A 57305-nucleotide genomic window follows, 5' to 3' on the forward strand; every position below is an offset into this window, starting at 1 on the left:
GGGCGGGCCTACCGTGCGCGATCGGGCGTACCTGGCGAGATCGGGCGTACCTGGTTGGATCAACACACCAGGTACGCCCGGAACGACCAGGTACCCGAAGTCCACCGTGCGGGATCGGGCGTACCTGGCACGATCGGGCACACCTGGCGAGATCGGGCATACCTGGTCCGATCAACACACCAGGTACGCCCGGAACGACCAGGTACCCGAGGTCCACCGTGCGGGATCGGGCGTACCTGGCACGATCGGGCACACCTGGCGAGGTCGGGCACACCTGGTCGGATCAACACACCAGGTACGCCCGGAACGACCAGGTATCCGAAGTCCACCGTGCGGGATCGGGCGTACCTGGCACGATCGGGCGTACCTCGCGAGATCGGGCATACCGTGCGCGAGCGGGTGTACCTGGTCGGATCAACAAACCAGGTACGCCCGGAACGACCAGGTACCCGAAGTCCACCGTGCGGGATCGGGCGTACCTGGCAAGATCGGGCGTACCTCGCGAGATCGGGCATACCTGGCGAGATCGTGCATACCTCGTCGGATCAACACATCGGGTACGCCGGAACGACCAGGTACCCGAGGTCCACCGTGCGCGAACGGGCGTACATGGGCGGAACGTGCAGCGCTCGAACGGGCCGCAGCGGCAGACCTCAGCCCGCGGCGAGGGCAGCGGCCGCGAAGTCGCGCACGGCGTCACGGGCCGCGGGCGGGTCGAGCACCACGGCACGACCCGGCAACCCGGCGACGAGCCGGACCACGCCGTCGAACCCGTGCGACGCCGCGAGCCGGATGCGCACACGACCGTCATCGTCGGGCGCGTCGGCGGTGTCGGACAGGAAGTCGGCGACCAGGGGCAGCGACGTCGAGTCGAGTTCCACCGTGACGATGACGTCGTCGGCGGCCTGCTGGAACAGCGTGTCCGGGATCACGACCTGGTCGATCGTCTTCTCGGCCGGGCGGTCGTCGACGCGCGCCTCCGACATCCGATCGAGCCGGAACGTCCGGAGCGCCTGCCGGTCGAGGTCCCACGCGCGGAGGTACCAGTCGGTGTCGATGGATTCGACCCGGAGCGGGTCGACCCGTCGGGTGCCGCCCTGGGTGCGCGGTCCGGCGTACTCGAAGACCAGGCCCCGGCCGTCGGACATCGCCCGGCGGATGGTGGCGAGGGCGACGTCGTGCAGGTCCTGCCCGACGGCGACGGTCGACGCCGCTCCCCCGGCACCGCGGGACAGCTTGGCCATGAGCGCACGGATGGCGTCACGGTCGGCGGCTTCGGGCAGCGCGGACAGGTACTGCAGGCCGGCGATGAGCGCCGAGGCTTCACGAGCCGACAGACGCGGTGAGTCGTCGATCGCCACCAGGTTGGTCAGCACGATCATGTCGTTCTGGTCGAAGTCGTCCCACGCGATGTCGAACAGGTCGCCGTGCTGGTACTGCATCGTCTCGCCGGGCACCCCGGACACCGCGATGAGTTCGACGGCACGCCGGATGCGGGCCTCGGGCACACCGAAGTGCCGAGCGGCCTCGGCCACCGAGACCCGCTCGCGGTCGATCAGGTACGGCACCAGGGCGAGCAGGAACGCGAGCTTGTCCTGCGCCTGCAGGGGTTGGGCGTCAGCCACGAACGGGGTCCTCTCCGGGGGCTGCGGCACCGTCGTCGTCGGTGTGGTCGCGCACGAGTGCACGGAGGCGCTCGTCGACCCGTGCCCGCAGGTCGTCGGGCTCGAGCACCCGGACCTCGGGCCCGAAGGCGGCGAGTTCCTCGGCGAGGATCTGCGGGTCGACGTGGTGCAGCACGAGCGCGCCGTCGGCGTCGGTCTCGGTGTCGCGGCGACGGGTCAGTCGGCGTTCGGCGTCGGAACCCGGCGTCACGGCGATGCGCGCGGTGCGCTCGGCCCAGATCCGCTCGAGTTCGGCGAGGGTGCGCTCCCCCGCGCCGACGGGAGCGGTGTGCTGCCCGACCTCGTACTGGGTGACCGGCCCGACGATGCGGGACAGCAGGTAGTTCTTGTCCGAGTCCGTCGCGAACTCGTGGGCGGCGAGCATCCACCGGCCGCCGTGCTGCACCAGGGCGAGTGGAGCCACTTCGCGCCGACGCGCGTCGTGCTGCCCCGGCGTGATGTAGTCGAAGCGCACGGCTGCACCGCGGTCGAGCGCGGAACGGAGCGGCTCGAAGGAGGCATCCCGGGCGCGGAGCCGCGGAGCGTACGCGTCGACCCCGAGCTGCAGGGCACCGTCGTCGTCCTCGGCACCGGCCGAGCGGACCTTCAGCAGGCCACGGCGCGAGTCGGCGGACAGGGCGCCTTCGCGCCAGGCCATCGCGGCCAGGGAGAGCAACGCGGATTCGTCCGGGGTGAAGCGGACGTCGACCGGCAGGTCGTACTCGCCCTTCGGGATCCGGTATCGGAGCGTCTGGTTGTTGCCCGCGGCACCCGGGGTCTCGATGGTCTCGAGGGGGATGCCGAGCTCGCGGACGTCGTCCTTGTCGCGTTCGAACTGGCGCTCGAGCGAGGCGTTGTCGCCGCCGGGCGAGAACCGCTGCCGGTACCCCTGCACGTTGGCCAGGATCTCGGCCTTGGTCAGCCCGGACTCCGTCGAGAGCAGCGCGAGCACGAGGCTGAACAGCCGCTCCTCGGCGGGCACACGGGGCACACGGGTCGCTGGCACGAGCCGATCCTACGGCAGCGCGGGTGCACCGCAGTGCACCCGCGCCGTGGTCCGTGGACGGTCGGACCGGGTCAGTTCGAGATCGCCCCGAGGACGTCGATCACGTACGCGTACGCGGTCCCCTGCTGGTTGACGATGGCCAGGACCTGGTCGCCGACGTGGTGCCCGACGATCGCGGTCCGGACGCCCTCGTCGACCTGGCCCTTGGTGAGCGGGATGGCCTGCGCGCCGGAACCGTCGGTCCAGCTGGAGCCGGCGACGGACGGGTCGGCACCCCAGGTGACGGCGGTGTACTTGATGACCGCGGTGTCCTTGGCGGTGAGCTCGCGACCGTCGCCCTTGCGGAGCAGGTGGGTCTCGTTCGACTTCGGGGCGCTCCACGACGGGATCGTGATGCCGGGGGCTCCGGACGGCGCGAGCACGACGGCCGGCATCTTGTCGCCGGCGAGCTGCGGGGTACCGGTGGCGCGGGCGTCGAACGCGCGCTTGACGTCGATGACGGCGATCACGGCGTCCTCGGTCTTCTTCGACGAGGAGCTGCCACCGGTGCCGTCGGTGCCGCTCAGGGCGCTCTTCGGCAGGGCCACCGCCAGTCGATCGCCGACGTGGGCGCACTGCAGCGAAGCACCGAGGGCCCCGTAGTTGCTCGCACCGGCGGTGATCGGTGCCGTCTGGCCCGAGTAGCCGCTCGTCTGGGCGACCTCGCCCGTGGAGCCGTCGACCAGGGTGTACTCGACCAGGACGGGGGTGCCGTCGTCGATCGTGCGACCGCTGCCCTGCTTCAGCACGGACACCTGGGTGCCCTTGGTGGTCAGGCCCTTCGGCACGCTGACCTTCGGCTCCGAGCCGAACTTGCCGGTGGCGGTCACCGCTTCGGACGCGGCGCCGGGAGCGGCACAGCTCGAGGGCGTGGTGCCGGCACCGTTCGAGGCACAGGCGGTGAGGGACACCGCGAGACCGATGGTGACCAGGAGTGCGGGGATGGTGCGCACGGACCCTCTTTCCGTTCGATGCAGGACGGGCACGCCGTTAGCCTACCGTTCGTCCTCGACGGCCCCGGACGGAGCCGCAGCGGCATCCGACGGAGCCGCAGCGGCCCCGGACGGTGCCGCAGCACCATCCACCGCCGCCGACGACGCCTCGGCCGCCGCGACCTTCCGCGCCTGCGCCGCCGACTGCCGAGCCACCTTGCGGAGCTTCTTGTCGCTCGTCGCCCGCTCGCCCACGGCGCCGGGGGTCCAGGCCTCGATGTCCTCGTCCGAGAACTCCGCCTTGCCCGCGCGGCGCTTCAGGTTCGGCAGCACCGTCCCGTCGGCCAGGCGTCGTGCCGTGATGAGGAACCCGGTGTGCCCGACCATGCGGTGGTCCGGGCGGACGGCGAGGCCCTCGACGTGCCAGGTGCGCACCAGGGTCTCGCTCGGCATCGGGTCGGTGAAGCGTCCGGTGTCGCGCAGGGCCTCGGCCGTGCGGGACAGCTGCGTGACGGTCGCGACGTAGCAGACGATGAGTCCGCCGGGCACGAGGGCGTCGGCTGCGGCGTCCACGCACTCCCACGGCGCGAGCATGTCGAGCACGACGCGGTCGACGCTCTGCGGCTCGGTCGCGTCGGGCAGCGACTCGACCAGGTCACCGACGGTGACGGACCAGTTGTCCGGGACGGCTCCGAGGAACGTGCCGACGTTGCCCTTCGCGATGGCCGCGAACTCCTCGCGGCGCTCGAACGACTGCAGCTGCCCGGTCGGGCCGATCGCGCGGAGCAGGAACAGCGACAGCGCCCCCGAGCCGACGCCGGCCTCGACCACGCGGGCCCCGGGGAAGACGTCCGCGAAGGCCACGATCTGCGCCGCGTCCTTCGGGTAGACGATCGCGGCGCCGCGCGGCATCGACATCACGTAGTCGTTGAGCAGCGGGCGGAGTGCGAGGTACTCGTCACCGGTGCTCGCCCGGATGACCGAGCCGTCGGGCTGCCCGATGACGTCGTCGTGCCGGAGCACCCCGCGGTGCGTGTGGTACTCACCCGCGGTCTCGAGCGACAGCGTCGTGAGCTTGCCCTTCGGACCGGTCAGCTGCACGCGGTCGCCGGCCCGGAACGGGCCGCGCGGCGGCGTGTGCGGTGCGCCGCCCGCGGTGTGCGGGAGCGCTGCGGTCGGGTCCGTGGTCGGACTGGAGGCGCGGCTCGCGTCCGCCTCGTCGCGTGCGTCGTCGGTGTGGCTCATCGGGTGACCCCTTCGGTGTCCGCAGCGTGCGCCGGGTCCGGCACCGCGCCTCCAGTCCGTGCGGCCAGTGCCGGCGTCGTCAACTCGACCAGCCGGTCGACGTCGACCCCCGCCAGGGTGGTCAGGTGCACGTCGCCGCCGGCGATCTCGGACAGCGGGACGATGTGCTCGACGGCGACCGTGACGGCGCCGGAGGCGACGGCCGACGCGACGCCGGTCGCGGAGTCCTCGATCGCGACGCACGCGGTGGGCTCGACGCCGAGCTGCGCTGCGGCGGACAGGTACGCGTCCGGGAACGGCTTCGGGCGGTCGACGTCGTCGCCGGCCACGACGACGCGGAAGCCACGCTCGCCCAGGGCCTCGGCGGCGACGAGCGCCATCTTTCGACGGGACATCGTGACCAGGGCGGTCGGGATGCCGCGGGCGTGGAGCTCCTCGACGAGCTCACGGGCACCCGGCCGCCAGGGCAGTTCACCGGCGCGCAGGTGCTCCATCACGTAGTCGGTCATCCACTGGATGATCTCCTCGACGTCCATGTCGACGCCCCTGGCACGCAGGAGCTCACCGGAGCGCTCGAGACCGCTGCCCACCAGGGACAGGCCGTCCGCTTCCGTCCACTCGGCGCCGTACCGGGTCGTCAGGTCGACCTGGGACCGCTGCCAGATCGGCTCGGTGTCGATGATCGTGCCGTCCATGTCCCACAGCACGGCTGCGGGCGGGACGAGGGCAGGAGGATGCGCGGTCACGGGCGACGAGTCTACCGGGGCCGTTCCGCTGGGCGCGGACGCGCGCGTGCGCCGACACCCCCTGGGCCTACAGTGGATGCCTGAATCGTGTCCGGCCGGGGGCATCGCTCCCGCCCCGCTCCGCTCCACCACCAGGAGGTCCGCTCCGTGCCACAGCACTCCCCCTTCAGCGACGGTCGCTTGCTCGTCGTCGCCTTCGAGGGCTGGAACGACGCCGGCGAGGCCGCGAGCGGTCTGGCGCGTCGCATCGTCGAGTCGCTCGGGCTCGACGAGCTGCGCGAGCTCGACGGCGAGCGGTACGTCGACTACCAGTTCAACCGGCCCACCGTCGGCACCGACGACAACGGCGACCGCGGCGTGCAGTGGCCCCGGATCGTGCTGTACGGCCCCGGTGCCGAGGGTCGTCCCGTCATCGGCGCCACCGGCTCCCCCACCGACCGTGACGTCTTCGTGCTCGTCGGCCCGGAACCCTCGCGCACCTGGCGGGGCTTCTGCTCGGAGATCATCGACCTGGCGGACGTCTACTCGATCGACGCCGTCGTCTTCGTCGGGGCCATGCTCGCCGACGTCCCGCACACCCGACCGATCTCGGTCTTCGTGTCGAGCGAGAACGCCGGGGTCCGCGCCGCCTTCGACGTCGACCGCTCGTCGTACGAGGGCCCGACCGGCATCCTCGGGGTCCTCGCCGACGCGATGGACAAGGCCGGGCTGACCACGCTGTCCCTGTGGGCGTCGGTGCCGCACTACGTGCACAACTCGCCCTCGCCGAAGGCCACGCTCTCGCTGCTCGACAAGATCGAGGAGCTCACGGACGTCACGGTGCCGCGCGGGTCGCTGCTCGACGACGCCACCGAGTGGGAAGAGGGGATCGACGCCCTCGCCGCCGATGACGAGGACATGGCGTCCTACATCGGGCAGCTCGAGCAGGCGCGCGACACGGTCGACTCCCCCGAGGCGTCGGGCGACGCCATCGCGCAGGAGTTCGAGCAGTACCTCCGTCGCCGTGAGCGCAAGGACGGCAAGGACGGCGGCACCGCCGGTGGCGAGGGGCCGTGGCGGCCCCAGCAGCCGCCGCAGCAGTAGCCGTCACCCCCTGACGGTCGGGAGGGGTGCGGTCACGACACCCCGCTCACCTCCGCCGGGTGGTCACGAACTGTCGGTTGCGGCCCGCCCGGACGACAGTTCCTGACCCCTCGGCAGCGCGCACGCGACGTGTCGCGACCGCTCGGCGTACGGGAGGCACGGGGCTGGCCCGCCACGGGCCTCCCGCCCGGCGGGGGCGTGCGGTCACAACAGCCCGCTCACCTCCGCCGAGTGGTCACGAATCGTCGGTTGCGGCCCTCCCGGGCGACTGTTCCTGACCCCTCGGCAGCGCACACGCGACGTGTCGCGACCACCTGGCGGACGGGAGGCACAGGGCTGGCCCGCCACGGGCCTCCCGCCCGGCGGACGCGTGCGGTCACGACAGCCCGCTCACCTCCGCCGGGTGGTCACGAATCGTCGGTTGCGGCCCGCCCGGGCGACAGATCCTGACCGGTCGACAGTGCACACGCGACCCGTCGCGACCACTCGGCGGACGGGAGGCACGGGGCTGGCCCGCCACGGGCCTCCCGCCCGGCGGACGCGTGCGGTCACGACAGCCCGCTCACCTCCGCCGGGTGGTCACGAATCGTCGGTTGTGGCCCGCCCGGACGACAGTTCCTGACCCCTCGGCAGCGCAGACGCGACATGTCGCGACCACTCGGCGGACGGGAGGCACGGGAGGCACGGGACGGCCCCGCCACGGCCCTCCCGTCCGCCGCCACGCAAGGTCACAACAGCCCGCTCACCTCCGCCGGGTGGTCACGAACTGTCGGCTGCGGCCCTCCCGGACGACAGTTCCTGACCCCTCGGCAGCGCACACGCGACGTGTCGCGACCACTCGGCGGCGGGAGGCACGGGACGGCCCCGCCACGGCCCTCCCGTCCGCCGCCACGCAAGGTCACGACACCCCGATCACCTCCGGCACCGACGCGACGGCCGGTGCGCCGAGGTCAGGCCAGGCGGATGCCGAGCAGCGCGTCGATCAGGTCGAGGAGCTCCGGCGTGCACGCCGTGCCACCCGCGATCGCCGTGTCGACCGCCGCGACGGCGCCCGGGGTGTCCAGGTCGTCGGAGACCCGCGCGCGGATGCGCGCCGCGACGTCCGCTGCGTCGTCGGCGTGCCCGGCTGTGGCTCCGGAGGCCCAGGCGTCCCAGCCGGCGAGCCGGGTCTGGGCGCTGGTCAGCTCGGTGTCGAACCACTCCCAGTCGTCGGAGTACTTGTGCGACAGCAGCGCGAGCCGGATGGCGCGGGGGTCGGCGCCGTCGTCGAGCAGCCCGCGCACGGTGACGAGGTTGCCGAGCGACTTCGAGATCTTCGTCCCCTGGTAGGCGATCATCCCGGTGTGCACGAACGCGTTGGCGAGGGGCTGGTGCGCGAGGGCCGCAGCGTGCCCGGCGCTCATCTCGTGGTGCGGGAAGACGAGGTCGCTCCCGCCGCCCTGCACGCTGATCGGCAGCCCGAGGCGGTCACCGGCGATGACGCTGCACTCGATGTGCCAGCCGGGGCGACCGGGGCCGATCTCGGTGTCCCAGGCCGGCTCACCGTCACGCGCGGCGCGCCACAGCAGCGGGTCGAGCGGATCACGCTTGCCCGGACGTTCCGGGTCGCCGCCGCGTTCGGCAGCGAGGGCGAGCATCGTCTCGCGGTCCAGGCCGCTCTCGTCACCGAGGGTCCACGCGTCGGTGGGGCGGTTCACGTCGAAGTACAGGTCGTCGCCCTCGGCGCCGTCGGTCGGGACCTCGTACGCGTAGCCGGACTCCTGCAGGAACGAGACCGCCTCGGCGACGCGCTCGACCTCGTCGGTGACGGCCACGAAGTCGTCCGGCGGCAGGATCCGCAGCGACTCCATGTCGCGGCGGAACAGGTCGACCTGCTCGGCCGCCAGGGCGCGCCAGTCGACGCCGTCGCGGGCGGCACGCTCGAGCAACGGGTCGTCCACGTCGGTGACGTTCTGCGCGTACTCGACGTCGAGGCCCGCGTCACGCCAGGCCCGGCCGAGCGTGTCGAACGCCAGGTAGGTCGCCGCATGGCCGAGGTGCGTGGCGTCGTACGGCGTGATGCCGCAGACGTACAGCGCAGCGCGGTCCTCGTCGCGGGCGGGGTCCACCGGCTTGCCCGTTGCGGTGTCGTGGACGACCGGTCGGGGCGCGGCGCCGGGGACGTCGGGGACGGATGGGGCCTGCCAGGCCCTCACGGCTGGATCACTCCGAGCGACAACAACACGATGAGCACGATACCGAGTGCGATCCGGTAGACGACGAAGGGCATGAAGCTGCGCTTGCTGATGTAGTTCATGAACGCCGCGATCACGACGAACCCGACCACGAACGCGACGACGGTGGCGATGAGCGTGTCGGCGAGTCCGAACGGTGAGCCGTGGTCGCCGAGGCTCGTCGCGGCCTCGTAGAAGCCGGACAGGAACACCGCCGGGATCGCCAGCAGGAACGCGAAGCGCGCGGCCGCCGGCCGGGTGTACCCGAGGGCGAGACCCATCGACACGGTCGCGCCGGAACGGGACACACCGGGCACCAGGGCGAGCATCTGCGCCAGGCCGATGAGCAGCCCACCGCGGAACGTCATCTGCTCGATGCGTCGCTCCTTGCGGCCGACACGGTCGAGCACCCCGAGCACGACACCGAACACGATGAGGACGACCGCGACGATCCAGAGGGACCGGAACGTGGTCTCGATCGAGTCCTTGAGCAGGAGCCCGGCCACCCCGATCGGGATCGTGCCGAGGATCACCAGCCAGCCGAGGCGGACGTCGGGGTCGCCCTTCGGCACGTCACGCTTGACCACCGACCGGAACCACCGCCCGACGATCCGGGTGATGTCCTTCCAGAAGTAGATGAGCACCGCGGTCTCGGTGCCGAGCTGCGTCACCGCGGTGAAGGCCGCACCGGGGTCCTTCGCGTCGGGCAGGAAGAGCCCCACGATGCGCAGGTGCGCGCTGGAGGACACCGGCAGGAACTCGGTGAGCCCCTGGACGAAGCCGAGGAAGATCGCCTCGAGGATGTGCATCGCACGGGCCTTTCAGGGGGGAGGTCGGTCAGGGCACCGCCACGACGGCGACCATGAACAATATCAGTACGTGGCGAGCAGGTCGCCCAGCACCCGCCGACCGAACGCCAGCGAGTCGAGCGGCACCCGCTCGTCCACGCCGTGGAACATCGCGGGGAAGTCGACACCGGCCGGCAGCTGGAGCGGCACGAACCCGTACCCCGCGATGCCGAGCGTCGAGAGCGCCTTGTTGTCGGTGCCGCCGGACAGCAGGTACGGCAGGACAGGTGCGCCCGGGTCGTGCCGGCCGAGGACGTCGCGGACGGCGTCGACCAGCGGGCCGCCGAAGTCCTGCTCGAGGCCGATGTCGCGGAACGACATGACCACCTCGACGTCGGGTCCGGCGAGCTCCCGCACCCGCTCGAGCACGGTCTCCTCGTCACCCGGCAGGCAGCGGATGTCGACCAGGGCCTCGGCGGTGTCCGGGATCACGTTGTGCTTGTAGCCGGCGGTCAGCACCGTCGGGTTCGACGTGGTGTGCAGCGCGGCGTGGATGAACCGCGACGCCGAGCCGGTGGCCAGCGCGACCTCGTCCGGGCCGGTGACCGTCGGGTCGACCCCGAGGAACCGCGCCACCTCGGCTACCATCGCGTCCGTCGTGGCCGAGAGCCGGACGGGCCACTCCTCGCTGCCGATCCGGGCGACCGCCGCCGCGAGCTTCGTGACGGCGTTGTCGCGGATCACGTGCGAGCCGTGGGCGGCGGTGCCGCGCGCGATCAGCTTCACCCACATGAGCGCCTTCTCGCCGGTCTGCAGCAGGTAGGCGCGACGGTCACCGAGCGTGATCGAGTACCCGCCGACCTCGCTGATCGCCGCCGACGCCCCCGCGAAGACCTCGGGGTGCTGGTCGACCACGTGGTGGGACCCCAGGACTCCCCCGGCCTCTTCGTCGGCGAAGTACGCGATCACCAGGTCACGCTCCGGCGCACCGTGCTGCTCGATGACGTCGGCCAGCGACGTGAGCATCATCGCGTCCATGTTCTTCATGTCGACGGCGCCGCGACCCCACAGCGATCCGTCCTTGACCACACCACCGAACGGGTCGACCGACCAGTTCGCCGGGTCGGCCGGCACGACGTCGAGGTGCCCGTGCACCACGAGCGCCGGCTTGTCACGGTTCCGGCCGGGTACCCGTGCCACGACGCTCACCCGGTCCGGCTCGGACTCGAACAACTGCGGCTCGAGACCCAGGGCGCGGAGCTTGTCCTCGACGTAGTGGGCCGCCTCGGTCTCCCCACGGGACTTCCCCTCGCCCCAGTTCGTCGTGTCGATGCGGATGAGGTCGCGGGCGATCGCCGCGGTGGCCTCGAGCTCGGGCACGGACTGCGGCTCGGAGGGCTCCGGGTTCGTCATGGCTCCACGGTATCGGTCGGCACCGACCCCGTCGCCGAGTCCCGACACGCAGGACTCGCCCGGGATGCGCGACCGTGTTCATCGCGCGTTCAGACCCGTGCTAGTGTCTTCTCTCGGCAGGAACGCCGGGTTCAACCCGGGAATCAGACACCAGACACCCTGTCCGGGTGGCGGAATTGGTAGACGCGCTAGCTTGAGGTGCTAGTGCCCGTATTAGGGCGTAGGGGTTCAAGTCCCCTCTCGGACACAGAATGCATGCCCCCCGACCTTTCGGTCGGGGGGCATTTTCTGTTGTGTCTTCTCGGCGAGTGCCGCCATCGCTGCGCTCAGGGCGTCACCGCCTCGGGCACCACTTCGCTGCGCTCAGGGCGAACCGCGCGCCACTTCGCTGCGCTCAGGGCGATCGAGGCAGGGGCAGGAGTGGCTCTGCACGCAGGCCCGTCCGGACGGGAGGCGCGGGGCGGGGCCGCCACGCGCCTCCAGTCCGGAGCGTGCACACGTCGCAGGCCGGTGCGAGGTTGTGCACTCCGTGTGACGGAACAAGGTCGCACCGAGTGGGCAACGCCGCACCAGGCTGCAAGCCCGGCGGCCTGCGCGGTCACCGCGAGCGGCGCACCCGCCGCACCACCAGCACGACGGCACCGAGCGCCGCCAGCCAACCCCAGTTCGCGACCACCGGGTCGAGCACCTGGTGCCGCCAGTCCCGCCGACTCGACCCCAGGCGCGACGCAACAGGGCGGTTCCCACGTTCCGCCGCGACGCCGGTCTCGCTGATCACCCGGTCCGGCCGACCCCTGAATGCATCGGTCACCCGGTGCGTCGCGACGTCCAGGCGGTCCCCGACGACGAGCAGCATCCAGTGCGCCAGACGCCCCTCGCTGAACCGCCGGTAGGCGTACCGCCGGACGATCCCGGCGACCCCGTGCAGGGGCTGCGCGGTGCCGAACACCGGCGTCACGTGGGCGTGCTCGATCGAGCGCTCCCGGCCGTGCGCACCGTCCTGCTGCGGCGGGAGGTCCCAGTGGGCACCGGTGGCCGAACCGGCCTCGCGCGAGAGCTTCGGCACCGAGGGACGGTCCGCGAGGTCGAGGTCGCTCCCCCACCCCGGGATGCGGGCGCGGAGTTCCTCGGCCGAGGGCACCCGACGGGGCGGATCGGCGATGTACGGGGTGTGATCGGGCGCGGCGTTGTCGGGCACGGTGTGCTCCTTCACGGGACGATGACGGTCTTGATGCAGTCGTCGAGCTTCGACGAGAACAGGTGGTACCCCTCGGCGATGTGCTCGAGCGGGATGCGGTGCGTGATGATGTCGCTCGGCTTCAGGTGTCCGGCCTGGATGTGCTCGAGCAGACGGGGCCACTGCCGCTTCACGGGCGCCTGGTTCATGTGGATCGTGACGCCCTTGTTCATGGCGTCGCCGAACTTCACCAGGTTCGGGATCGGGCCGTAGGCGCCCATCGCGGACACCGTGCCGCCCTTGCGCACGCCGTCGATCGCCCAGTTCAGCGCGACCGGCGATCCGCCCTGCAGCTTGAACTTGGTGGCGGTGACCTGCTGCACGAAGCTGCCGTCGGCTTCGGCACCGACGGCATCGATCACGCTGTCCGCGCCGAGGAAGTCGGTCTGCTTCTTCATCTCGAGCACGACGTCGTCGACCTCGGCGAAGTTGATCGTCTCGGCGTGCGCGAACGTCCGAGCCTTCTCGAGGCGGTACTCGAACTGGTCGACGACGATGACCCGCCCGGCACCCATCAGCCAGGCGGACTTGGCGGCGTAGAGCCCGATCGGTCCGGCGCCGAGCACGACGACGGTGTCGCCCTCGCGGATCGACGCCAGCTGGGCGCCGAAGTACCCGGTGCCCAGGGCGTCGGTCATCATCAGGGCGTCGTCGTCGTCGAGCCATTCCGGGATCACCTGCGGACCGACGTCGGCGAACGGCACCCGGACACGCTCCGCCTGCCCGCCGTCGTAGCCGCCGGTGGTGTGCGAGTACCCGAAGATCCCGCCGACCGCCGTGGCGTTCGGGTTCACGTTGTGGCAGTTCGTGAACAGGCCGCGGGCGCAGAACCAGCAGGTCCCGCACGAGATGTGGAACGGGACCATCACGCGGTCCCCCACGCTCAGTGTCTCCACCGACGACCCGACCTGCTCGACGACGCCGATGAACTCGTGGCCGAACGTGTGTCCGACGCGGGTGTCGGGCATCATGCCGTGGTACAGGTGCAGGTCGGATCCGCAGATCGCCGCCCGCTCGACGCGGATCACCGCGTCGTTCGGATGCTCGATCCGGGGGTCCGGCTTCTCCTCGACACGGACCCGGTAGGGCCCGCGGTAGGTCATGGCGCGCATGGGCGCTCCTCTCGTTCGGCACGTCCACGCTGGCGCGGCGCACGTTGGAACGGACCCAGGTCTGCAGATGGCGGACAGGCGGTGGTCGTCCGCACAGACGGACGGGAGGCGCGGTGCCAGCTGGCACCGCGCCTCCCGTCCGATCCGTGGGGGCGTCTCGCTCTTCGACGCCTCGACGACGTTGCGGCCTGTTGCCGCGTTCGGTCTCCTAGCTCTTCGACGCCTCGACGAAGTTGCGTCGCGGGTCGGTTTCCTTGATGAGCGAGGTCGCGTCGCGACCCGACACGGCACCGGTGATCCAGCCGATGATGATGCGGGCCTTCCGGTTCAGGGTCGGCATCGCGTACACGTGGTACGCGCGGTGCGCGAGCCACGCGAACAGGTTGGTCATCTTGATGCCCTTGATGTTCGCGGCACCCTTGCCGACACCGTACGACGCGACGGTGCCGATGGAGGGGTGGCGGTACTCCTCGAGGGGCTTGCCGGTGATGGTCGCGACGATGTTGTCGGCGGCGACCACGGCCTGGCGCACGGCGTTCTGCGCGTTCGGCGGGTAGAACGCCGGCTGCTTGTCGGCGGTCAGGTCGGGCACCTGCGCGACGTCACCGAGGCCCCAGACGCCCTCGACGACCTGGTGGGTGTCCTCGGCCTCGACCTGGAGCTTCGCGTTCGCGGCGAGGTGGCCCTTCGGCCCGCGCGGCAGGTCGGAGGCGTCGAGGAGCGGGTTCGGCTTGACGCCCGCGGTCCAGACGAGCAGACCGGTGGCGAACTCGTCGCCGTCGGAGAACTTGACGACGCCGCCCTCGGCGCTCGGCATGGTGGTCTTCAGGCGGACGTCGATGCCACGGGCACGGAGCGACTCGAGCGTCCACTTGGACAGCTCCGGGCCGACCTCGGGCGCGACGCGGTCGAGGGCATCGATGAGCACCCAGCGGGGCTGCTCGCCGGCGAGCGACGGGTAGGTCTTGATGGCGGCCTGCGACACGTCGAACAGCTCACCGATCGCCTCGACGCCGGTGTAGCCACCGCCGACGAAGACGCTGGTCAGCAGACGTCGACGCTCGTCCTCGTCGCGGGTGGCAGCGGCCTTCGCGATGTTGTCGAGGAGCTTGGCGCGCACGTAGGCGGCCTCTTCGACGCTCTTGAAGCCGACGCCGTACTCCTCGAGCCCGGGGGTCGGGAAGGTGCGGGTGACGGAACCGAGGGCGACGACGAGGTGGTCGTAGCCGAGGGTGCGGTCGTCGCCGCCGGCGGTCGCGATCGAGACGGTCTTGTCGGCCGAGGAGATCGCGGTGACCTTGCCCTGGATCACCCGGGTCTTGCGCAGTGCACGGCGCAGCTCGACGGTGACGTCCTTCGGCGCGATGTGGCCACCGGCGACCTCGGGCAGGAACGGCAGGTACGTGTAGTACGTGTTCTGGTCCACCAGCGTGATGCGCATGGGCACCGTGGCCGCGTGCTTCTGGAGCTGCTTGACCGTGGTGTAGCCAGCGGAGCCGCCGCCGAGGACGAGGACGTGAGGGATCGAGTCTGCCATTCCTCCGGTCTACCGGACTTTGGCTTGGCGCGTCATGAGTTCCGCGGCCTGTCGCGGAGCCGCCACCACGCGGTCTCGGCCAGTTCGGGCCCCGTGAACACCCCGTGCGGGGTGCGGCGGGACTCGGTGAGCGAGAAGCGGCGGAGTCGGTAGCCGCCGCCGAAGCGGTCGATGATCGCCTCGGGTGACGCCTCGGGGTCGCGCTTGACGTACCAGGTGCGGTCGTCGACCGGCTCGATCACGCCGCGGTCACCGTCGTCCGCCGATGCGGGAGCGCAGGACGTCGATGCGCTTCTGGATCTGCTCGATGCTCGCCTGCGCCACGGCCGGGCCACCGCTGATCCGCCGGAGTTCGGCGTGGATCGCACCGTGCGGCTCGTTCGAGTGCCGGGACCAGATCGACACGAGCCGGGCGAGCTCGGTGCGCTGCTCCTTGATCGTCATGTACATCGGGCGATCGGGCTCGGGCGCCTTCGGCAGGCCGTCCTTGGCCGTGCGGCCCTTGGAGCGCTTGGCCTGGGTCGCCTGCCGGGCGCGGAGGAGGTCGCGCACCTGGTCGGGTTCGAGCAGCCCGGGGATGCCGATGAAGTCGAGCTCCTCGAGGGAACCGACCTCGCCGCCGGTGCCGAACTCACCGCCGTCGTAGAGGACGCGGTCGAAGGACGCCTGCGAGTCGAGCGCCTCGAACGGCTGGACCTCGAGCAGGCTCTCGGACGCGCGGTCTTCCTTGTTGGCCTCGGCGACCATCGCGTCTTCGGGGTTGTACATGCCGTCGTCGGCGTCCTTCGGGCGGTCGAGGGCGTGGTCGCGCTCGAGCTCGAGGGTGGCGGCGAGGGCCATCAGCCCGGGAACGCTCGGCAGGAAGACGCTCGCGGTCTCACCACGGCGACGGGCACGCACGAAGCGGCCGATCACCTGGGCGAAGAACAGCGGCGTGCTCGCACTCGTGGCGTACACGCCGACGCAGAGCCGTGGGACGTCGACGCCCTCGGAGACCATGCGGACGGCCACCATCCAGCGGGAGGTGTCGTCGGCGAACGCGCTGATGCGGCTTGACCCGGCGGCTTCGTCGGACAGCACCACGGTGGGACGCTCCCCCGTGATCTGCTGCAGGATCCGGGCGTAGGCGCGCGCCGTGGTGGTGTCCGTGGCGATGACCAGACCGCCGGCGTCGGGCACACCACGACGGACCTCGGTCAGGCGCTTGTCGGCAGCCGAGAGCACGGCCGGCATCCACTCGCCCTCGGGTGACAGCGCGGTGCGCCAGGCCTGGGCCGTGATGTCCTTCGTGACCTGTTCACCCAGGGAGGCCGACATCTCGTCGCCCATCCGGGTCTTCCAGCGCATCTGTCCGGCGTAGGCCATGAACAGCACCGGGCGGACGACGCCGTCCTTCAGCGCCCGGCCGTAGCCGTAGTTGTAGTCGGAGATCGAGGTACGGATGCCCTGCTCGTCGGGGGCGTACTGCACGAACGGGATCGGTGCGGTGTCGGACCGGAAGGGGGTCCCCGACAGCGAGAGCCGACGCGTGGCGCCGGAGAACGCCTCCCTGATGCCGTCGCCCCACGTCAGGGCGTCGCCACCGTGGTGGACCTCGTCGAGGACGACCAGGGTGCGGCCGCCCTCGGTGATGCGCTTGTGCACCTCGGGGTTCATGCCGACCTGGGCGTACGTGATCGCGACGCCCTGGTAGTGCCGGCCGAACATGCCGTCGCCGTTCTTGAACATCGGGTCGATCCGGATGCCCACACGGTCGGCGGAGTCGGCCCACTGGCGCTTCAGGTGCTCGGTCGGGGCCACGACGACGATGCGGTCGACGGTGCCGCGGGCGAGGAGCTCGGTCGCCAGCCGCAGCGCGAAGGTGGTCTTGCCGGCGCCGGGGGTCGCCGCCGTGAGGAAGTCGCGAGGTTCCTTCTCGAAGTACTTCGTGAGCGCTTCGATCTGCCAGGCGCGGAGCTTCGATGCCGTGCCCCAGGCGGCCCGGTCCGGGAACGCCGGCGACAGGTGCTGGACGGCCGAGTTGCCGGCCGCTTCGGCCAGGGCCGCGGCGTCGGCTTCGTCACGGGCGGCGTCACCGTGCGCCTGCGCCGTCTGGTGCGCCTGCGCCGTTTCGTGCGCCTCGGTGCCGTCGTGCGTCGACGACGATCCGCCTGCGCCGGACTGGTCGTCACCCGACTCCGCCCACAGCGTGGCGGGCTGCTGGTCTTCGTACTCCGCTGCGCTCACTGAACCCGATTCTACCGCCACCGTCAGTCCTGCCGAGCGTGCGGGACGCCGCCGTCAGGGGTCCGGCGGACCAGGGATGCCGGTCGCAGCACGCCGGCGCCGAAGCGTGCGGCGACCGCGTCGACCGTGGTCTCGGTGTCACGCCACGGCGCGTCGTCGTCCCACAGGGCGTTGCTCGCGGCCGCGGGCACGAGGTTCTCGCCACGGACCCCGATCAACCGGATCTGGTTGCCCGGTCGGTGCAGGACGTCGTACAGCTCGACGGCTTCGCGGTGCAGGCGCTTCGCGACGTCGGTGGGCTCCGCCAGGGTGCGCGACCGGGTCAGGGTGCTGAAGTCGGTGTAGCGGACCTTGAGAGCCACGGTCCGGGCCTGCACGTCGGCCTGGCGCAGGCGGACGGCGACCTTGTCGGCCAGGCGCAGGAGCTCTCGTGCGACGTCGTCGCGCTCGGTCAGGTCGCGGCCGAACGTGACCTCGTGCCCGATCGACTTCTCGCCGACGCCGGTGTCGACCACGCGGGGGTCGCGACCCCACGACAGGTCGTGCAGCCGCTGCCCACCGGCCGGGCCGAGTGCCGACACCAGCGACCCGAGCGGGGTGTTCGCCAGGTCGCCGACCGTGCGGATTCCCCGGCGTTCGAGCGTCTCCTGCGTCTTGCCGCCGACGCCCCAGAGCGCGGACACCGGCTGCGGGTGCAGGAACGCGACGGTGTCGGCGGCGGGCACCACGAGCAGACCGTCGGGCTTCGACCGGCTGGAGGCGAGCTTCGCGACGAACTTGGTCGACGCTGCACCCACAGAGCAGTGCAGGCCGGTCTCGGCGAAGACCGTGCGGCGGATCGCCTGGCCGATCTGCCACGGCGTGCCGTACAGCCGGAGGGCGCCGGCGACGTCGAGGAACGCTTCGTCGATGCCGAGGCGCTCGACCCGCGGGGTGAACCGGTCGAAGATCGCCATCACCGCGGCGGACTGCGCCCGGTACTTCTCGAAGTGCGGTTCGACGATGACGGCGTTCGGGCAGCGGCGCTTGGCGACGGCCATCGGCATCGCCGAGTTCACGCCGTAGCGACGGGCTTCGTAGGTGGCGGCGGTGACGACGGAGCGGTCGGAGTCGTGCCCGACGATGACGGGCAGGCCCACGAGGTCGGGGCGGTCGAGCAGTTCGACGGAGGCGAAGAAGGCGTCCATGTCGACGTGCAGCACGGTCGCCGAGACGTCGTCCACCGGTGCGTCGGAGACGAGGCGGTTGCGTCCGTCCTGCTTGCTCACACCGAGATGATGCCAGTCGCCGCCGACATCGCCGTGCCCGGGGCCGATCGCGATCGGACGGTGCGAGGTTCTGGACGTGGTGCGAGGGTGCGCGGGTGCCACCACGTGCGGAACCTCGCACCGGAGTGCCCCGGAGCGCAGCGCCTCGCGCCGTGCGAGCGCCGCGCTCAGCTGAGCGGGCCGAGCACCGACGCGGCGATCGTCCGCGCCGCGGAGTCCCGCGACGACGGGTGGTACTGCCCCGCCCGGACGTCACGCGCCAGCCGCGCCAGCTCGCTCGACGACCGGAACGCCGAGCCGCCGACCACGCGCATGGCCTCGTCCACGACGTGCTGCGCGGTGTCCACCGCGCGCGCCTTCGTGCCGACGAGCAGCGGGAACCAGCGGGCTCCGAGGTCGTCGAGCTCGTCGACCGACCGCGCCAGCGAGTCGACCTGCAGCGTGATCGCGTCGACCGCACCGCGCAGGTCGGCGATCGCCCGGCGCACGTCGGGGTCCTGCGACCGCGGGGTTCCGTCGGCCTTGGTGCGACCCGCCACGGCGGCCGTCGCGAGCGCGATCGCCCGCTCGGCGACCCCGGCGTACACCGAGGCGATGAGGAGCTCGAACGACGCGAAGATCCCGAACACGAGCGGGTCCTGGTTCGGCCCCACCGGCAGCGACCGGACGATGCGGTCGGCGGGGACGTGCACGCCGTGCAGCTTCGTGGTGCGGCTCTGCGTCGCACGCATCCCGAGCGTGTCCCAGTCGTCCAGGTGCTCGACGTCGCCGTCCGACCGCAGGACGAACCCGTGCACGAGCCGTGGCTCCGGCCCCGAGGTGTCCTTGCCGAAGACGCTCATGACGTCCCACGCCGGTGCGAGGGACGTGGACACCTTCGTGCCGGTGAACCGGTACCCGCCGTCGCCGTCCGGCTCCGCCGTCGTCGACGAGTCGAACAGCACGGCGTCGTTGCCGGGTTCGCTCACCCCGAAGGCGAGCAGGTGGTCGTCCGCAGCGTGGTCGGTGACTGTCTGGAGGAACGACTCGCCTCGCGCACGCACGGCGCGGGCCGCCTGCACCCACACCTGGTGCATGCCGAGGCCGAGTGCCGTCGCCGGCGCGGCCTGGGCGAGGGCGCGCTGCACCCGCGCGGTGCCACGGAGGCCGAGGCCCGCCCCGCCCTGCTCGACCGGAACACCGATCCGCAGGTAGCCGGCGGCGCGGAGCTCGTCGAGGTCCTCGGTGCAGAACGCGTTCGCGGCGTCGTAGCCGGGGGCGCGCTCGGCGATGCGGTCGAGCAGCTCGTCCGGCACCGACCAGCCGACGGCGTCCGTGTTGGCCTTCGTCATGCCACGAGACTAGGGTCCGGAACGTGTCAGATCGTCATCCTTGGACCAGGTACGTCGCGATCGGTGACTCGTTCACCGAGGGGATCGGGGACCCCGACCCCACCGTCCCGGGCGGCAACCGTGGCTGGGCGGACCGCGTCGCCGAGGTGCTCGCACACCAGACCGACGACTTCGCCTACGCGAACCTCGCGATCCGCGGGCGGCTGCTGCAGCAGATCATCGACGAGCAGGCCGAGGCCGCCCTCGCCCTGCACCCGGACCTCATCACGGTGTCCGCCGGCGGCAACGACATCATCCGCCCCGGCTCGGACCCGGACGAGCTCGCCGAGCGCGTGGACCGGCTCGTCGCCGACCTGCGCCGCGACGGAGCGACCGTCGTGCTGTTCACCGGCCCGGACGTCGGGATGACCCCGGTGCTCGGCATGGTCCGCGGCAAGACGGCGATCTACAACGAGAACCTGCACGCTATCGCCCTGAAGCACGGCGCCCTGGTGGCGAACACGTGGGCACTCCGGGTGCTCCGGGACCCGCGGATGTGGGCTCCGGACCGCCTGCACCACTCCCCGATGGGCCACTCGACGATCGCCGCGGCGGTGCTCGACACCCTCGGCGTGCCGCACGGGCTCGAACCGTTCAACCCGGACCCGCTCGAGGCTCGGCCGTGGCGCGAGGCCCGCGCCGAGGACCTCGGCTGGGCCAGGGAGTACCTGGTGCCGTGGGTGGTCCGGCGCATCAAGCACACCTCGTCCGGCGACGGGGTGTCGGCGAAGCGACCCGAGCTGCGGATCGTCACCGAGCACCCCTCCGACACCCCGTAGGCGCGGAGCCGCGGGCCCTCAGCCGGCGGGGCGCCGCAGCGTGAGCGGTCCGTCGTGCAGCGGCTCGGTCTGCCAGCTCGTCGTCGTCGATCCCGTGGTGGGGTCGACCCGGACGTGCGCCAGGTGCGGGGTCTCGACGAACCGCACGTCGACACGGACCGTCCCGTCGTCCGCGACGGCACCGCTCGCGGCGAGTGGGCCCTCGACGGCCCACTCCCCCTGCCCGACCGGCACCGACAGCGAGCCGCCGTCGACGTCGAGCGTGAGTCGCCACCCGTCGCCGTCGCGGGCCAGCGGACCGACGTCGGCGAGGCCCTGCAGCGGACCACCGTCCACGGCGGGCAGTCCCAGGGCGGCGAGCCGGGCCTCCAGGGCGGATGCCGATGCCGCGTCGGACGCGCGGTCGACGGCGGGCAGCAGGTGCTGCCAGACCGCGTCGAGGACGGCCTGCATGTCGAGGCTCTGGCCGGTCATCGCGAGCACGACGTCCTGCTCCGGCAGGACGACGCAGAACTGACCGTAGGCGCCGTCGCCGCGGAAGCCGTGGCGGGCCATCCAGAACTGGAAGCCGTAGCCCTGCGACCAGTCGGGGTTGGCTTCGTCCGGGTTGGCGACCTGCGTGCTGGTCGCCTGCTCGACCCAGTCGGCGTCGAGGATCCGCTCGCCGTCCCAGACGCCGCCCTGCAGGTACAGCTGGCCGAGCTTGGCGACCGCATCCGTCGGGGCGTAGCACCCGCTGTACCCGAGCTCCGCCCCGGTGTCGTCGCGGCGCCAGGCGAGGTCGTCGATGCCGAGCGGGTCGAGCAGGTGCGGGCGGAGCCAGGCGACGAGGGAACCACCGGTCACCCGCCGGACGATCTCGGCGAGGGTGTACGTGCACGGCTGGTTGTAGGCGAAGACCGTGCCGGGCTCCTCGTCCGGCGGGAGCAGCAGGAACCCGCGCACCGTGTTCGTCGGGTCGAGGGCCTCGGCGCGGTCGATCGTCTCCTCGCGGTGACCGCTCGCCATCGCGAGCAGGTGCCGGACGCGGATGCGGCGGCTGCGTTCGTCGGTGACGTCGGCGTCGAGCTCCGGGAAGTACGACAGCACGGTGGCGTCGAGGTCGATCAGGCCCGCCCTCACGGCGATGCCGACCCCGGCCGCGGTGAAGCTCTTGCTCAACGAGTAGAGCAGGTGCACGCGATCGGCGGCGTAGGGCTGCCACCAGCCCTCGGCCGCCACCTGGCCGTGCCGGAGCAACATGATGCTGTGCGGCTCGACGTCGGGCGTGGACTCGAGGGCGTCGAGCAGGGCGGTCACGCCGCCGGGATCGATGCCGAGGGCGGCGGGGGTGGTCCGGGGGAACGTCGTCATCGTCGTCACCCGACCGACTCTACGGTCGGTGGCCGACGGGCGTCACGCCCCCTGGAACGGGTTCGTCCAGCGCCACCAGACGCCGGGGTCGTCGATCGTGCGCTCGAGCACGAGCGGCACCGTCACCGGGTCGTGGTCGGAGATCCGGAACCGGACCTGCCCGACCCGCTCGCCCTTCGTGCCGAAGGTCACCTGCTGCAGCTTCGCCTTCGCGGTGACGGTCGTCTTGCCCCACACGAGCACCTCGGCCGCCTTCGTCGTGACCGCGTCGGCCTCGTCGTGCCACGGGGTCGAGAAGGTGCCGAAGGTCTGCCCCTGGTGGGTGAGCGTCACCACCTGGAAGTTGTCCGCCACGGACCGCAGCAACCGCTGCACGTCGACGTCGAGCGAGTCGTGGTCGACACCGCCGAGCATCACGCCGACGACGGTGACGTCCTTGCCGCCGCGCTCGTACGTCGCCGCGAACAGCAGACAGGCGCCGGCTTCGTCGAGGGTGCCGGTCTTGATCCCCTCGATGCCGTCGAGGCCGAGGAGCTTGTTCGAGTTCTCGATCTGCCCCGCACCGGGCACGGTCACCTGCTTCGTCCCGACGACCTGCTGCACGACCGGATTCGCGAGCGCGAGCTGACCGAGCGCCACCAGGTCGGTCGCGGTGGACCGGTTGTCCGCGTCGAGCCCGGTCGGCTCCTCGATCGTGGTGTCGTCGAGGCCCTGCCGGTCGAGCCACGCGTCCGCCGCACGGTCGTACGCCTCCAGCGACCCGAACGCCCAGATGGCGAGGGCCCCGGCGTAGTTGTTCGCCGACTTCATCAGCATGACCTGCAGGGTCTGGTACTCGGACAGCTTCAGTCCGGGTGGCATCGGCGCGACCTCGCCGTTCACCGCCGCGTACTTGGCGTACAGCCCCTGCATCTCCGGGTTGAAGGCGATCGAGGGCCCCGGCTCGCCCCGCTCGAGGGGCTTCGCGTCGAGGACCACGAGAGCGGTGACGATCTTCGAGATGCTCGCGATCGGCCGGGGCTTCGTGTCGCCGCTGGTCCGCAGGCTCTCCGGGAAGTCGGTCGCCTCGACCGCCGTGGCACCGTAGCCGGGGAACCGCAGGTCCGGCACGCTCGTCGTGGGTGCCGAGTAGGTGGTCGTGCGCGCGCTCGCCGGGGCGAACGGCACGACCGCCGCAGCGACGAGGTAGCCGGCGACGAGGAGCAGGACGGCGACCACCGAGATCGTGACCGGCCTCCGGACGGCGGAGCGGGGGCGACGGACGACTGGTGACACGGGACCCGAGCGTACCGGTCCGCTCCGAGGCCGAGGCTGCGACGGGCTGGTCGGGCTGCCGTTCCGGAGCCGGGGTCGCTGCGCCGTCGGAGTCGGCCGCGACGACAGCGCTCCATCGTTCGCCCGCCGTGTCCCGGGTCCCGACGATGCGTGTGACGGCCGTGTAAACGATGGTCCTACCGATGGACCGAGCAGACCAACCGGCCCTACGGTCGAGGGCATGCACCGTGGACGGAGCCTGAGCCCGCTCGCACAGCACCAGCGAGGGGCGCCGGTCGTCGTTCGAGTGGGCATGCAACGCCACCCGGCGTCCGCGTACCTGTCCGCAGCGACCGACTTCGACATCTCGCAGGTGGTGGACCTGGCCACCGGTGTCCACGCCCGCATCCGCAAGGCCGACTTCGAGGAGCCCGCCCGATGACCACGCGGCACACGTCGACGGCACCCGACGGACTGCTCGAGGCGCTCGACGCCTACGAGACCGCCCTGCTGGCGAACGACCTCGACGCGCTCGACGCCGCCTTCGTCGACTCCCCCGACACGATGCGCGGCGACGACCGTGGCCTGCTCGTCGGGCACGACGCGATCAGCGCGTTCCGCGGGGCGCGGGGTGGGGTCGCGACCCGGTCGCTGACGCACGTCGAGGTCCGCCCCCTGACCGAGGACCGCGCCCTCGTCGTGTCGGTGTCCCGGTTCGCCGCGGGTGGGCATGGCCTCCAGACCCAGCTCTGGCGCCGCGACGGCGGCGCCAGCGTCGCCGGCCCGCGCTGGCGCATCGAGGCGGCCCACGTCGCCGGCCACCCCAGGGCCGTCGACACCACTGTCTGGCGGGCCGTCGGCGACCCGCTCGTCGCCCCCACCGCCTCCGGATCGCTCGACGGCCTGACCGTCGCCGTCAAGGACCTCTACGCCGTCCCCGGCCAACCGGTCGGCGCGGGCAACCCGACGTACCTGCGCGAGGCACCGGTCGGGACCGCACCCGCCGCAGCGGTCACCGCGCTCCTCGCCGCCGGCGCCTCGATCCGCGGGATCGCGCGCACCGACGAGTTCGCGTACAACCTGACGGGGCGGAACGCGCACCACGGCACGCCGCCGAACAGCGCGGCTCCCACCCGACTGCCCGGAGGCTCGTCCAGCGGATCCGCATCGGCCGTCGGCCTCGGCATGGCCGACATCGGGATCGGCACGGACACCGCGGGATCGGTTCGGGTCCCCGCCTCGTACCAGGGACTCTGGGGGCTCCGGACGACGCACGGCACGGTGTCCCGCGACGGGCTGCTCCCGCTCGCGCCGTCGTTCGACACCGTCGGGTGGCTCACGCGGAGTCCCCGGGTGCTGCTCGCCGCCCTCGACGCCACCGTCCCGCCACGGTCCGCGCCGGGCGGGGCGCCCGACCCGACCGTGCTCGTCGTCCCCGAGGAACTGGTCACACTCGTCGAACCGGCCGTCGCCCGGGCCTTCGCCGCCTTCGTCGAGGCGCTCGACGAACCCGTCGCGACCGTCCGGCTGCGCGACCTCGGCATCCCGGACCCAGCAGCGCTGCAGGAGCAGATGCGGCTCGTCCAGGCCGCCGAGGCGCTCGCCGCCCACGGCCCCTGGATCGACGCGCACCCCGGCGCCCTGAGCACCGTCGTCGGTGACCGGTTCCGGGCGGCACGGGCGAACGACCCCGACGCGACCGCGGACGCCGTGGCACGCCTCGACGAGGTCCGTGCGACGATCCGCCGTGCCCTGGACGGTCGGACCCTGCTGTTCCCGACCGTGCCCGGACCCGCACCACTGCTCCACGCGGACACCGCGGCGCTCGAGCACGCCCGGACCGCCACGACGGCGATGACCGCGCTCGCGAGCGTCGGCGGGCTGCCCGCGGTGAGCGCGCCGGCGCTGACCGTGGACGGCGCGCCCGTCGGCGTCTGCCTGGTCGGTGGGCCGGCCACCGACCGTGCCCTGGTGATCCGCGCCGGGCGCATGCTGCCCGACCGGGCCGATCCGGGCCTCCCGACCGTCTCGGTGGTGTGCTAGGAGGCGAGCCGCCGGGCGTGGGTGACCGCCCACAGACCCACGGCGCTCGCCGCGGCCACGTTGAGCGAGTCGACCCCGTGGGCCATCGGGATTCGCACGGTCGTGTCGGCCGACGCGATCGCGGCCGGCGTCAGCCCCTGACCCTCGGTGCCCATCACGAGCGCGACCCTGTCGGGCAGGTCCGCCACGAAGGCGTCGAGGTCGACCGACTCGTCGGTCAGCGCCATCGCGGCCAGGTGGAAGCCCTGCGCGCGGAGTTCCTCGCCCGCGGCGGGCCAGTCGCCGATGCGGGTCCACGGCACCTGCAGGACCGTGCCCATGCTCACGCGGACGCTCCGGCGGTACAGCGGGTCGGCGCACCGCGGACTGACGAGCACCGCGTCGGCGCCGAGGCCGGCGACGCTGCGGAACACCGCGCCGACGTTCGTGTGGTCGACGATGTCCTCGAGCACGACGACGACCTTCGCGTCCCGCACCACGTCGGCGACGCTCGGCAGGTCGGGGCGCTGCATCGCGGCGATCGCACCGCGGTGCATGCGGAAGCCGGTGAGCTCCTCGAGCAGGGCGTCGGCACCGACGAACACGGGACCGTCGTGCTCCGCGACCAGGGGCAGGACGCTGTCGAGCCATTTTTCCTGCACCAGGATGCTCCGCGGCACGTGCCCGGCGCGGACCGCGCGCTCGATGACCGTGTTCGACTCGGCGATGTACAGGCCGCCCTCGGGCTCCGAGACCCGGCGGAGCGCCACGTCGGTGAGCCGGGCGAAGTCGTCGAGACGGGGATCGTCGAGGGAGTCGATGCGGACGGGGTGCACTGGGCTCGTTTCCGTGTGGTGCGGGGGTGTGGGGTGGGGCCGGCGGGCCGGCGGGCCGGCGCTGGCGCGGGTCCGCCGATGTTCCGCTCCGCCTGGGAAGCGACCGGGACGGTCGGGTGTTGAGGGTACCGTGAACAGGGTGCTGGATGATGCTGCGTCGACGACCGGACCGACCACCGGGGCGGCCGCCGGGTCGGTGACCGCCGACGACCTGGACCGCGTCGTCGAGGTGCTCGCGGGCAAGCGCATCGCCGTGCTCTCCGGTGCCGGTCTGAGCACCGACTCCGGCATCCCCGACTACCGCGGCGCCGGGCGGGTGGTGCGCAAGCCGATGACGTTCCAGGAGTTCCTGGCCGACCCCGCGAAACGCCAGCGCTACTGGGCCGGATCGCACCTGGGCTGGCGGAGCTTCGCGTCCGCCGTGCCGAACGACGGGCACCGGGCGCTCGCCGCACTCGAGGACGCCGGGATCGTCGCCGGGGTCATCACGCAGAACGTCGACGGCCTGCACCTGCGCGCCGGGTCCCGCCGCGTCGTCGAGATCCACGGCTCGATGGACCGCGCCGTGTGCCTGCGGTGCGGCCAGGTGTTCTCCCGCTCCGACCTCGCCGCCACCATCGACCGGGCGAACCCCTGGATCGATGAGCCCGGGTCCGTGCAGCTGCAACCGGACGGCGACGTCGAGATCACCGACGTCGAGCGGTTCGTCGTTCCCGCGTGCTCCGTGTGCGGCGGCGACCTGAAGCCCGACGTCGTGTTCTTCGGCGAGTTCGTGCCGGCCGAGAAGTTCCGCGAGGCCGTGTCGATCGTCGCCGACGCCGACGCGCTGCTCGTCGTCGGTTCGTCCCTCACCGTGAACTCGGGCGTGCGGCTGGTCGACCACGCCGCGCGTCGCAAGAACCCGGTGGTCATCGTGAACCGCGGCGAGACCCGCAGTGACCGCCGGGCCGCCGTGAAGCTCGACGCCGGCACCACCGAGACGCTCGTGCACCTGGCGGAGCGGCTCAGCGCGGCGGCATCGACCGACTAGCCGGTCGCGGTCGACGGACGGGTCTGCCGGGCGCCGGGCGCGTCTGCGAAGATCGTCGGGTGACGACCCTCCTGTACCTCGTCCGGCACGGCGAGACCGACTGGAACGCGCAGCGCCGCATCCAGGGCTCGACGGACATCCCGCTCAACGACACCGGTCGACGGCAGGCCGCCGAGGCCGCCGAGCTCCTGACCCGCCGGCCGTTCGACGCCGTGGTCGCGTCCCCGCTCTCGCGTGCGGCCGAGACGGGCGCGATCATCGCCGACCGCCTGGGCCTCGACGCGCCGACGACGTACCCGGGCCTGGCGGAGCGCTCCTACGGCGAGGCCGAGGGGCTGACCGACGACGAGGTGTCGGCACGGTACCCGCACGACGACATCCCCGGTCGGGAGTCCCGCTCCGCGCTGCTCGCCCGCGTCACCGAGACCCTCGGCGAGATCGCGGTCCGGTTCGATGCCGGCGTCGTCGTGGTCGCGACCCACGGGGCGGTGATCCGCAGCGTCGTGAACGCCGCTGCCCCCGGCACCGCCGACCGCCGCCACACCCCGATCCGGAACGGGTCCATCCACTCGTTCCGGTGGGACCCCGAACGCTTCCACGCGGAACTCGTCCGGTTCGACGACCCGATCGACGACGTGTCCGACGCCACCGGTGGGTCGGCGTTCGAGTACCAGAACCCCTTGGAACGCCGGGGCTGACCGGGGGCTAGGCTCCGACGCACCCGCACACCGGGTGAGGGGAGCCACATGTCCGACGACGGAACCAGCCGACACGGCCAGCATGCCCTCGACCAGCAGGACGACGACCTCGACCGGGTGTTCGGTCCCGAGACGGCGAGCGTCCCGAACCGCACCCGGGCGCGCACCTGGTTCGTCATCGGCGGGAGTGTCCTGGCGGTCACCGCGGTCATCGCGGTGGTGCTCGGCTCGATCATCGGGAGCGTCCAGAACGGCATCGGCGGGGTCTTCCCGCGGCCGGACGTCGCGCTCGACCGGTTCGACACGCGGGTGAGTGCCCTGCCCGGCGTCACCGACGTGCGGCACCACACACCGTCGAAGACCGCGTTCGCGAGCTACGACGCCGTCGCCACCGTCCGCGCCGACCCCACGCTCGACACCGCTGCGCGGGGCGAGCTGGTCGCAGCCATCAGTCGGGCTGCCGACGAGTCGGGCGGCAACGGGGTCCGGGTCGTCGTGATCGCCGACCTCGGCAACCTCGAGATCGGCGTCACCGGTGCCGGCGAGGTCGCGGCAAAGCGCCTGGCACTGGCGGACACGCTCGACCACATCGGCGGTGTCACCGAGGTCCGCTGCTCGTGGGAGCGCGGCGGGGACGCCTCCGACGCCGAGGGCGACCAGTCCATCGTCGTGCGGACCCCGGGACGGGGTGCCGCGGTGCCGCCGATCGTGTCGCGGGTGACCCAGGAGACGCACAGGGTGTTCCCCGGGGCGGACGTGCAGGTCATCGCGCCGGAGTGATCGTACGGTGGTCCTGCGGTGGCCCCGGGGTGGTCGCCCGTGGTTCCGCGGGCGACGTGGAACCAGCGCCAGCTCTCAGCCCCGCTGGTCCCCCACGGCCCGCTCGACGGCCCGGACGACCTGCTCCGCCGAGTCCCGCCACCGGAACCGGCCGGCACGCTCGATCGACTGCCGCGAGGCCTCGTCCCACCGTTCCTCGACCCGCCGGACGGCAGCGGCGACCGCGGACGGCGACGCCGGGTCGAAGTACTCCGCAGCGGAGCCGCCGATCTCCCGGAAGATCGGGATGTCGCTGACGACGACGGGGGTCCCGACGCCCATCGCCTCGACGAGCGGGATGCCGAACCCCTCGTCGTACGACGCGGTCGCCAGCGCCGTGGCCGAACGGAGCACGGACAGGTACTCCTCGTCGGTGGCACCGTCGTGGAACACGATCGCCCCCGCGGGAGCGAGCCCCTCGAGCCGTGTCCGGTCGGCGTCGGACACCCGCGACATGCAGTGCAGCGTCCAGTCCGCCCCGAGGAGCGGGAGCGCCGCCGCGAGCGTCTCGACGTTCTTGTAGGGCATGAACGACCCCATGTAGACGAGCGAGCGTTCGCGTGGCGCTCCGGTCGCCCGCGGTGTCGCCGGGTCGGCCGCGTTGTAGGCGACCGTCACGGGCCGCTTCGTCAGCCGGTGCTCGGCGATCAGCCCGGCGGTCGTCTCCGACACCGTCACCACCCCGTCGGCGCCGTTCAGCAGGAACCGCTGCGGCGCCCAGGACAGGTGGAAGGCCCGCCAGCCGAGCCGCAGCGGCCACGAGAACTCCCGCGGGGGTGTGCGGTTGCGGTAGTAGATCAGGTCGTGCAGCGTCAGGACGAGCGCGTACCGACGACCCCGCGAACCCATCGTCTGCATCGGCGAGAACACCGCGTCGAGCCCGAGCCGGTTGACGCGCCGGGCGACCAGCGGCTCCCCCGCGTCCGTCGGTGCGGGCAGCAGCTCCCACGGCAGGTCGCTCGGCAGCGACTCGAGCTGGCGCTCGTCGCTGACGAGCAGCACGTACCCGTGCCGCTCCGGCAGGTGCGCGACGACCCCGGCGGTGAACCGGCTGATGCCGTCGTGCCGGCCGATCCGCACGTACCGGCAGTCGATGCCGATGCGCAGGCGCGTCACGACGCGTCCGCCGTCCGGGAGGCCCGCCCCGCCCCCGACGGTCGGCGGTCCGTGGCGGCCGCGCCGCGTCCAGTTCGTCCCTGCCGTCCGGCACGACCGGTCGTGTCCGCCATCCGGCGGAGCACCGCCGCCGCGGCCGGAGCCGGCGTCTCGTAGTGCACCAGGTGGCCGACACCCGGGATCACGACGAGCTCGGCGTCACGCAGACGCTCGGCGAGTGCGCGCTGTTCGGGGACGGCGGTGATGTCGTCGTGCTCGGCCGCGACGAGCAGCACGGGCACGTGGATCCGGTCGGCGTACTCGGACACGTCGTGGGTGACCGAGGTGCGGAACGCCTCGAGCACGCTCGTGCGGTTCGCGAAGGCCGAGAAGTAGCGGTCGTGCTGGTCGTGTACCCATCGGCGGACGGCGGCGTCGTGGGACTTCAGCATCGCGATGCTCATCGCCCGGACGATCGCGCCGTTCCGCAGGATCCCGAGCCCGATCGGCTTCGGCAGCACCGCGCCGGCGCGGTAGTACCCGATCGCGATCGCGGTCCCGACGGCACGCGGTCCCTGCAGGGCCGGGGCCGCGATCGGGTTGACGAGGACGAGCAGTCGGGTGTCGAGCCCGGCGGCGACGGTGGCCGACACCACGATCGACCCGAACGAGTGCCCGAGCACCACGGTGTCGCGGCCGAGCCCGAGCGCGGCGTGGAACCCGTTCAGCCAGACCACGTACGCGTCGATGTCCGACACCGGCAGCGGATCGGACACGCCGAAGCCGGGCAGGTCCGGCACGATCACGCGCGCACCCTGCAGGTGCGCGGCGATGGTCTCGAGGCCGTGGTGGTCCCCGCGGAACCCGTGCACGGCGAGCACGGTGCGATCCGAGTCCTCGGGCCCGTAGACCCAGTAGTGCGTGGTCCGGCCGTCGACCTGGACGGCCCGGTGCACGACCGGGGTGGCGGCCATCAACGACTGGTACGGGGAGAGCACGGGCGGTTGCATCCGCGCCAGTCTAGGGAGCGAACCGCACGAAACCCCGGACACCCGCAGCATCTCGCGCCTATCGTGTCCGGGGCGGGCCGCAAGACCGGTCCGTCGACGACGACGAGGAGCACGGTGACCTTCACAGCCCCGATCCAGCTGCCCGGCCTGACGCTCGACCCGCAGTGGTACAAGCGCTCGGTCTTCTACGAGTGCATGATCCGGTCGTTCGTCGACTCCAACGGGGACGGCATCGGCGACATCCAGGGCGTGATCGGCAAGCTCGACTACCTGCAGTGGCTCGGCGTGGACGCCCTGTGGCTGCCGCCGTTCTTCCAGTCGCCGATGCGCGACGGCGGCTACGACATCGCCGACTACAAGGCGATCCTGCCGGAGTTCGGCACGCTCGACGACTTCCGCGAGCTCGTCACGAAGTCGCACGAGCGGAACATGCGCATCGTGATCGACATGGTGATCAACCACACCAGCGACCAGCACGAGTGGTTCCAGCAGTCCCGCGAGGACCCGGACGGCCCCTACGGCGACTTCTACGTCTGGCGGGACACCGACGAGGACTACTCGAACATCCGCATCATCTTCGTCGACACCGAGGAGTCCAACTGGACCTTCGACCCGGTCCGACGACAGTTCTTCTTCCACCGCTTCTTCTCGCACCAGCCCGACCTGAACTTCGAGAACCCCGCGGTCATCGAGGCGATCTACGACGTCGTCCGGCACTGGCTCGACATGGGCGTCGACGGGCTCCGGCTCGACGCGATCCCGTACCTGTTCGAGTCGGAAGAGGGCAACGGCGAGGGCGAGCCGGAGACCCACGAGTTCATCAAGAAGCTCCGCGCGATGGTCGACGACGAGTACCCCGGTCGTGTGCTCCTGGCCGAGGCGAACCAGTGGCCGCGCGAGACGGCGGCGTTCTTCGGCACCGACGAGGAGCCCGAGTGCCACATGGCGTTCGACTTCCCGGTGATGCCGCGCATCTTCTACTCGCTCCGTGCCCAGCACGCCGCCGAGCTCAAGGCGATCCTGTCCGAGACCCTCGACGTGCCGGCCAGCGCGGCGTGGGGCGTCTTCCTCCGCAACCACGACGAGCTCACGCTCGAGATGGTGAGCGAGGAGTACCGGCAGGCGATGTACGGCTGGTACGGCTACGACCCGCGGATGCGCTCGAACATCGGTATCCGCCGTCGTCTCGCGCCCCTGCTCGACAACTCCCGCGCCGAGCTCGAGCTCATCCACGCCCTGCTGTTCTCGCTGCCCGGATCACCGTTCCTGTACTACGGCGACGAGATCGGGATGGGCGACAACATCTGGCTGCCGGACCGCGACTCGTCGCGCACGCCGATGCAGTGGACGCCGGACCGCAACGCCGGCTTCTCGACCGCCGACCCGGGCAAGCTCTACCTGCCCGTCGTCCAGTCGCTCGTGTACAACTACGCGCAGGTCAACGTCGAGGCGCAGCTCGCCCAGTCCCGCTCGCTGCTGCACTGGGTCCGGAACGTCATCCACACGCGCAAGGCCCACCCGGTGTTCGGCCTCGGGTCCCTGCACGTGCAGGAGACCTCGAACGACTCGGTGCTCGCCTTCGTCCGCTCGTGGGAGGGCTCCGGCCAGCAGTTCGGCCCGTCCGCCGAGGACGTCCTGTGCGTGTTCTCGTTCGCGACGAACCCGACCTCGGTCACGGTGTCCGCTCCGCAGTTCGCGGGGCGTCCGCTCTACGACCTGTTCGGCGGCGGCTCGTTCCCGTCCTTCGACGAGGACGGCAACGTGACGCTGACCATGGGCACGCAGTCGTTCTACTGGCTGCACGTCGGCGCGCCGACCCGGTAGTCGGGGGTGTCGGTGCGTCCCGTTAGCCTGACCGCGTGACGTTCCCCACAGCACAGCTCGACGCGCCCGCTCCGTCCCAGGACCTCACGGGTCGCCCCTGGTGGCACGCGCTGGGCGTCTTCGACCTCGAGACCACCGGGGTCGACGTCGAGACGGCCCGCATCGTCACAGCCCACGTCGGCCTCATCGACATGACCGGGGCCTCCATCGTCGAGGGTGCGTGGATAGCCGACCCCGGCGTGCCGATCCCCGAGGGCGCTGCCGCCGTGCACGGCTACACGACCGAGCGCGCCCAGGCCGAGGGGCGTCCCGCGGCCGAGGTCGTGGCCGAGATCATCGCCGCGATCGAGGCCGTGTTCGCACGGGGCATCCCGCTGGTGATCTACAACGCCCCGTACGACCTCACCGTCCTCGACCGCGAAGCGAAGCGGCACGGGTTCGCCTCCCCCGTCATCGGCAACGTCGTCGACCCGCTGGTGATCGACAAGGCGCTCGACACCTTCCGCAAGGGCAAGCGCACGCTCGAAGCCGCGTCCGAGCTCTACGGCGTCACGCTCGACGACGCGCACGACGCCGGAGCCGACGCGATCGCTGCCGGGCGTGTCGCCCAGGCCATAGCGGGCAAGTACCCGGACGAGCTCGGCATCTCCGCCGAAGAACTCCACCGCAAGCAGGTCGGCTGGTGTGCCGAGCAGGCCACCTCGTTCCAGGACTACATGCGCAAGAAGCGCGACCCGACGTTCACCGCCGACGGCCGCTGGCCCCACCGCAACGGCGCCTGACCCCGCACGGCCCCCGCTGGACACCGGTGTTCGCGCGCCGAACACCCGCAGAACGCGGCGTGACGCGCCAACACCGGTGTTCCGCATTCCGGGGCACACCGCACCCGCCCGCGGCCGCACAACGCGAACGGGCGGCCCTCCCGGAGGAGGACCGCCCGTGGGCGCTGCGTGGGGGCTTCTTACTTGCTGAAGCCCTTGAAGCGCTGGTTGAACTTCTCGACGCGACCGGCCGAGTCGAGGATGCGCTGCTTGCCCGTGTAGAACGGGTGCGAAGCGGACGAGATCTCGACGTCGATGACCGGGTAGGTCGCACCGTCGAGCTCGATGGTCTTGTCGCTGTTCGCGGTCGAACGCGTCAGGAACGTCTCACCGGAGGCCAGGTCACGGAAGACGATGGCGCGGTACTCGGGGTGGGTGTCGGTCTTCATGGAGATTCCTCGATAGCGGTGATGGGATTGCGCGAACTGCGCGGGAAGTCGTCGGCTTGCGCCAGCCGTCCACGATACCAGAGAGACGGCGGGATCGCAGCGCTACGCGGCGCGTGCCGTGTAGCGACCGGCGTCCTTGGTGACCGAGAGGTCGATGCCGAACGCCTCGGTCAGGGTCTGGTCCGTCAGGACCTCGTCGATCGGGCCTGCGGCCTGCACGTGGCCGTCGGCGAGGACGAGCGCGTGGGTGAACCCGGCCGGGATCTCCTCGACGTGGTGGGTCACGATGACGATGGCCGGCGAGTCCGTACTCTGGGCGTAGCCGCCGAGGGTGCGGACGAGGCTCTCGCGGGCGCCGAGGTCGAGCGACGCGGCCGGTTCGTCGAGGAACAGGATCTCCGGGTCGGTCATCACGGCACGGGCGATCTGCACGCGCTTCTGCTCGCCGTCGCTGAGGTCGCCGAACGTGCGGTCGGAGAAGGACCCCAGGCCCCACTCCTCGAGCACGCGCTGCGCACGGCGGACGTCGAGCTCCTCGTACTCCTCGTTCCAGCGACCCGTCACCGAGTACGCCGCGGTGAGCACGACGTCGATGACCTTCTCGGTCACCGGGATGCGGCGTGCCAGCGCGGTCGACGCGAAGCCGATGCGCGGGCGGAGCTCGAACAGGTCGGCGCCGCCGAGTTCGGTACCGAGCACCTCGACGTCGCCCGAGGTCGGGAACGTCTGGGCGCCGGCGACCTGCAGCAGCGTGGTCTTGCCGGCCCCGTTCGCGCCGAGCACGACCCAGCGTTCGTCGTCCTGCACCTCCCACGAGATCGCGTCGAGGATGGTGGCCCCGTTGCGGACCACGGAGACGTCTGACAAGCGCACGACCGAGGGCATGCGACCAGCCTACGGGTTCTGGCCGAGCACCTGGTCGTAGACCTGCCGTGTCCTGGTGGCGATCGCGTCCCAGGTGAACTCCGTCTCGACACGGAGCCGTCCGGCGCGCCCCATGAGCTTCGCCAGCCCCTCGTCGGCGAGCACCTCGGTGAGGGTCGCGGCGAGGTCGGCCACGAAGCGGTCGGGATCGGTCGGGGTGCCGGTGCCGTCCTGCACCTGGTCGATCGGGACGATGCGGCCGGTGAGCCCGTCGGCGACGACCTCGGGGATGCCCCCGGTGCCCGTGCCGACGACCGGGATGCCGCACGCCATCGCCTCGAGGTTCACGATGCCGAGCGGCTCGTAGACCGACGGGCACACGAACACGGTGCCCGAGGACAGCACGTTCACGATCTCCTGGTGCGCGAGCATCCGGTCGATCCAGACGACGCCCTCACGGTCGGCCCGGAGCCCGTCGACGAGCTCGGTGACCTCGGCCAGGATCTCGGGGGTGTCCGGCGCGCCGGCGCACAGCACGATCTGCACGTCCGACGGCAGCGACGCCACGGCGCGGAGCAGGTACGGCAGGCCCTTCTGCCGGGTGATGCGTCCGACGAACACGACGCTCGGGCGCGTCGGGTCGATGCCGAGGGCGCGCACGGCGTCCTCGTCGACGGTCGGCTTCCACGCGTCGATGTCGATGCCGTTGTAGACGACGTGGACCTTCGCCGGGTCGATCGACGGGTACGAGCGCAGGATGTCCGCGCGCATGGCCTTCGAGACCGCGATGACGCCGTCGGCGTGCTCGAACGCCTCGCGCTCCATCCAGCTGGACAGGCGGTAGCCGCCGCCGAGCTGCTCGGCCTTCCACGGGCGGAGCGGCTCGAGGCTGTGGGCGGTGACGATGTGGGGGATGCCGTAGGTCAGCTGCGCGATCCGGCCCGCGGAGTTCGCGTACCAGGTGTGCGAGTGCACGAGGTCGGCGCCCTCGACGTCGGCCGCGATGGCCACGTCGGTGCCGAGGGCCTGCAGCGCGCCGTTCGCCTGGCCGAGGCCGTCCGGGGTCCGGTAGCCCCACACGTCGGGTTCGTCACGGAAGGCCCCGAAGGCCCGGACACGGACTTCCGTGTCCGTCCCCGACCGCAACGCGGCGGTGAGTTCGGACACGTGGACACCCGCTCCGCCGTAGACCTCCGGCGGATACTCCCTGGTCAGCAGATCGACTCGCACTGGTTCAACGTAACCGGTTCCCAGTGCTGACGCCTACTGTGAGCGGCATGGCACCAAAGAAGGTCTTCGGCATCGTGCTCGCCGGCGGCGAGGGCAAACGACTCATGCCGCTCACGGCCGATCGCGCGAAGCCCGCCGTCCCGTTCGGCGGCAACTTCCGTCTCATCGACTTCGCACTGTCGAACCTGGTCAACTCCGGTCTGCAGAAGATCGTCGTCCTGACCCAGTACAAGTCGCACAGTCTCGACCGGCACGTCGCGGAGACCTGGCGCATGGAGGGGCTTCTCGGCTCCTACGTCGCGTCCGTCCCCGCGCAGCAGCGGCTCGGCAAGCGCTGGTTCGCCGGCTCGGCCGACGCGATCCTGCAGTCGCTCAACCTGCTGCGCGACGAACGCCCCGACATCGTCGTCGTCGTCGGTGCGGACCACGTGTACCGAATGGACTTCCACCAGATGGTCGAGGCGCACATCGCCTCCGGCCGCAGTGCCACGGTGGCGGCGATCCGTCAGCCGATCGGGCTCGCCGACCAGTTCGGCGTGATCCAGGTGGCCGACGACGACCCCACGAAGATCGAGGCGTTCCTCGAGAAGCCGAAGGACGCCGTCGGTCTGGCCGACTCCCCCGGCGAGATCCTGGCCTCGATGGGCAACTACGTGTTCAACGCGGACGCCCTCGTCGACGCGGTCCTGCGGGACGGCCAGCTCGAGACCTCGGCCCACGACATGGGCGGCGACATCGTCCCCGACTTCGTGGACCGCGGCGACGCCGGCGTGTACGACCTGCAGCGCAACGAGGTCCCCGGTTCCACCGACCGCGACAAGTACTACTGGCGTGACGTGGGCACCATCGACTCGTTCTTCGATGCCCACATGGACCTCATCGCCCCGGTCCCGGTCTTCAACCTGTACAACCAGGACTGGCCGATCTTCAACCAGCAGACGAACCTGCCGCCGGCGAAGTTCGTCCGCGACGCGAACGGCAACACCGGGTCCACGGTGGACTCGCTCGTGTCGCTCGGCTGCCTGGTGTCGGGTGCGCAGGTCGAGCGCAGCATGATCGGGCCCTGGTGCTCGATCGACTCCGGCGCGAAGGTCCTCGACTCGATCGTGTTCGAGCGCGCCACCATCGGCGCCGGGGCGGTCGTCAACCGCGCCATCCTCGACAAGGACGTCGTCCTCGCACCGGGTGCGCAGGTCGGCGTCGACCGGGAGGCCGACGAGGCGCGCGGCTTCACCGTCACCGAGTCCGGCATCACCGTGGTCGGCAAGGGCGTCCGCGTCGACGCGTAGGGCAAGGCATCCGGGGCGCGGCCCCGGACGGACGGGGCGCAGCCCCGGACGGACGGCCTGGAGGCACGGCTCGCGTCACGGACGCGGCCGTGCCTTTGGTCTGTCGGTACCGTTGGTGCGTGCCCCGCTTCCTCGTCGTCCTCGATGCCGATTCCACCCTCCTCGAGGACGAGGTGATCGAACTGCTCGCCGACAGCGCCGGGACCCGGCCACAGGTGGCGGCGATCACGGAGCGCGCCATGCGCGGGGAACTCGACTTCGCCGAGAGCCTCCGGGAGCGTGTCGCGACCCTGGCGGGCCTCCAGGCAGACGTCTTCGCCCGGGCACAGCAGGCGGTCCGTGTGACGCGGGGCGCCGACCAGCTCGTCCGTGGGGTGCACGCCGCCGGCGGCACCGTCGGCGTGGTGTCCGGCGGGTTCCACGAGGTGCTCGACCCGTTCGCCGAGCAGCTGGGCCTCGATCACTGCCGGGCGAACCGCCTCGAGGTCACCGACGGCGTGCTCACCGGCCGCGTGCTCGGTGACGTGGTCGACGCGCACGCCAAGGCCGTCGCGCTCCGCGAGTGGGCGGATGCGGACGGGGTGGACCCGGCACGGACGATCGCGATCGGCGACGGCGCGAACGACCTCGAGATGATGCGCGTCGCGGCGCTGTCGGTGGCGTTCGACGCGAAGCCGCGCGTGCGGGAGCAGGCGGACGTCGCGGTCGTCGACCGTGACCTGTCCGCCGTGCTCGCGACGCTCGGCCTGCGCGGCTGAGCCGTCCGGGGGCTCGACGCGTCCGGTTCTTCGCGCTCAGCGACAGTTCACGCTCACGACGGCCCGTGAGCTGTCGCTGCGCGCGAAACGACGTCGCGCGTCGGGCTAGTGCCCCATCCCGAGGCCGCCGTCGACGGGGATGATCGCTCCGGAGACGTACCCGGCGCCGTCGCTCGCCAGGAACAGCGTGGCGTCCGCGACGTCGTCGACCGTGCCGTAGCGGGCGGCCGGGATCGCCTTCTTGAACTCGGCCTGCAGCTCGTCGGAGAGCGCGGCGGTCATGTCCGTCTGGATGAAGCCGGGCGCGACGACGTTGGCGGTGATGCCGCGCGAGCCGAGCTCACGCGTGATGGACCGGGCCATGCCGACCAGAGCGGCCTTCGAGGACGCGTAGTTGACCTGGCCGATCTGGCCGTAGGCGCCCACGACGCTCGACATCAGCACGATGCGGCCGAACTTGGCCTTCATCATGCCCTTCGTGGCGCGCTTGACGACGCGGAAGGTGCCCGTGAGGTTCGTGTCGACCACGCTGGTGAAGTCGTCCTCGGACATGCGGAGGAGCAGCTGGTCGTTCGTGATGCCGGCGTTCGCGACGAGGACCTCGATCGGACCGAGCTCGGCCTCGACCTGCGTGAACGCGGCGTCGACGGAGGCCGTGTCGGTGATGTCGGCCTGCACCGTCAGCGCGCCCTCGGGACCACCCTGACCGCTGCGTGACGTCACGGCGACCCGGTGGCCGGCTGCGACGAACCGCTCGGCCAGCGCGTGTCCGATACCGCGGTTGCCGCCGGTGATGAGGACGGTACGGGGGGTGCTCATGGTCGCTCCGTTCGGTGGGATCTGCTCGGCACGCGGTGCCGGGGACCCGGCGGACACGCCCGGACGAGCGTACCGGAGCGGACGACCCCGCCGGTTCGCGCGCGGCGCACCCATGATCGGTCCGGCGGGATTAGGCTTGACCCCGGGTAGACGGAGACCATCTGTATGAAGAGCACGCACACGAGCATCACGTCGCTGCCGGACACACCGGAGCAGGACCGGGCGCACCGCCTGTCCCGCTACGTCTGGCAGATGGCCATCCGAGTGGTCCTCTTCATCTCCGCAGTGCTCGTGTACTCGATCTGGCACTCGTGGTTGGCGGTCATCCCGATCGTCCTGGCCGCGGTGATCCCCTGGGTCGCCGTCGTCATCGCGAACGCCGGCAGCCGGACCGAGAGCGACATGATCTCCCCCGCCGGGTCCATCGAGCTCTACGACGCCGTCGACCCGCGTCTCCGCGAACAGCAGGAGGACGCCCGGGCGCAGGCCTACCGTGACGAGCAGGACCGCCTCCGCCAGCAGGCGCAGCACGCGCAGGACGAGTGGCAGCGCAACGGCGACCGATCGAAGATGTGGGGACCCCGCTGATGGGTGCGACGTTCGACCTGCAGACGGAACCCGGATCCACCCCGGTCTGCTCACGCGCCGGTTGCGTGTCGACGGCCGGGTGGCGTGTGAACTGGCGCAACCCCCGGATCCACGCGATCGACCGCGTGAAGATCTGGGCCGCGTGTGAAGAACACCGCGACTTCCTCGCCGACTACCTGCGGTCCCGCTCGTTCCCGGTGCGGGTCACCGGCATGCACGAGGACGTCGACCACCTCGACGACGAGCGCGAGTCGACCGCGGCGCCGAAGAACGACGTCGGGGTGCGCTCCACCGGCACCTCGCGATGACCGACGGCTTCGACCCGCAGTCCCGGTACGGCCGTAAGTACGCCGCCAACCTGCAGCGCGCGTCCGCCCAGTCGGGTGACCCGGCGCAGCAGCACGACCCCCGCGAACCGTTCGTCGGCTGGCGCTTCGTCCGGAGTCGCCGCTGGCTCGGCTACTTCGCGATCGCCGTCGCCTTCGCCGTCGTGTGCGCGCTGTTCGGCATGTGGCAATGGGACCGCCGCAACGAGGCCGTCCGGCAGAACGAGCAGGTCGCGCAGAACTACGACCACACCCCCGTCCCCCTCGACCGGGCGCTGCCGGAGGCTTCGAGCTGGCAGGACGAGCAGGAGTGGCTCCGGGTCGCCGTGACCGGCCGCTACGACGTCGACTCGCAGCTGCTCGTGCGCAACCGCGTGCACAACGGGCAGCCCGGGTTCGAGGTCCTGACGCCCCTGGTCACGGCCGAGGGTCGCGCCTTCGTCGTCGACCGTGGGTGGGTGCCGACCGGCAACGCCCAGGACGCCCCCGACCACGTGCCCGCTCCCCCGTCCGGCGAGGTCACCGCGATCGTCCGCCTGCAGCAGAGCGAACCGCGCATCCCCGGCCGGTCCGACCCGAAGGACACCGACCAGGTGCAGTCGGTCACCCTGGCCGACGTGGCGGACAAGGTCGACGACCCGATCTGGACCGGTGCGTATGGGCAGCTCGCCTCCGAGTCCCCCGCTCCGGTCGAGGCCCGCCCACTCGGCTGGGAGCGCCCGAACGCCGACACCGGGCTGCACCTGAGCTACTTCATCCAGTGGTTCCTGTTCGCCGCCGGGGGCTTCGGGTTCCTGGCGTACGTGATGGTGCAGGAGTACCGGAACCTCAACCAGGACGACCCGGAGGAGCGCGAGCGCGCCCTCGAGCGCGAACGCCGCAAGAACGCGAAGCCGAAGACCGACGCCGAGGTCGAGGACGAGCTCATCGCATCACGTCGCTGACGCGGCGGCTGCGGCTGCGGCTGCGGCTGCGGCGGCTGCGCCTGCGCTACCGGGTACGGACGACGCCGTCGTCTTCCCAGGACGCCGCCGGATTCGGCGGTGTCTCGCCGACAGCGCGGCGTCCCGCCTGCGCGACGGCGTCTCCACGGACCGACACGGGGCCACGCGGCGGACGGGAGGCCCGTGGCAGCGCCGCCGCGGGCCTCCCGTCCGGCAGCAGCGCACGTCGACGGCCGCTCGCCGCTCCCGACGACCGGTCACGACCTGCCGCAGGTGCGCCCGCGGGCGGTCGCATCTCGTCGAGCGCCAGGTCGCCTGGCGACGGTTGGTGACCACTGCGCGCAACTGAGCGGGGTGTCCTGACCGGGCGGACGCGACGAAGGTCCGCCCGCCCGCCCAGCCGCCCCGGCTACGCGAGCTCGATGAGCTCCGCGTAGTCCTTGTTCCAGTGGTCCTCGGTGCCGTCCGGCAGCAGCAGCACGCGCTCGGGGTTGAGCGCCTCGACCGCGCCGGCGTCGTGGGACACCAGGACGACCGCGCCCTCGAAGCCGGCGAGGGCGTTGAGGATCTCCTCGCGCGAAGCCGGGTCCAGGTTGTTCGTCGGCTCGTCGAGCAGCAGGACGTTCGCGCCGGAGACCACGATCATCGCGAGCGACAGACGCGTCTTCTCACCACCGGACAGGACTCCGGCCTTCTTGTAGCCGTCGTCGCCGGTGAACAGGAACGACCCGAGCACCCGACGGGCCTCGGTCTCGTTGAGGTCGGTCGACGCCGACACCATGTTCTCGATCACCGTGCGGTTGATGTCGATGTTCTCGTGTTCCTGCGCGTAGTAGCCGATGCGCAGACCGTGGCCGGGCTGGATCTCGCCCGTGTCGGGCTGGTCGGCTCCCGCCAGGATGCGCAGCAGCGTCGTCTTGCCCGCACCGTTGAAGCCGAGGATGACCACGCGCGAACCACGGTCGATCGCCAAGTCGACACCCGCGAAGATCTCGAGCGACCCGTAGGACTTCGACAGCCCCTCGGCCATCAACGGGGTGCGGCCGCACGGGGCCGGGGTGGGGAAGCGGATCTTCGCGACCCGGTCGGCGACGCGCTCGTCCTCGAGGCCGGCGAGCAGCTTGTCGGCACGCGCGACCATCTGGTGGGCGGCTGCTGCCTTCGAGGCCTTCGCGCCGAAGCGGGCGGCCTGGTCCTTGAGCGTGGCGGCCTTCTTCTCGGCGCCCGCGCGCTCCTTGCGGCGGCGCTCCTCGTCGGCGACGCGCTGCCGCTGGTACAGCTTCCAACCCATGTTGTAGATGTCGATGGTCTGGCGGTTGGCGTCGAGGTAGAAGACGCGGTTCACGACCTCGTCGACGAGCTCGACGTCGTGGGAGATGATGATGACGCCACCGGGGTAGGTCTTCAGGTGCTCGCGGAGCCACACGACCGAGTCGGCGTCGAGGTGGTTGGTCGGCTCGTCGAGGATCATCGTCTCGGCGTCCGAGAACAGGATCCGGGCGAGCTCGATGCGCCGGCGCTGACCACCGGAGAGCGTCTTGAGCTGCTGGTCGAGGATGCGGTCCGGCAGCTTCAGGTTCGACGCGATCGAGGCAGCCTCGGCCTCGGCCGCGTAGCCACCGAGCGCGTTGAACTGGTCGTCGAGGCGGCTGTAGCGGCGCATCGCCTTCTCGGCCACCGCCGCGTCGTCGCTCGCCATGTCGAGGGTCGCGAGCCGGATGCCCTCCACGAGCTCGCCGAGCCCACGGGCATCGAGGATGCGCTTCCGCGCGGTCTCCTCCGGGTCGCCCGAGCGGGGGTCCTGCGGCAGGTAGCCGATCTCGCCACCGCGCTCGATCTTGCCGCCGGTGGGCTGCGTCTCGCCCGCGAGGGCCTTGGTCATCGTCGTCTTCCCCGCGCCGTTGCGGCCGACGAGTCCGATCTTGTCGCCCTTCTCGACACGGAAGGACACGTCCTCCATGAGGAGACGAGCTCCGACGCGGATCTCGAGTTCGTGCACGGCAAGCACAGTGGACGTCCAATCAGTTGGTGGGTTTGCACAACGGTGTGTGCGTGAGGTGCACCGCTACGCTGACGGGACCGATGGTTCCGAACGGAACCAGCAGTCCATTCTAGGAGAATCCATGACGAACGCCACCGGGTTCGCTCCCCGCGCAGTCCTCGCCGACCGTCTGCGCATGCACGGTCTGGCCACCGACGCCGCCCTCGTCGCCGGCGGAGCCCTGTTCACCGCCGCGATGGCGCAGCTCCAGGTCCCGATGTGGCCGGTCCCGATCACCGGGCAGACACTCGCCGTCGTGCTCGTCGGCGCGACGCTCGGCGCACGTCGCGGCATGCTCTCGCTGCTCGTCTACGCCGTCGCCGGACTCGCGGGTGCGCCGTTCTTCGCCGACATGCAGGGCGGCCTGCAGGCCCTCGCCCTGCCGAGCTTCGGGTACGTCATCGGCTTCATCCCCGCCGCCGGGCTCGTCGGGTGGCTCGCGCGCCGCAACTGGGACCGCCACGTCGGGCGCGCCGCGGTCGCGATGCTGCTCGCCAGTGCCATCCCGTTCGTGACCGGCCTGCCGTACCTGGCCGTCGCGCTCGGCCAGCTCGGTGCGCCGAACGACGTCCAGTCGGTGCTCGCCGCCGGCCTGTACCCGTTCGTCGTCGGTGGCATCGCCAAGGCCCTCATCGCCGCCGGCATCCTGCCGCTCGCGTGGAAGGCCGTCGGCCGCCGCTGACGCCTGGCACGAGAACGGCCCCGCACCGATCGGTGCGGGGCCGTTCTGCGTCCGGTGCGGGGACGGTCGGTCGGTCGGTCGGTCGGTCACGACTCCCCGCCAACTGGACGCCGAGTGGTCGCGTTCTGTCGCTTGGCGCGCCGTCAGCCGACAGGACGCGACCGTTCGGCCAACGTGAGCGGGTGGTCTCGACCGCTCGGCGGCGCGCCCCGCGCGTGGCGCGCGCACAGACGGACGGGAGGCGCGGTGCCAGCTGGCACCGCGCCTCCCGTCCGTGGTGGGTCGCGGCTAGATCGCGAACCCGAGGGCGCGCATCATCTCGCGTCCGTCGTCGGTGATCCGTTCCGGACCCCACGGCGGCATCCAGACCCAGTTGATCCGGAAGGCGTCCACGATGCCGTCGAGGGCATTCGCGGTGTCACCCTCGATGACGTCGGTCAGGGGGCAACCGGCGCTGGTGAGCGTCATGCTGATGACGAGCGCGTTGGCGTCGTCGTCCCAGGCGAGGTCGTAGATCAGACCGAGGTCGACGATGTTCACGCCGAGCTCCGGGTCCTGGACCTCCTTCAGTCCCTCGACGACCTCGTCGAACTTGTCGGGAGCGAGTGCGGCGATCATCGGGCCTGCGCCTCGGCGGCAGCGGCCTGCACGTAGCGGTCGTAGCCCTCGTTCTCGAGGCGGTCGGCGAGCTCGGGGCCGCCCTGCTCCGCGACCTTGCCGGCGACGAACACGTGCACGAAGTCCGGCTTGATGTAGCGGAGGATGCGCGTGTAGTGCGTGATGAGCAGCACACCGAGGCCGGTCGCGGCCTTGGCACGGTTGACGCCCTCGGAGACGATCTTCAGCGCGTCGACGTCGAGGCCGGAGTCGGTCTCGTCGAGGACGGCGAACTTCGGCTTGAGGAGCTCGAGCTGCATGATCTCGTGGCGCTTCTTCTCGCCGCCGGAGAAGCCCTCGTTGACGTTGCGCTCGGCGAACGACGAGTCCATCTTCAGGTCGGCCATCGACTGGCGGAGTTCCTTGATCCAGCCACGCAGCGCCGGAGCCTCACCGTCGATCGCCGTCTTGGCGGTGCGGAGGAAGTTCGACACCGTGACGCCGGGGATCTCGACCGGGTACTGCATCGCCAGGAACATGCCGGCACGGGCGCGCTCGTCGACGCTCATCGCGAGGACGTCCTGACCGTCGAGAGTGATCGTGCCACCGACGACGTTGTACCGGGGGTGCCCGGCGATCGTGTACGCCAGGGTGGACTTGCCGGAGCCGTTCGGCCCCATGATCGCGTGGATCTCGCCCTCGTTGATGGTGAGGTCGACACCCTTCAGGATCTCCTTGGTGCCCTGATCGGTGTCGATCGAGACCTTGAGGTCACGGATTTCCAGAGTGGACATTGCGTTCCTTCGGTTGCAGCTGTGGTGCGGCGTCAGCCGCGGGAAGTGGTGGGGGTGCTCAGTCGACCGGGACGACGTCCTGCACGTCGACGTAGACGTCGCCGTCGCGGACCTCGACCCGGAAGACCGGGACGGGCTCGTAGGCCGGGAAGTTCTGCGGCTTGCCGGTGGTCAGCGAGAAGCGAGACCCGTGGGCCCAGCACTCCAGCGAGTCTCCCTCGACGAAGCCCTCGGCCAGCGAGATGTCGCCGTGCGTGCAGGTGTCGCCGATGGCGTGGACCGTGCCGGACGAGTCCTTCACGATCGCGACCGCCGTGCCGCCGACGACCACGCGCATCGGGCTGTCCACCGCGATGTCGGCTTCGGCGCAGACCTTCTCGGCCATCAGGCGTTGGCCTCCGTGGCGCCGGCCTCGGCCGGTGCGGCGATGGCTTCGGCCGGTGCGGCGATGACCGAACGGCCCTCGGCCAGCTCCTGCTCGACCGCCGCGATGAGGCGTTCCTCGAGCTCGGGGGCGCCGATCTTCTGGATGACCTCGACCAGGAAACCGAGCACGACGAGGCGCCGGGCCTCTTCTTCCGGGACTCCGCGGGACTGCAGGTAGAACAGCTGCTCGTCGTCGAAGCGACCGGTCGCACTCGCGTGCCCGGCGCCCTCGATGTTGCCCGTCTCGATCTCGAGGTTCGGGATGCTGTCGGCACGGGTGCCGTCGGTCAGCACGAGGTTGCGGTTCTGCTCGTACGAGTCGGTGCCGTCGCCGGCGCGGCCGATCAGGACGTCACCGATCCAGACGGTGTGCGCGCCCTGGCCCTGCAGCGCCCCCTTGTAGTTGACCCGACCGCGCGTGTTGGGCGCGTCGTGGTTCACGTAGACCTGCTGCTCGATGTACTGGCCGGCGTCGGCGAAGTACACGCCGTACATCTCCGTGTCGGCGCCCTGCGCACCGAGGTGCGTCGACGGGTTGACCCGGATGACGTCGCCGCCGAGCGAGACCACGACGTGCTTGAGGAACGCGTCGCGACCGACCTCGGCGAAGTGCGTCGCGACGTGCACGGCGTCGTCGTCCCAGTCCTGCAGGCTGACGACGGTCAGTCGCGCGTTCTGCTGCGCGACGATCTCGACGTTCTCGCTGAGCAGGGCGCTGCCGCGGTTGTCGAGCACGACGATGCCCTGCGCGTTCGGCTCGGCCGTGATGACCGTGTGTGCGGCGCGGGGCTGCGACCCGAAGTCGGAGCGGGTCACCGTGATGAACTCGTGTGCCTCGGTGGCCTTGATCGTGATCGCCAGCACGGCGTCACGCGCGGTCCAGGCGGCGGCCGAGGCGCGGTCCTCGGGCAGCCCGGCGGAACCGACCCGCGGGTCGTCGCTCCGACCCCACTCGACGTCGGCACCCTCGGACTGGCGGGCGAGGTACGGGTAGGCGGATCCGTCGAGTCCGCCGTCCAGCAGCGGCTGGAGCTTGGCGAGCGGCGCGAACTTCCAGTTGACCTCTCGGCCGGTGACCTTCGGGAACGCCTCGACGTCGCCGGACTGGAACCGCTCGGAGCGGGTCTGGACCGGCACCTTCTTGTCGGGGGCGTCCCAGCCGCCGTCGGAGTGGGCTCCGGCGCCGTGCTGGGTGCCGCCCTGCGCTGCGGCAGCGGGCTCGATCGGCTGGTCGATGTGGGGAGGGGTGGTGCTGGACATCTAGCCGACGGATCCTTCCATGCTCATCTCGATGAGCTTGTTGAGTTCGAGTGCGTACTCCATCGGGAGCTCGCGGGCGATCGGCTCGATGAAGCCACGGACGATCATCGCCATCGCCTCGTCCTCGGCCATGCCGCGGGACATGAGGTAGAAGAGCTGCTCCTCGCTGACACGCGAGACCGTGGCCTCGTGTCCCAGCTGCACGTCGTCGACACGGATGTCGATCGCCGGGTAGGTGTCGCTCCGGCTGATCGTGTCGACCAGCAGGGCGTCGCAGCGCACGGTGTTGGCGGCGTGGTGCGCGGCCGGGTCGACCCGGACCTCACCGCGGTAGCCCGCACGACCGCCACCACGGGCGATCGACTTCGAGACGATCGACGACGTCGTGTACGGCGCCATGTGGATCATCTTCGCGCCGGCGTCCTGGTGCTGACCGGGGCCCGCGAAGGCGACGGAGAGCGTCTCGCCCTTGGCGTGCTCGCCGGCGAGGTAGATCGACGGGTACTTCATCGTGACCTTGGACCCGATGTTGCCGTCGATCCACTCCATCGTCGCGCCCTCGTGTGCGATCGCACGCTTGGTGACGAGGTTGTAGACGTTGTTCGACCAGTTCTGGATCGTCGTGTACCGAACGCGGGCGTTCTTCTTCACGATGATCTCGACGACGGCCGAGTGCAGCGAGTCGGACTTGTAGATCGGGGCGGTGCAGCCCTCGATGTAGTGGACGTACGAGTCCTCGTCCGCGATGATCAGCGTCCGCTCGAACTGACCCATGTTCTCGGTGTTGATCCGGAAGTAGGCCTGCAGCGGGATCTCGACGTGGACGCCCTTGGGGACGTAGACGAACGAGCCACCGGACCAGACGGCCGTGTTCAGCGCGGCGAACTTGTTGTCGCCGGCCGGGATCACGGTGCCGAAGTACTCCTCGAACAGCTCGGGGTGCTCACGGAGCGCCGTGTCGGTGTCCATGAAGATGACGCCCTGCTGCTCCAGGTCCTCGCGGATCTGGTGGTAGACGACCTCGGACTCGTACTGCGCGGCGACGCCGGCGACGAGGCGCTGGCGCTCGGCCTCGGGGATGCCGAGCTTCTCGTAGGTCGCACGGATGTCCTCGGGGAGGTCTTCCCACGACTGCGCCTGCTTCTCCGTGGAACGCACGAAGTACTTGATGTTGTCGAAGTCGATGCCCGTCAGGTCGGCACCCCACGTCGGCATCGGCTTGCGGCCGAAGAGCGACAGCCCCTTGAGGCGGTTCTTCAGCATCCACTCGGGCTCGTTCTTGAGGTTCGAGATGTCGGTGACGACCTCTTCCGAGATCCCACGACGGGCGGAGGACCCTGCCGAGTCGGAGTCGGACCAGCCGAACTCGTATTGGCCGAGCCCTTCGAGCTCGGGACGGTCGATGAGCACGTCGGACATGGTCTCCTCGTTTCCTTCTCGCGGGACAGCGTTACAGGTGTGAACCCGTGGCGTCTGGACGCCATTCCACCGCGGACCGCTGACATGCGGACCCGGTGCTGCTCCCTCGCAACGACAATGGTTCCACGCAGTCCGTGGAGTGATCGGCGATCTCGGCCCATTCGGAGCCGGCGCCTGCCTAGACTTGACTGCTGCTGAACCCTCGAATCCTACAGGTTCACTGCACGGAACAACAGGAAGGCACCACCCTCGTGACACGCGTCGGATCCCCCGTCGAGCAGGATCTCCGTACCGGACGGTGGTGGTCGCTCCCCCGCGTGGTGGACCGTCGCGTCGTCGCACTGGCCTGGGCGTCCTTCGTGGTCGAGGTCGTGCTGATCGGCACCGGGGGCCTGGTACGCCTCACCGCCTCGGGCCTCGGATGCCCCACCTGGCCCAAGTGCACGGCGGATTCGCTGGTCTCCACGCCGGAGATGGGCATCCACGGCATCATCGAGTTCGGCAACCGCCTGCTCACCTTCGTGCTCGTGATCGTGGCCGTCGCGATGTTCCTCGCGGTCGTCCGGATGCTCCGCACGCGCCCCGAATTGTTCTGGCTGGCGTTCGCTCAGGGCGTCGCGATCCCGGTGCAGGCCGTCATCGGCGGCATGAGCGTGTGGACGAACCTGAACCCCTTCGTGGTGGGGTTGCACTTCGTCGTCTCCGCCGCCCTCACCTCGGTGACCGCTGCGCTGGTCTACCGGACGACGCACGGCCCGCGGACCGCCCAGCGCCTCGTCCCCGGCTGGTACACCGGTGTCGTCCGCGGCACCGTCGCCGCCGTCGTCGTGACCGTGCTCGTCGGCATCCTCACCACCGGCAGCGGCCCGCACGCCGGAGCCGACGCCGCGGTCGACGGTGGGCGTCTGCATCGCACCGGGTTCGACCCCGCGGTCATGGAGCACGTGCACGCCTGGCCCGCGTACGCCCTCTTCGCGCTGACCCTGGTGCTCGTCATCGGAGCCGTCCGCCTGGGTCGTCCGAGCAAGTGGCCGCTGCTGCTGCTCGTCGTCGAGTTCCTGCAGATCGCCGTCGGCCTCACGCAGGCGCGCACGGGTCTGCCCGTCGGGCTCGTCGGCACGCACATGGTGCTCGCCGGGCTGCTCGTCGGTGCGGTGACCGCCGTGGTGCTGTCGACGCGGGCCTCGGCCGGTCGAGACGCCGTCCGGGAACCCATCGACGCCTGACGCCCGGGCGCGTCGCGCGCTCGGCACCCGTTCTCCGACACCCCACGAGTCGTTCGACTCGTGGGGTGTCGCGTTGACGGTGGGCATGGCCAACGGGCGCACCACGCGCGGTCCGCAGCTGCGCGTGTCCGCCCCGCGGCCGACGCCGGCCGCGCCGGCCTGGAGGCCCGTGGCGGGCCCGCACCGTGCCTCCAGGCCGCCCGTACCCAGCACACAGCGCCGGCGTCTTCCGGAGACACCGCGGAGCGCGCGAGACGCCGCCGGATTCGGCGGCGTCTCGGCGGATGGGTGACGTCGTGCCGACACGACGGCGTCGTACCAACAGGACCGCATCGCGTCGACACGACTGCGTCAGCCGCACACGACGGCGTCAGCCGGACACGACGGCGTCCTGCGGACCGAGCGCGCGCGGGCGCCCGCTCGACCGCCTAGAAGGTGAAGACCTGCGGCAGCAGCGGGTCGATGCCCACGGCGATGAAGAGCAGCGTCAGGTACGTGATCGAGCTGTGGAAGACGCGCATCGGCTGCACGTGCTCGACGTGCTGGATCGCCCGCGAGTACAGGCGGTGCGACTCGAGGACGAACCAGACACCGCCGGCCAGCGCGACGACCGTGTAGAGCGGCCCCATGTGCCCGACCGGGATGAGCAGGAGCGAGCAGACGAGCGTCGCCCAGGCGTACAGCACGACCTGCAGGCCGACGACGGTTCGGCCGCGAACCACGGCGAGCATCGGCACGTCGGCCGCGTCGTAGTCGTCGCGGTACTTCATCGACAGCGGCCAGTAGTGCGGCGGCGTCCAGAGGAAGATCACCATGAACAGGATGACCGGGGTCCAGGTCAGCGACCCGGTGACGCCCGCCCAGCCGATGAGCACCGGCATGCAGCCGGCCGAGCCGCCCCAGACGATGTTCTGCGGGGTGCGGCGCTTGAGCCACAGCGTGTAGACGAACACGTAGATGAGGATCGCGATGACGCTCAGCGCCGCGGCGAGCCAGTTCACCAGGAACCCGAGCACCGCGGTCGACAGGATGCCGAGCACCCACGAGAACACGAGCGCTTCGCGGTCGGACAGCTCACCGGTGACGAGCGGGCGGGTGCTGGTCCGCTTCATCAGCCGGTCGATGTCGCGGTCGATGTAGCAGTTGAACGCCGATGCCGAACCGGCCGACATCGCTCCGCCGAGCATCGTCCAGAAGACGAGCCACAGGTCGGGGACGCCGCGTTCGGCGAGGAACATCGTCGGCGCCGTGGTGACGAGCAGCAGCTCCATCACGCGCGGCTTCGTCAACGAGACGTACGCACGGACCTTGCGGGACAGCGGCGATCGGGGTCGATCGGTGTCGGGCCGGGTCACGGTGGCAGTCGGCAAGAGAACCTCAGTCTGTTCGCATCAGCTCGCACACTCGGTGGACGACTGCGACGGCGTCCGGGCATGCGCTGACCCGGAATGTCCACGGGTCCCGACCAGTTTACGTGATCGAAGCGCCGCGACGGTGCCCCGCTCCGACATCCCGGCGTGATTCGGAGCGCTCGACACGCCCGGATCGACCGTCGTCGGCCACCCCGGTGTGAACATCGGGGGTCACCTGAACCCCTTCTGAGTACCGGGTCACTATGCTGGACACGCCCTCCCGCAGTGCGCGCCCCGATGACGTCGGCCGCGATGAGCCGGTCGGCCGCCGCTAGACGGCGACACGACTCGGCCCCGGGATGGCCACATGTCCGTGCGATGGCACGAGCCCTCGCACATGTCGCATCAAGAAGGGTCAACATCCAAGTGGCTGAATTCACCTGGGACGCCATCGACCGGAAGGCCGTCGACACGGCCCGCGTTCTCGCCGCCGACTCGGTCGAGGCCGCCGGCAACGGTCACCCCGGCACCGCGATGAGCCTCGCTCCGCTCGCCCACCTGCTCTTCCAGAAGGTGATGCGTCGCGACCCGAGCGACTCCACCTGGATCGGCCGCGACCGCTTCATCCTCTCCGCCGGTCACGCCTCGATCCTGCAGTACGTGCAGTTCTACCTGCACGGCTACGGGCTCGAGATCGAGGACCTGCAGCACCTGCGCAAGTGGGGCTCGAAGACCCCGGGTCACCCGGAGTACGGCCACACCGACGGCGTCGAGATCACCACGGGCCCGCTCGGCCAGGGCCTCGCGTCCTCGGTCGGCTTCGCCTACGCCCAGCGCTTCGAGCGCGGCCTGTTCGACCCGGAGACCCCGGCCGGCCAGTCGCCGTTCGACCACTACACCTACGTGATCGCCGGCGACGGCGACATGCAGGAAGGCGTGACGAACGAGTCCGGCTCGCTCGCCGGCCGTCAGCAGCTCGGCAACCTCATCGCGTTCTACGACTCGAACCAGATCTCGATCGAGGACAACACCGACATCGCGTTCTCCGAGAGCGTCGCCGACCGCTACGAGGCGCTCGGCTGGCACGTCCAGGTCGTCGACTGGAAGAAGACCGGCGAGTACTCCGAGGACGTCGAGGAGCTCCACGCCGCGATCGAGGCCGCCAAGCAGGTCACCGACAAGCCGTCGCTCATCGTCCTCAAGACGATCATCGGCTGGCCGTCGCCGACCAAGCAGAACTCGGGCAAGATCCACGGTTCGGCGCTCGGCGCCGACGAGATCAAGGGCCTCAAGGAGGTCCTCGGCTTCGACACCGACAAGACCTTCGAGGTCGCCCCCGAGGTCCTCGAGTACACCCGCGGCGCCGTCGCCGAGGGCCAGGCCGAGCACGCCGAGTGGCAGAAGACCTTCGACGCGTGGGCCGCGGCCAACGCCGACAAGAAGGCGCTGTTCGACCGTGTCCAGTCGAAGGAGCTCCCGGAGGGCCTCGAAGCAGCGCTCCCGGTCTTCCCGACCGACAAGGCCGTCTCGACCCGTGCCGCCTCCGGCAAGGTCATCAACGCCATCGCGCCGCTGATGCCCGAGTTCTGGGGCGGTTCGGCCGACCTCGCCGAGTCGAACCTCACCACGATCGAGGGCGCCAAGTCCTTCGGTCCGGCCGAGGCCTCGACCTCGACGTGGAGCACCGACCCGTACGGCCGCGTGCTGCACTTCGGCATCCGCGAGCACGCCATGGGCTCGATCCTCAACGGCATCGTCCTGCACGGGAACACCCGCCCCTTCGGTGGCACGTTCCTCATCTTCAGCGACTACATGCGTCCGGCTGTCCGTCTCGCCGCGCTCATGCAGGCGCCGGCGATCTACGTCTGGACCCACGATTCCATCGCCCTCGGCGAGGACGGCCCGACGCACCAGCCGATCGAGCAGGTCTCGTCGCTCCGCGCGATCCCCGGTCTCGACGTCGTCCGCCCGGCCGACGCCAACGAGGTCGCGTACGCGTGGCTCGAGATGCTCAAGCACACCGACCGCCCGGCCGGCATCGCGCTGAGCCGTCAGAACCTCCCCGTGTTCGAGCGTGGCGAGGGTGACGCCTCCGGTGAGGTCTTCGCCTCGGCGAAGAACGTCGCCAAGGGTGCGTACATCCTGGCCGAGGCGCCCAACGGCACCCCGGACGTCATCCTCATCGCGACCGGTTCCGAGGTCCAGATCGCGGTCGAGGCACGCGAGCAGCTCAAGGCCGAGGGCATCAACGCCCGCGTCGTGAGCGCCCCGTCGATCGAGTGGTTCCGCGCCCAGTCCGAGAACTACCAGGACCAGGTGCTCCCGAAGAACGTCACCGCTCGCGTGTCGGTCGAGGCCGGCATCGCCATGAGCTGGCGCGACATCGTCGGCGACAAGGGCCGCAGCGTCTCGATCGAGCACTTCGGTGCATCGGCCGACTACCAGACGCTCTTCAAGGAGTTCGGCTTCACGACGGAGCACGTCGTGGCCGCCGCGAAGGAATCGATCGCAGCTTCCTGACCTGCAAGGGCCGGGTCCGGTTTGCCGGATCCGGCCCTTCTTCCGGGAGGCCCGGCTCGGTTCCGCCACGGGCCTCCCGTCCCCGAAACCCCGACTCACGGTCCTCACGGACCCGTCGATGAAAGAAGAAGAGAAACACATGGCTGAGAACACCCCCACCGCCGCCCTCTCCGCGGTCGGCGTGAGCATCTGGCTCGACGACCTCTCCCGCGAGCTCCTCGAGACCGGCAAGCTCACCGAGCTCATCGAGCAGAAGAACGTCGTCGGCGTGACGACCAACCCGACGATCTTCGCGTCGGCCCTCGCCAAGGGCGAGCGCTACGACTCGCAGGTCAAGGAGCTCGCCGCTGCGGGCACCGACGTCACCGACGCGATCTTCGAGATCACCACGCAGGACGTCGCGAACGCCTCCGACGTCTTCAAGCCGATCTACGACGAGACCAAGGGCTTCGACGGCCGCGTTTCGATCGAGGTCGAGCCGGGCCTCGCGCACGACACCGCCAAGACCATCGAGCAGGCCAAGTTCCTGTTCGAGAAGGTCGGCAAGGAGAACGTCCTCATCAAGATCCCGGCGACGCTCGAGGGCCTCGAGGCGATCACCGAGGTCATCGGCGCCGGCATCTCCGTCAACGTCACCCTGATCTTCTCGCTCGAGCGCTACCGCGCCGTCATCGACGCCTACCTCGGTGGGCTCGAGAAGGCCAAGGCCGCCGGCCACGACCTCTCCAAGATCCACTCGGTCGCGTCCTTCTTCGTGTCGCGCGTCGACTCCGAGATCGACAAGCGCCTGGACGCCGTCGGCACCGATGAGGCCAAGGCCCTCAAGTCGAAGGCCGGCATCGCCAACGCGCAGCTCGCCTACCAGGTCTGGACCGAGGCGTTCGCCTCGGAGCGTGCCCTCGGCCTGCTCGAGTCCGGCGCCAACACGCAGCGTCCGCTCTGGGCCTCGACCGGTGTCAAGGACCCGTCGCTCCCCGACACGCTCTACGTGACCGAGCTCGCCGCCCCGAACACCGTCAACACGATGCCGGGCAAGACGCTCGACGCCACGTTCGACCACGCTGAGATCCACGGCGACGCCATCGCCGGCACGTTCGACCAGGCACAGCAGGTCCTCGACCAGCTCGCCGCACAGGGCGTCGACTACGACGAGGTCGTCGCACTGCTCGAGAAGGAGGGCGTGGACAAGTTCAACGTCTCCTGGGGCGAGCTCGTCGACACCGTCAAGAACGCGCTCGAGGGCGCCAAGTAGTGACGGTTTCCATCGCAGCCAGCGGCGACGCCGCGCGGGCCATCGAACAGGTGGTCCCGCGGCTCGTCGCTGACCTGGTGGCCTCGGGCATCACCGCCCAGGACGCCGATCTGTGGGGAACCGCCGCCGAGGCCGAGGCGTCGAAGCGCCTCGGCTGGGTGGAGGCCGTCTCGGTCTCCCGCCCGCTCGTCGCCGAGGTGACCGCGCTGCGCGAGTCGCTCCGTGCCGAAGGGGTCGACCACGTCGTCCTCGCCGGCATGGGCGGCTCGTCCCTCGCACCCGAGGTCATCACGCGCACCGCTGGCGTGCCCCTCACGGTCCTCGACTCGACCGACCCCGCACAGGTCCGCGCAGCCGTGACGACCGACCTCGAGCGCACCGTGCTCGTGGTCTCGTCGAAGTCCGGTTCGACGCTCGAGACCGATTCGCAGCGTCGTGTCTACGAGCAGGCCTTCCGCGACGCCGGAATCGACCCGGCCCGCCGCATCGTCGTCGTCACCGACCCGGGCTCCGCGCTCGAGGCCGCTGCGATCGACGCCGGCTACCGCGTCTTCACCGCCGACCCCACGGTCGGCGGCCGCTACTCCGCGCTCACCGCCTTCGGCCTCGTGCCGTCCGGGCTCGCGGGAGCGGACATCGCCGAACTCCTCGACGAGGCCGACGCGATCTCCGCGCTGCTCTCGGTCGACCTGGACGAGAACCCCGGGCTCGTGCTCGGTGCGGTCCTCGCCGGAACCGAGCCGCTGCGCGACAAGATCGCCATCGTGCCCGACGGCACGCACATCGTCGGTTTCGGCGACTGGGTCGAACAGCTGATCGCGGAGTCGACCGGCAAGGACGGCCGCGGCCTGCTGCCCGTCGTGCTGCACGCGGACTCCCCCGAGGTCACCGCCGGCCTGCCCGACGTCCAGGTCATCCGCCTGGTCGGTTCGCGCGAGGACGAGCGTCACGTGGCCGAGGGCGAGGTCGAGATCACCGGCACGCTCGGCGGCCAGATCCTCGTCTGGGAGTACGCCGTCGCGGTCGCCGGTCGCCTGCTCGGCATCAACCCGTTCGACCAGCCCGACGTCGAGGCCGCCAAGGTCGCGACCCGCGCGCTGCTCGACGACCGCCCCGCTCCGGCGGAGCCGGCGTTCTCCGAGGACGGCATCGCCGTCCGCGCGACGCCCGGACTCGCGGTCGGTGCGACGCTCTCGGAAGCCGTGTCGGGCCTCCTGTCCGCACTCGACCCGACCGGCTACGTGGCGGTGCAGGCGTACGTCGACCGCACCACGAACAGCGGCCTCAAGTCGCTGCGCGACGCGATCGCGGCGCGTACCGGACGCCCCGTCACCTTCGGGTACGGACCTCGGTTCCTGCACTCGACCGGCCAGTACCACAAGGGCGGCCCCGCCACAGGAGTGTTCCTGCAGATCGTGGCCGACGAAGCGGACGACCTGGCGATCCCGGGTCGGCCGTTCACGTTCGGGCAGCTCCTCCGGGCCCAGGCAGCCGGCGACGCGAGTGTCCTCGCCGAGCACGGCCGGCCGGTCCTCACCCTCACGACGTCGGACGTCCACGCCGCCACCGCGGCGATCGCGTCCGCCGTCTCCCACTGACTCGTAAGGAGTTCACCGACTCATGTCACCGGTGGCAATCACCCCGGAGCACAACCCGCTCCGGCTGCCGACGGATCGTCGACTGAACCGGATCGCGGGACCGAGCACGCTCATCATCTTCGGCGTGACGGGCGACCTGTCACGCAAGAAGCTGATGCCCGCGGTCTACGACCTGGCCAACCGGGGGCTCCTGCCCCCGGGGTTCGCGCTCGTCGGGTTCGCTCGTCGCGACTGGGAGGACCAAGACTTCTCCCAGCTCGTCCACGACGCCGTCAAGGAGCACTCCCGCACCCCGTTCGACGAGGACGTGTGGCGTCAGCTCGAACAGGGCATCCGCTTCGTGCAGGGCTCGTTCGACGACCCCGAGGCGTTCCGCGAGCTCAAGCGCACCGTCGACGACCTCGACGCCGAGCGCGGGACGCTGGGCAACCACGCGTTCTACCTGTCGATCCCGCCGAAGATGTTCCCGGTCGTCACCGAGCAGCTGAAGCTGTCCGGGCTGACCGAGAAGCGCGAGGGCTCCTGGAGCCGCGTGGTCGTCGAGAAGCCGTTCGGCTCCGACCTCCGCACGGCACGCGAGCTCAACGCGATCGTCGAGAGCGTCTTCGCGCCCGACGACGTGTTCCGCATCGACCACTACCTCGGCAAGGAGACCGTCCAGAACCTCCTGACGCTCCGGTTCGCGAACCAGATGTACGAACCCATCTGGAACTCGAACTACGTCGACCACGTGCAGATCACGATGGCCGAGGACATCGGCGTCGCCGGGCGTGCCGCGTACTACGACGGCATCGGCGCAGCGCGCGACGTCATCCAGAACCACCTGCTGCAGCTCCTCGCACTCACCGCGATGGAGGAGCCCGTCTCGTTCAAGGCCGCCGACCTGCGTGCCGAGAAGGAGAAGGTGCTCTCCGCCGTACGTCTGCCCGAGGACCTGTCGACCGCCACCGCCCGCGGGCAGTACGACGGCGGCTGGCAGGGCGGCGAGAAGGTGCTCGGCTTCCTCGAGGAGGCCGGGATGAACCCCGAGTCCGGCACCGAGACGTACGCGGCGATCAAGCTCGACATCGCGACGCGCCGCTGGCAGGGCGTCCCGTTCTACCTGCGCGCCGGCAAGCGCCTGGGCCGTCGCGTGACCGAGATCGCGATCGTGTTCAAGCGTGTCCCCGAGGACGTCTACGGCAACACGCAGTCCCCGCTCGGTCAGAACGCGCTCGTCATCCGTGTCCAGCCGGACGAGGGCGTCACGCTCCGCTTCGGCTCGAAGGTCCCCGGCGTCGGCACCCAGGTGCGCGACGTGACGATGGACTTCGGCTACGGCCACGCGTTCACCGAAGCATCCCCCGAGGCGTACGAGCGACTCATCCTCGACGTGCTCCTCGGTGACCCGCCGCTGTTCCCGCGGCACCAGGAGGTCGAGCTGTCCTGGAAGATCCTCGACCCCATCGAGGAGTTCTGGGCCACGCAGGGCCAGCCCGAGCAGTACCGTCCCGGCACGTGGGGCCCGGCAT

At 70.9% G+C, this 57305-nt stretch carries 51 protein-coding genes and 1 tRNA gene (1 of these 52 running past the window's edge); 21 read left to right on the plus strand and 31 right to left on the minus strand.

All coding sequences use genetic code 11. The annotated features are described in order from the left end of the window. Window positions 1-653: 653 nt before the first annotated feature. From DEJ35_RS09110 to DEJ35_RS09130, 5 genes are all read right to left on the minus strand, one after another. Window positions 654-1625, minus strand: coding sequence for a YafY family protein (locus tag DEJ35_RS09110; protein WP_110862793.1), 972 nt, complete (start codon window positions 1623-1625; stop codon window positions 654-656). Further along, the gene (locus DEJ35_RS09115; RefSeq protein ID WP_111122970.1) at window positions 1618-2670 is read right to left on the minus strand and encodes a YafY family protein; all 1053 of its coding nucleotides are present in this window, start codon (window positions 2668-2670) and stop codon (window positions 1618-1620) included. Before DEJ35_RS09115 ends, DEJ35_RS09110 begins: the two co-directional genes overlap by 8 nt. 71 nt (window positions 2671-2741) lie before the next feature. Next, the gene (locus tag DEJ35_RS09120) at window positions 2742-3662 is read right to left on the minus strand and encodes an FKBP-type peptidyl-prolyl cis-trans isomerase (protein ID WP_110862785.1); all 921 of its coding nucleotides are present in this window, start codon (window positions 3660-3662) and stop codon (window positions 2742-2744) included. Window positions 3663-3704: 42 nt separating this feature from the next. Next, window positions 3705-4886, minus strand: coding sequence for a tRNA (adenine-N1)-methyltransferase (locus tag DEJ35_RS09125; protein WP_111122969.1), 1182 nt, complete (start codon window positions 4884-4886; stop codon window positions 3705-3707). Next, the gene (locus DEJ35_RS09130) at window positions 4883-5632 is read right to left on the minus strand and encodes an HAD family phosphatase (RefSeq protein WP_258376239.1); all 750 of its coding nucleotides are present in this window, start codon (window positions 5630-5632) and stop codon (window positions 4883-4885) included. The genes DEJ35_RS09125 and DEJ35_RS09130 overlap by 4 nt, the downstream gene beginning before the upstream one ends. 147 nt (window positions 5633-5779) lie before the next feature. Here DEJ35_RS09130 and DEJ35_RS09135 point away from each other — a divergent pair, with 147 nt between their 5' ends. Continuing rightward, on the plus strand, window positions 5780-6715 hold the full coding sequence (locus tag DEJ35_RS09135) for a proteasome assembly chaperone family protein (protein ID WP_110862782.1): 936 nt from the start codon (window positions 5780-5782) through the stop codon (window positions 6713-6715). Between the two features lie 950 nt (window positions 6716-7665). Here DEJ35_RS09135 and mshC read toward each other — a convergent pair. The 3 genes from mshC to DEJ35_RS09150 all read right to left on the minus strand — a co-directional run bounded on the left by mshC (window position 7666) and on the right by DEJ35_RS09150 (window position 11129). After that, window positions 7666-8910 (minus strand): cysteine--1-D-myo-inosityl 2-amino-2-deoxy-alpha-D-glucopyranoside ligase, encoded by a 1245-nt coding sequence (mshC, locus tag DEJ35_RS09140; RefSeq protein ID WP_111122967.1) that lies wholly within the window; start codon window positions 8908-8910, stop codon window positions 7666-7668. Continuing rightward, on the minus strand, window positions 8907-9737 hold the full coding sequence (locus DEJ35_RS09145) for an undecaprenyl-diphosphate phosphatase (protein WP_110862780.1): 831 nt from the start codon (window positions 9735-9737) through the stop codon (window positions 8907-8909). The genes mshC and DEJ35_RS09145 overlap by 4 nt, the downstream gene beginning before the upstream one ends. A gap of 63 nt (window positions 9738-9800) precedes the next feature. Then, window positions 9801-11129 (minus strand): M20/M25/M40 family metallo-hydrolase, encoded by a 1329-nt coding sequence (locus DEJ35_RS09150; RefSeq protein ID WP_110862779.1) that lies wholly within the window; start codon window positions 11127-11129, stop codon window positions 9801-9803. A gap of 161 nt (window positions 11130-11290) precedes the next feature. Between DEJ35_RS09150 and DEJ35_RS09155 the strand changes: the two genes are divergently transcribed. Continuing rightward, a tRNA-Leu gene (locus tag DEJ35_RS09155) sits at window positions 11291-11376 on the plus strand. A 351-nt stretch (window positions 11377-11727) separates the two neighbouring features. Here the strand turns inward: DEJ35_RS09155 and DEJ35_RS09160 are convergent. From DEJ35_RS09160 to DEJ35_RS09190, 7 genes are all read right to left on the minus strand, one after another. Then, a complete protein-coding gene (locus DEJ35_RS09160; RefSeq protein WP_258370028.1) occupies window positions 11728-12327 on the minus strand; it encodes a hypothetical protein in 600 nt (199 codons plus the stop codon). Between the two features lie 11 nt (window positions 12328-12338). Next, complete coding sequence (locus DEJ35_RS09165) at window positions 12339-13478, minus strand: zinc-dependent alcohol dehydrogenase (RefSeq protein WP_110862778.1); 1140 nt, start codon at window positions 13476-13478, stop codon at window positions 12339-12341. Window positions 13479-13686: 208 nt separating this feature from the next. Further along, complete coding sequence (locus DEJ35_RS09170; protein ID WP_110891624.1) at window positions 13687-15015, minus strand: NAD(P)/FAD-dependent oxidoreductase; 1329 nt, start codon at window positions 15013-15015, stop codon at window positions 13687-13689. A gap of 32 nt (window positions 15016-15047) precedes the next feature. After that, a complete protein-coding gene (locus DEJ35_RS09175) occupies window positions 15048-15257 on the minus strand; it encodes a hypothetical protein (RefSeq protein ID WP_017887301.1) in 210 nt (69 codons plus the stop codon). Between the two features lie 7 nt (window positions 15258-15264). Further along, window positions 15265-17055, minus strand: coding sequence for a DEAD/DEAH box helicase (locus tag DEJ35_RS09180; RefSeq protein WP_110862791.1), 1791 nt, complete (start codon window positions 17053-17055; stop codon window positions 15265-15267). A gap of 209 nt (window positions 17056-17264) precedes the next feature. Then, on the minus strand, window positions 17265-18509 hold the full coding sequence (gene dinB, locus DEJ35_RS09185; protein WP_111091512.1) for a DNA polymerase IV: 1245 nt from the start codon (window positions 18507-18509) through the stop codon (window positions 17265-17267). A 167-nt stretch (window positions 18510-18676) separates the two neighbouring features. Further along, window positions 18677-19840 carry an acyl-CoA dehydrogenase family protein gene (locus DEJ35_RS09190; protein ID WP_111192612.1) on the minus strand — a complete coding sequence of 388 codons (1164 nt, stop codon included), beginning with the start codon at window positions 19838-19840 and terminating at the stop codon, window positions 18677-18679. Window positions 19841-19863: 23 nt separating this feature from the next. On the opposite strand from DEJ35_RS09190, the gene DEJ35_RS09195 reads away from it, so the two are divergent. Beyond that, the gene (locus DEJ35_RS09195) at window positions 19864-20658 is read left to right on the plus strand and encodes an SGNH/GDSL hydrolase family protein (RefSeq protein WP_110862774.1); all 795 of its coding nucleotides are present in this window, start codon (window positions 19864-19866) and stop codon (window positions 20656-20658) included. A gap of 18 nt (window positions 20659-20676) precedes the next feature. Here DEJ35_RS09195 and DEJ35_RS09200 read toward each other — a convergent pair whose 3' ends face one another. Together DEJ35_RS09200 and DEJ35_RS17270 are read right to left on the minus strand one after the other, a co-directional pair. Further along, window positions 20677-22011 carry a serine hydrolase gene (locus tag DEJ35_RS09200; protein ID WP_181435560.1) on the minus strand — a complete coding sequence of 445 codons (1335 nt, stop codon included), beginning with the start codon at window positions 22009-22011 and terminating at the stop codon, window positions 20677-20679. Between the two features lie 42 nt (window positions 22012-22053). Beyond that, window positions 22054-23286 (minus strand): D-alanyl-D-alanine carboxypeptidase family protein, encoded by a 1233-nt coding sequence (locus tag DEJ35_RS17270; protein ID WP_181420191.1) that lies wholly within the window; start codon window positions 23284-23286, stop codon window positions 22054-22056. Between the two features lie 292 nt (window positions 23287-23578). Between DEJ35_RS17270 and DEJ35_RS09205 the strand changes: the two genes are divergently transcribed. Then, window positions 23579-23707, plus strand: a complete 129-nt coding sequence (locus tag DEJ35_RS09205; protein WP_375342438.1) for a hypothetical protein — start codon at window positions 23579-23581, stop codon at window positions 23705-23707. Further along, the gene (locus DEJ35_RS09210) at window positions 23704-25308 is read left to right on the plus strand and encodes an AtzH-like domain-containing protein (protein WP_111192614.1); all 1605 of its coding nucleotides are present in this window, start codon (window positions 23704-23706) and stop codon (window positions 25306-25308) included. The genes DEJ35_RS09205 and DEJ35_RS09210 overlap by 4 nt, the downstream gene beginning before the upstream one ends. Here the strand turns inward: DEJ35_RS09210 and DEJ35_RS09215 are convergent. Further along, the gene (locus DEJ35_RS09215; protein WP_111192615.1) at window positions 25305-26123 is read right to left on the minus strand and encodes an RNA methyltransferase; all 819 of its coding nucleotides are present in this window, start codon (window positions 26121-26123) and stop codon (window positions 25305-25307) included. The genes DEJ35_RS09210 and DEJ35_RS09215 overlap by 4 nt on opposite strands. A gap of 196 nt (window positions 26124-26319) precedes the next feature. Here DEJ35_RS09215 and DEJ35_RS09220 point away from each other — a divergent pair, with 196 nt between their 5' ends. The 3 genes from DEJ35_RS09220 to DEJ35_RS09230 are packed head-to-tail and all read left to right on the plus strand — an operon-like array spanning window position 26320 to window position 28631. Then, on the plus strand, window positions 26320-27153 hold the full coding sequence (locus DEJ35_RS09220) for a Sir2 family NAD-dependent protein deacetylase (protein ID WP_111091541.1): 834 nt from the start codon (window positions 26320-26322) through the stop codon (window positions 27151-27153). A 59-nt stretch (window positions 27154-27212) separates the two neighbouring features. After that, window positions 27213-27851 carry a histidine phosphatase family protein gene (locus DEJ35_RS09225; protein ID WP_111192616.1) on the plus strand — a complete coding sequence of 213 codons (639 nt, stop codon included), beginning with the start codon at window positions 27213-27215 and terminating at the stop codon, window positions 27849-27851. A gap of 48 nt (window positions 27852-27899) precedes the next feature. Beyond that, entirely contained in the window at window positions 27900-28631 is a 732-nt protein-coding gene (locus DEJ35_RS09230; protein ID WP_111192617.1) for a hypothetical protein, read from the plus strand. A 75-nt stretch (window positions 28632-28706) separates the two neighbouring features. Here DEJ35_RS09230 and DEJ35_RS09235 read toward each other — a convergent pair whose 3' ends face one another. Further along, complete coding sequence (locus DEJ35_RS09235) at window positions 28707-29777, minus strand: glycosyltransferase family 1 protein (RefSeq protein WP_111192654.1); 1071 nt, start codon at window positions 29775-29777, stop codon at window positions 28707-28709. Between the two features lie 5 nt (window positions 29778-29782). Continuing rightward, the gene (locus DEJ35_RS09240; RefSeq protein WP_258378457.1) at window positions 29783-30775 is read right to left on the minus strand and encodes an alpha/beta fold hydrolase; all 993 of its coding nucleotides are present in this window, start codon (window positions 30773-30775) and stop codon (window positions 29783-29785) included. 114 nt (window positions 30776-30889) lie between these two features. Between DEJ35_RS09240 and treS the strand changes: the two genes are divergently transcribed. Together treS and DEJ35_RS09250 are read left to right on the plus strand one after the other, a co-directional pair. Then, window positions 30890-32599 (plus strand): maltose alpha-D-glucosyltransferase, encoded by a 1710-nt coding sequence (gene treS / locus DEJ35_RS09245; RefSeq protein ID WP_110862788.1) that lies wholly within the window; start codon window positions 30890-30892, stop codon window positions 32597-32599. A gap of 35 nt (window positions 32600-32634) precedes the next feature. Then, window positions 32635-33381 carry a 3'-5' exonuclease gene (locus tag DEJ35_RS09250; RefSeq protein WP_111223637.1) on the plus strand — a complete coding sequence of 249 codons (747 nt, stop codon included), beginning with the start codon at window positions 32635-32637 and terminating at the stop codon, window positions 33379-33381. Between the two features lie 179 nt (window positions 33382-33560). On the opposite strand, the gene DEJ35_RS09255 is transcribed toward DEJ35_RS09250, so the two are convergent. The 3 genes from DEJ35_RS09255 to glgA form a co-directional block, all read right to left on the minus strand. Next, window positions 33561-33809, minus strand: coding sequence for a type B 50S ribosomal protein L31 (locus tag DEJ35_RS09255; protein ID WP_017887280.1), 249 nt, complete (start codon window positions 33807-33809; stop codon window positions 33561-33563). A gap of 102 nt (window positions 33810-33911) precedes the next feature. After that, window positions 33912-34694 (minus strand): ABC transporter ATP-binding protein, encoded by a 783-nt coding sequence (locus DEJ35_RS09260; RefSeq protein WP_111192618.1) that lies wholly within the window; start codon window positions 34692-34694, stop codon window positions 33912-33914. Between the two features lie 9 nt (window positions 34695-34703). Next, a complete protein-coding gene (glgA, locus tag DEJ35_RS09265; protein WP_027465670.1) occupies window positions 34704-35903 on the minus strand; it encodes a glycogen synthase in 1200 nt (399 codons plus the stop codon). Between the two features lie 47 nt (window positions 35904-35950). Between glgA and DEJ35_RS09270 the strand changes: the two genes are divergently transcribed. After that, window positions 35951-37192 carry a glucose-1-phosphate adenylyltransferase gene (locus DEJ35_RS09270; protein ID WP_027465671.1) on the plus strand — a complete coding sequence of 414 codons (1242 nt, stop codon included), beginning with the start codon at window positions 35951-35953 and terminating at the stop codon, window positions 37190-37192. Between the two features lie 119 nt (window positions 37193-37311). Further along, on the plus strand, window positions 37312-37950 hold the full coding sequence (gene serB / locus DEJ35_RS09275) for a phosphoserine phosphatase SerB (protein WP_111192619.1): 639 nt from the start codon (window positions 37312-37314) through the stop codon (window positions 37948-37950). A gap of 105 nt (window positions 37951-38055) precedes the next feature. On the opposite strand, the gene fabG is transcribed toward serB, so the two are convergent. Further along, window positions 38056-38769 carry a 3-oxoacyl-ACP reductase FabG gene (fabG, locus tag DEJ35_RS09280; RefSeq protein ID WP_027465673.1) on the minus strand — a complete coding sequence of 238 codons (714 nt, stop codon included), beginning with the start codon at window positions 38767-38769 and terminating at the stop codon, window positions 38056-38058. Between the two features lie 165 nt (window positions 38770-38934). On the opposite strand from fabG, the gene DEJ35_RS09285 reads away from it, so the two are divergent. The 3 genes from DEJ35_RS09285 to DEJ35_RS09295 are packed head-to-tail and all read left to right on the plus strand — an operon-like array spanning window position 38935 to window position 40627. Beyond that, entirely contained in the window at window positions 38935-39357 is a 423-nt protein-coding gene (locus DEJ35_RS09285; RefSeq protein WP_051596733.1) for a DUF3099 domain-containing protein, read from the plus strand. Next, window positions 39357-39665, plus strand: a complete 309-nt coding sequence (locus tag DEJ35_RS09290; protein ID WP_371830589.1) for a hypothetical protein — start codon at window positions 39357-39359, stop codon at window positions 39663-39665. Before DEJ35_RS09285 ends, DEJ35_RS09290 begins: the two co-directional genes overlap by 1 nt. Continuing rightward, window positions 39662-40627 carry an SURF1 family protein gene (locus DEJ35_RS09295; RefSeq protein ID WP_111192620.1) on the plus strand — a complete coding sequence of 322 codons (966 nt, stop codon included), beginning with the start codon at window positions 39662-39664 and terminating at the stop codon, window positions 40625-40627. Before DEJ35_RS09290 ends, DEJ35_RS09295 begins: the two co-directional genes overlap by 4 nt. A 409-nt stretch (window positions 40628-41036) precedes the next feature. Here DEJ35_RS09295 and DEJ35_RS09300 read toward each other — a convergent pair whose 3' ends face one another. Next, entirely contained in the window at window positions 41037-42635 is a 1599-nt protein-coding gene (locus tag DEJ35_RS09300) for an ABC-F family ATP-binding cassette domain-containing protein (RefSeq protein WP_027465675.1), read from the minus strand. Between the two features lie 115 nt (window positions 42636-42750). Between DEJ35_RS09300 and DEJ35_RS09305 the strand changes: the two genes are divergently transcribed. Further along, a complete protein-coding gene (locus DEJ35_RS09305) occupies window positions 42751-43350 on the plus strand; it encodes a biotin transporter BioY (protein ID WP_111123669.1) in 600 nt (199 codons plus the stop codon). 288 nt (window positions 43351-43638) lie between these two features. On the opposite strand, the gene DEJ35_RS09310 is transcribed toward DEJ35_RS09305, so the two are convergent. The 5 genes from DEJ35_RS09310 to sufB are packed head-to-tail and all read right to left on the minus strand — an operon-like array spanning window position 43639 to window position 47846. Then, a complete protein-coding gene (locus DEJ35_RS09310) occupies window positions 43639-43968 on the minus strand; it encodes a metal-sulfur cluster assembly factor (RefSeq protein WP_017887270.1) in 330 nt (109 codons plus the stop codon). Next, the gene (gene sufC / locus DEJ35_RS09315; RefSeq protein WP_111123668.1) at window positions 43965-44741 is read right to left on the minus strand and encodes a Fe-S cluster assembly ATPase SufC; all 777 of its coding nucleotides are present in this window, start codon (window positions 44739-44741) and stop codon (window positions 43965-43967) included. The genes DEJ35_RS09310 and sufC overlap by 4 nt, the downstream gene beginning before the upstream one ends. 58 nt (window positions 44742-44799) lie before the next feature. Beyond that, window positions 44800-45126 carry a non-heme iron oxygenase ferredoxin subunit gene (locus DEJ35_RS09320; RefSeq protein ID WP_017887268.1) on the minus strand — a complete coding sequence of 109 codons (327 nt, stop codon included), beginning with the start codon at window positions 45124-45126 and terminating at the stop codon, window positions 44800-44802. Next, a complete protein-coding gene (gene sufD / locus DEJ35_RS09325) occupies window positions 45126-46427 on the minus strand; it encodes a Fe-S cluster assembly protein SufD (protein ID WP_258376349.1) in 1302 nt (433 codons plus the stop codon). The genes DEJ35_RS09320 and sufD overlap by 1 nt, the downstream gene beginning before the upstream one ends. Then, window positions 46428-47846, minus strand: coding sequence for a Fe-S cluster assembly protein SufB (sufB, locus tag DEJ35_RS09330; protein ID WP_027465678.1), 1419 nt, complete (start codon window positions 47844-47846; stop codon window positions 46428-46430). Window positions 47847-48097: 251 nt separating this feature from the next. Here sufB and DEJ35_RS09335 point away from each other — a divergent pair, with 251 nt between their 5' ends. After that, a complete protein-coding gene (locus DEJ35_RS09335; RefSeq protein ID WP_051596734.1) occupies window positions 48098-49072 on the plus strand; it encodes a heme A synthase in 975 nt (324 codons plus the stop codon). 428 nt (window positions 49073-49500) lie between these two features. Here the strand turns inward: DEJ35_RS09335 and DEJ35_RS09340 are convergent, their stop codons facing one another. After that, a complete protein-coding gene (locus DEJ35_RS09340; protein ID WP_110862759.1) occupies window positions 49501-50427 on the minus strand; it encodes a heme o synthase in 927 nt (308 codons plus the stop codon). 423 nt (window positions 50428-50850) lie between these two features. Between DEJ35_RS09340 and tkt the strand changes: the two genes are divergently transcribed. The 4 genes from tkt to zwf form a co-directional block, all read left to right on the plus strand. Next, window positions 50851-52944, plus strand: coding sequence for a transketolase (gene tkt / locus DEJ35_RS09345; RefSeq protein WP_111192621.1), 2094 nt, complete (start codon window positions 50851-50853; stop codon window positions 52942-52944). A 139-nt stretch (window positions 52945-53083) separates the two neighbouring features. After that, window positions 53084-54196 carry a transaldolase gene (tal, locus tag DEJ35_RS09350; protein WP_110862757.1) on the plus strand — a complete coding sequence of 371 codons (1113 nt, stop codon included), beginning with the start codon at window positions 53084-53086 and terminating at the stop codon, window positions 54194-54196. Beyond that, window positions 54196-55794: a glucose-6-phosphate isomerase gene (locus DEJ35_RS09355; RefSeq protein WP_111192622.1), complete on the plus strand. Its 1599-nt coding sequence runs from the start codon at window positions 54196-54198 to the stop codon at window positions 55792-55794. The genes tal and DEJ35_RS09355 overlap by 1 nt, the downstream gene beginning before the upstream one ends. Before the next feature lie 22 nt (window positions 55795-55816). After that, window positions 55817-57305, plus strand: partial view of a glucose-6-phosphate dehydrogenase gene (zwf, locus tag DEJ35_RS09360; protein ID WP_027465683.1) — the 5' portion only. The gene runs 50 nt beyond the window's last position; only the first 1489 of its 1539 coding nucleotides appear in the window; its start codon is at window positions 55817-55819; its stop codon lies beyond the right edge, outside the window.

Origin of the sequence: Curtobacterium sp. MCPF17_051, assembly GCF_003234595.1 — a bacterium.
Taxonomy (GTDB): domain Bacteria; phylum Actinomycetota; class Actinomycetes; order Actinomycetales; family Microbacteriaceae; genus Curtobacterium; species Curtobacterium flaccumfaciens.

What these genes read in the sequence shown, in the direction of transcription:
- DEJ35_RS09165 (WP_110862778.1), bottom strand. Translation starts at nt 13,478, where the DNA reads ATGCGCGCCATGACCTACCGCGGGCCCTACCGGGTCCGTGTCGAGGAG.
- sufD (WP_258376349.1), bottom strand. Translation starts at nt 46,427, where the DNA reads ATGTCCAGCACCACCCCTCCCCACATCGACCAGCCGATCGAGCCCGCT.
- sufC (WP_111123668.1), bottom strand. Translation starts at nt 44,741, where the DNA reads ATGTCCACTCTGGAAATCCGTGACCTCAAGGTCTCGATCGACACCGAT.
- DEJ35_RS09170 (WP_110891624.1), bottom strand. Translation starts at nt 15,015, where the DNA reads ATGGCAGACTCGATCCCTCACGTCCTCGTCCTCGGCGGCGGCTCCGCT.
- DEJ35_RS09270 (WP_027465671.1), top strand. Translation starts at nt 35,951, where the DNA reads ATGGCACCAAAGAAGGTCTTCGGCATCGTGCTCGCCGGCGGCGAGGGC.
- DEJ35_RS09295 (WP_111192620.1), top strand. Translation starts at nt 39,662, where the DNA reads ATGACCGACGGCTTCGACCCGCAGTCCCGGTACGGCCGTAAGTACGCC.
- DEJ35_RS09150 (WP_110862779.1), bottom strand. Translation starts at nt 11,129, where the DNA reads ATGACGAACCCGGAGCCCTCCGAGCCGCAGTCCGTGCCCGAGCTCGAG.
- sufB (WP_027465678.1), bottom strand. Translation starts at nt 47,846, where the DNA reads ATGTCCGACGTGCTCATCGACCGTCCCGAGCTCGAAGGGCTCGGCCAA.
- DEJ35_RS09210 (WP_111192614.1), top strand. Translation starts at nt 23,704, where the DNA reads ATGACCACGCGGCACACGTCGACGGCACCCGACGGACTGCTCGAGGCG.
- DEJ35_RS09255 (WP_017887280.1), bottom strand. Translation starts at nt 33,809, where the DNA reads ATGAAGACCGACACCCACCCCGAGTACCGCGCCATCGTCTTCCGTGAC.
- DEJ35_RS09145 (WP_110862780.1), bottom strand. Translation starts at nt 9,737, where the DNA reads ATGCACATCCTCGAGGCGATCTTCCTCGGCTTCGTCCAGGGGCTCACC.
- DEJ35_RS09310 (WP_017887270.1), bottom strand. Translation starts at nt 43,968, where the DNA reads ATGATCGCCGCACTCGCTCCCGACAAGTTCGACGAGGTCGTCGAGGGA.
- DEJ35_RS09290 (WP_371830589.1), top strand. Translation starts at nt 39,357, where the DNA reads ATGGGTGCGACGTTCGACCTGCAGACGGAACCCGGATCCACCCCGGTC.
- tal (WP_110862757.1), top strand. Translation starts at nt 53,084, where the DNA reads ATGGCTGAGAACACCCCCACCGCCGCCCTCTCCGCGGTCGGCGTGAGC.
- fabG (WP_027465673.1), bottom strand. Translation starts at nt 38,769, where the DNA reads ATGAGCACCCCCCGTACCGTCCTCATCACCGGCGGCAACCGCGGTATC.
- DEJ35_RS09200 (WP_181435560.1), bottom strand. Translation starts at nt 22,011, where the DNA reads ATGACGACGTTCCCCCGGACCACCCCCGCCGCCCTCGGCATCGATCCC.
- DEJ35_RS09205 (WP_375342438.1), top strand. Translation starts at nt 23,579, where the DNA reads ATGCAACGCCACCCGGCGTCCGCGTACCTGTCCGCAGCGACCGACTTC.
- DEJ35_RS09285 (WP_051596733.1), top strand. Translation starts at nt 38,935, where the DNA reads ATGAAGAGCACGCACACGAGCATCACGTCGCTGCCGGACACACCGGAG.
- DEJ35_RS09125 (WP_111122969.1), bottom strand. Translation starts at nt 4,886, where the DNA reads ATGAGCCACACCGACGACGCACGCGACGAGGCGGACGCGAGCCGCGCC.
- DEJ35_RS09190 (WP_111192612.1), bottom strand. Translation starts at nt 19,840, where the DNA reads ATGACGAAGGCCAACACGGACGCCGTCGGCTGGTCGGTGCCGGACGAG.
- DEJ35_RS09240 (WP_258378457.1), bottom strand. Translation starts at nt 30,775, where the DNA reads ATGCAACCGCCCGTGCTCTCCCCGTACCAGTCGTTGATGGCCGCCACC.
- DEJ35_RS09230 (WP_111192617.1), top strand. Translation starts at nt 27,900, where the DNA reads ATGTCCGACGACGGAACCAGCCGACACGGCCAGCATGCCCTCGACCAG.
- DEJ35_RS09305 (WP_111123669.1), top strand. Translation starts at nt 42,751, where the DNA reads ATGACGAACGCCACCGGGTTCGCTCCCCGCGCAGTCCTCGCCGACCGT.
- DEJ35_RS09320 (WP_017887268.1), bottom strand. Translation starts at nt 45,126, where the DNA reads ATGGCCGAGAAGGTCTGCGCCGAAGCCGACATCGCGGTGGACAGCCCG.
- DEJ35_RS09260 (WP_111192618.1), bottom strand. Translation starts at nt 34,694, where the DNA reads ATGCCCTCGGTCGTGCGCTTGTCAGACGTCTCCGTGGTCCGCAACGGG.